Raw genomic sequence first — 56,621 nt, forward strand, 5'->3', positions numbered from 1 at the left:
TCCCGGTAGTCGGCACGGCCCTCCGGTTCGAACAGGGCGCGGTACGCCGCCCAGTCGCCGTCGTCCACGGCCGCCGCGTAGTCCGTCACCAACTCGTCGACGGCGAGGCGGTCGAGGACGGTTGCCAGTTCCACACGCTGCGTCATCGGCTCAGTCTCGGGCCCTGGGCGCACAGAACCAAGAGGCGTGCGCCGCCAGGTCGAAAACTCCTGGGGAGCGCGGGGCGTGCGCTGTTACGGTCGCGCCATGGCAGCTGATCCGAACACGCAACTCCCGGACGGGACACCAGGACCCGTCACGGCGGACGACGTCGTGCAGGCCGTCGAGCTCGCGGTCGCCGCGCTGCGGGCCGCGGCCGACGCCGACTGGAACGCCCCGGCGGGCTCGCTCGTGTGGACGTGCTGGGAGACCGGCGAGCACCTCGCCGACGACCTCTTCTTCTACGCCGCGCAGATCGGCTCGCTGCGCCCCCTGGAGGACGACTCCGTCCGCTGGGGCTACAGCCGGCGCCGCGCCGAGGGACCGGACAACACGATCACCGTCGAGCTCGAAGCGGGTCCGTCCGCCATGCTCGGGGCCCTGGAGGCGGGCGGCGGCATCCTCGCCGCGGTGGTGCGCGCGACCCCGCCGACCGCCCGCGGATTCCACGTCTTCGGCGCCTCCGACCCCGAGGGCTTCGCCGCGATGGGCGTCGTCGAGACGCTGGTGCACGCGCACGACCTGGCGCTCGGGCTCGGCATCGCGTTCGAGCCGCCCGCCGACCTGTGCGCGCGCACGCTGCACCGCCTCTTCCCCGACGTCCCCGGTGACACCGAGCCGTGGGCGACGCTGCTGTGGGCCACGGGCCGCGGCGAGCTGGAGGACAGGGGCCGGCGCGGGAAGTGGCGCTGGTACGGTGCGCCCGCCGCGACATGATCTTCGTCCGCGTGGCCACATCCCGGCCCACGGGGACGCACTTCTGACCAGGAGGCCCCCTTGAACCGCCCCATCACGCTCGTCACCGGCGGCAGCCGAGGCATCGGCGCCGCCACGTCCGTGCGTCTCGCGCGCGAAGGCCACGATGTCGCGCTGTCCTTCGTGAGCGACAAGGACGCCGCCGAGCGCACCGCCGAGGCCGTGCGTGCCGAGGGCGCCCGCTGCGCCGTCGTACGGGCCGACACCTCCCAAGAGGCCGATGTGGAGCGCCTCTTCGACGAGGCGCGTGCCCAACTCGGGTCGCTCACCGGGCTGGTGAACAACGCGGGTGTCACCGCTCCTGTCGGCCCCTTCGCCGACGCGCGCACCGAGGACTTCCGCCGCGTCCTCGACGTCAACGTCCTCGGTGTCCTGCTGTGCTGCCGCCGCGCCGCACGCGACATGACGGCGGCGGGCGCCGGCGCCATCGTGAACGTGTCCTCCGGGGCCGCCACCATCGGCAGCCCCGGCCAGTACGTGCACTACGCCGCGTCCAAGGCGGCCGTGGACACGATCACCCTGGGCCTCGCCAAGGAGCTCGGCCCGGCGGGCGTGCGGGTCAACGGTGTGGCGCCCGGCATCATCGACACCGGGATCCACGCCACCAGCGGCACGCCCGACATCGCGCGCGAAGCGGCTCCCGGGATCCCGCTGCGGCGCCCGGGGAGGGCGGACGAGATCGCGGGGGCGATCGCCTGGCTGCTGTCGCCGGACGCGTCGTACGCGACGGGGACCGTGGTGAGGGTGGCCGGGGGACGCTGAGCGGCCCCCGGCGGGTGGAGGCGGTGGTGGCTGTGGAGACGGTCGGGGCCTGATCCGAACGGCAGGCCCTAGGCCGCTTCCACGACCTCCGCGCGCACCGCGGCCGCCCACTCCGTGACCAGCAGCGCGTACTGGGCGCGCTGCTCTCCGGTGAGTCGGCCTCCGGTGCGCAGCCACAATCCGCGGATCTGCTCGTTGACTTCCTCGGCAGACCGCACAGGACCAGAATTGACGGGCGGCATGTGCCAAGGCTACGTGCGGGCCGCCCGGTTTGGGAACCCTGAGCGAACGGTCCTGAGCGTCAAGTGACCGAAGATGTAAAGGAGTTCGCGAAAGGCCTGGTCACGCGCCGACCGCCGTCGGAAGCGCCGTCGTGGCGAGCAGCGTCAGACGGTCCGCGTCCGGGGTGCCGGGCTCGGCCGTGTAGAGCATGACGCGCAGATCGTCGCCCGCCACCGTGAGAATGTCGCAGTCCAGCGTCAGCGGGCCGACCTCCGGGTGGTCGATCGTCTTGCGCGCCGCGGCGTGCCGGCCGACGGCCCCCGAGTCCCACAGCTCGGCGAACCGCGGGCTGCGCGTGCGGAGTTCGTCGACGAGCGTGTGCAGACGCGGGTCCAGTGGGTAGCGGCTCGCGGTCGTGCGCAGGTCCGACACCAGGGCCGTCTCCATGGCCTGCCGCTCGTCGGGGGTCTGGCGGACCCGGCTCGTCGGCCCGAGGAACGTCCACCACACGCCGTTGCGCCCGTTGCCTCCCCATTCCGGGCGCTCGCCGAGCAGCGCCGTGTACAGCGGGTTCGCGAGCAGCAGCGTCCACGCCGCGTCGAACACCGCGGCCGGCGTCCCGGACAGCCGGTCCAGGAGCCGGCGCACGCCAGGGGTGAGCCGGGCCGGCACCGTCTCAAGGCCCGGCGGCGCGAGACCCGCGAGCCGGAAGAGGTGCTCACGCTCCGCGTCCGTAAGGCGCAGCGCGCGGGCCAGCGCCTCCACGACCTGGTCGGAGGGGTGGGTGGCGCGGCCCTGTTCCAGCCGGGTGACGTAGTCCGCCGAGATCCCCGCGAGCAGTGCCAGCTCCTCGCGGCGCAGCCCCGCGGCCCGCCGCTGCCCCACGGCGGCGATCCCCGCGGCCTCCGGCGGGACCCGGTCCCGCCAGCGCCGCACCGTCTCCCCGAAATCGCCGAGCTCCGCATGTGCCATGCCACCACTGTGCCCCGCCAGGGCCGGATCTTCCTGGTATCGCCGGTCCCAGGAAGACGGGACGACTGGTCGCCGGACCGCCCCCGGCGCAGCCTGGACGCATGACCACCACACTGATCACCGGGGCCAACAAGGGCCTCGGACACGAAACCGCCCGCCGCCTCGTCGAGGCGGGCCACACGGTCTACGTCGGCGCCCGCGACCCCGAGCGCGGCCGTCGCGCCGCCGAGGAGCTCGGCGCGCGGCACGTCGTCATCGACGTCACCGACGACGCCTCCGTCGCGGCCGCCGCGAAGACGATCGAGGTCGAGGGCGGCCTCGACGTACTGATCAACAACGCCGGCATCGAGGGCCGCACCGACGGCAACGGGATCGTGCTCCCGGCCGACGAGACCGTCGACACCCTGCGCCCGCTGTTCGAGACGAACGTCTTCGGCACCGTCCGCGTCACCCACGCGTTCCTGCCGCTGCTGCGCCGCTCCGTCGCCCCCGTCATCGTCAACGTCAGCAGCGGCCTGGCCTCGCTGGCCGGCGCCACCGACTCGGGGAACCCGGCGGCCGGCTACCCCGGCCTCGCCTACCCGGCCTCCAAGACCGCCGTGAACATGCTGACGGTGCAGTACGCGAAGGCGTTCCCGGAGCTGCGGATCAACGCGGTCGAGCCCGGCTTCACCAGGACCGACCTGAACGGCAACACGGGTGTCCAGACCGTCGAGCAGGGCGCCGAGATCATCGTCCGGATGGCGCGGGTCGGCGCGGACGGACCGACGGGTACGTATGTCTCCGCCGAGGGTCCGCTGCCCTGGTGACGTTCTGCCCGCGCGCCTACGGCTTGAGCACGATCTTCCCGTGGGTATGCCGGCGCTCCAACTCGCTGAAGGCCTCGCGTACTTCCTCCAGCGGGTAGGTGCGGGCGATCGGCACCTCCAGCTCGCCGCGAGAGGCCAGTCGGGCCAGTTCGCCGAGGACGACCGCGCTGGCCGCCGCGCCCTCCCCGTAGGTACGGGCGCCGACCCTGCCCGCGACCTTCCAGTCGCGGATGGTGTTGATGCGCTCGGGCCGCACCCCCAGCTCCACGGCGAGCTCGACATAACCGGTGCCGAACGTGTCGATGAACGCGTCGACCCCCCGGTCTCCCGCGGCCTCCCGGATCCGCTCCCGCACCCCGTCCCCGTACGCGAGGGGGATCACGCCCTTCTCCTTCAGCCAGCCGTGATGCGGCTCGCTCGCGAGCCCGATGACGGTGACGCCGTGGCGCCGCGCGAGCTGTACGGCCATCGACCCGACGCCGCCCGCCGCGCCGGACACCACGACCGTGTCGCCGGGGCGGAGGTCCACGGCCCATACGCAGGCGTACGCGGTGGACCCGGCGACGTACAGGGATCCGGCCACGTCCCAGGGGAGCCCGGAAGGGCGGTGCACGAGGTTCACGTCGTCGACGACGACGTACTCGGCGTGGCTGGCCCTGCGGTGCGTGAATCCGACGACCTCGTCGCCGACCCCGAAGTCCCTTACGTGGGAGCCGACTTCGACGACGACCCCGGCCAGATCGCTGCCCTGCCCCGACGGGAACGTGGCGGGCCACCGCTCGTGCAGGAAGCCTGTCCTGATGCTCACCTCGCCGGGCTGGATCCCGGCCGCCCGCACCTCGACCAGCACCTGGTCGGCCGCGGGCACGGGCCGCGGCGCGTCCTCGACCCGCAGCACATCGATCCCGCCGTACTCGTGAAACCGCACCGCTCGCATCCCGCGCCCACCCGTCCCGTTCGGATCAACTGTGACGTGGGTCGCAACACTTGGGGCGCCCGGTCTCTTCCCCGGGGTGGTCCCTTTCCCGGGTCTGTTTCTCTTGGTCGCTCTCTTCCGGATCCGCTCAGCCCGCCGACTCTGCGGCATGCGGGCTGAGTACGCCCACGCTCACCAGGATGAACAGGGCGATGCCGAGGATGATCCGGTAGTACACGAACGGCATGAAGCTGCGCGTCGAGATGAACTTCATGAGCCAGGCGATCACCGCGTATCCGACGCCGAAGGCGATCAGTGTGGCGAACACCGTGGGGCCCCAGGAGACGTGGCCGCCCTCGCTCGCGTCCTTGAGCTCGAAGACGCCCGAGGCCAGGACCGCCGGGATCGCCAGGAGGAAGGAGTAGCGGGCCGCGGACTCACGGGTGTAGCCGAGGAAGAGGCCGCCGCTGATCGTGGCGCCGGAGCGGGAGACGCCGGGGATGAGGGCGAGTGCCTGGCACAGGCCGTAGATCAGGCCGTCCTTGACCGAGAGATCCTTGAGTTCCTTGCGGGTGTGGGCCACACGGTGGCGACCGCCCGTCTCGTCGCGGGCCGCCAGCCGGTCGGCGATGCCGAGGACGACGCCCATCACGATCAGCGTCGTCGCGGTGAGCCGCAGATCGCGGAACGGGCCCTCGATCTGGTCCTTGAACGTCACGCCGAGCACCCCGATCGGGATCGAGCCGACGATCACCAGCCAGCCCATCTGCGCGTCGTGGTCGCCCCGCATCGTCTTGTCGGTGAGGGACCTGAACCACGCCGAGATGATCCGCGCGATGTCCTTGCGGAAGTAGATGACGACCGCGGTCTCGGTGCCGAGCTGGGTGATCGCCGTGAAGGCGGCGCCGGGGTCGTGCCAGCCCGCGAACGCGGCCGTGAGGCGCAGATGGGCGCTCGACGAGATCGGCAGGAACTCCGTGAGCCCCTGGACGAGCCCGAGGATGAATGATTCGAACCAGGACATGAGGTGGGTACGCGATCCAGGTGCTCGGCGGAACCGGCCGCGAACGCGGGCCAGGCGGGGCGGCGCGAACTCCCGTCACACCGGGCCCGGGGTACGCGTGGGGCAGAGTAGCGTTCGAAAGTGACGGGAGCACCACAGCGGAGTGAGCGGAGCCTTTACAGGGCCCATTCAGGCCCCTTTGCAGGCCCGCACGCAGGCCCCTTTGCAGGCCCCCTTACAAACCCCTTTACAGGCCCGGCCGTTGGGCCCGAAGGAGCGCGTCCCCCGTCGGCGTACGGAAGTAGAGCACCGAGCGGCCCGCCCTGCGCCGCTGTACGAGACGGGCCGCGTGCAGCACCTTCAGGTGGCGGCCCACCGAGCCGAGGCCCTGTCCTGTGAGGGCCACCAACTGGCTGGTGGTCAGCGGCTGTTCGAGGAGGACGAGGACCTGCGCGCGGGCCGCGCCGAGCAGCGCCGCGAGTCCGCCGGGCGGCGCCGCCCTGTCGACGTCCGCGAGGGCGCCCGCGCACGGGTAGACGACGGCGTACCGGTCGACCGGAACCCGCTCCGGCCATGACACCCAGCCCTGCTTCGGTGTGACCGGGACGAACAGCAGCTGTGTGCCGGCGATGTCCCGTGGCGGGTAGTCATGTGCGTTGATCCGGAGCCGGCCCTCGCCGAGCCAGCCCATCGTGGGGCGCATCCCGCCGAAGGCCGCCGCCCAGCCGCCCCGCGTCAACTCCCTTGTCCTGGCGAGGACATCGGCCTCGATGATCCGGCGGCGCCGCGGCCACTCCGGGAGGACCGTCTCCTGCCACACCCACGCGAGCAGCGCCGCCGCGCGCTCCGCCAGGTCATCGGCGTGGGCGAGCGCGTCGGGCAGCGGGCCGGGGGAGGAGACCGCGAGGTCGGCGCGGACGGCCGCCGGCGACGTGGCCCGTATCCGCGCGAGGCCGTCCGCCAGATCGTCCTCGCGGGCGCCGTCGGGTGTGGGCGTCATGAAGTCGGCGATCCACCGCGCCCCGAACGCGGCGCCCAGCAGCAGCGCCGTCGTCGGCTCCGCGGCGAGCCGCGCGCGGTAGGCGGGCAGATGGGCGTCCAGCCAGCGCCGCTCGCCGGGGTGCGCGGCGACGGGATCGGCCAGCTTCTTCAGGCTCGCGGTCGCCTCGGCGAGCCGCGACACGATGAACCGGCTGCCCGCGAGCGTGTCCGCGTCGACCTGCCAGATACCCACGGCCGCCCCGTCGTTTCGCCGGCTCCGTCGTTTCGCCAGTGCGCGAAACATTAACGCCCCCTGTCCGCCGCCCCGCAGCCTCCCCTCATGGACACCTACCGGGAGCTGTTCCGCACGCCCGAATACCCCTCTCTCTTCGCCACCGTCTCGCTCCAGGTCGCCGGGCAGACGGTCAGCGGGCTCGCCCTCGGCTCGCTCGTCTACGCCTCGACCGGATCGCCGCTGCTGTCCGCGCTCGCCATGTTCGGGCCCTCGCTCGCTCAGGTCGTGGGCGCGCTCACGCTGCTCTCCGCGGCGGACCGGGTGCCGCCGCGCGCCGCCCTCGTCGGGCTCGCGCTCTTCCTCGGCCTCGCCACGGCGACGCAGGCGACGCCCGGTCTTCCGACGGCCGCGGCCCTCGCGCTCGTCCTCGTCCAGGGTGTGCCGTCGGCGCTCGGCGGCGGGGTCCGCTACGGCCTGCTCACCGACATGCTCCCCCGCGACGGCTATCTGCTCGGCCGCTCCGTCCTCAACATGAGCGCGGGCATCTGCCAGATCCTCGGATACGCCCTGGGCGGCCTGCTCGTCGCCGTGCTGTCGGCGCGCGGCACGCTCCTCGTCGGCGCCGGGCTCTACGTGCTCGCCGCGGTGGTCGCGCGCTGCGGACTGTCCCGGCACCCGGCGCGCGCCGCCGGTCGCCCGTCCCCGCGCGAGACGATGCGCGGCAACGCCGCCCTGTGGTCCTCGGTCCCGCGCCGGTACGTCTATCTCGCGCTGTGGGTGCCCAACGGCCTGATCGTCGGCTGCGAGGCGCTGTTCGTCCCCTACGACACCGGGCACGCGGGAGTGCTGCTCGCGAGCGCCGCCCTGGGCATGCTCGCCGGGGACATCCTCACCGGCCGTTTCCTGCCGCCCCGGTGGCGCGCCCGGCTCGCCGCACCGCTGCGGCTGCTGCTCGCCGCCCCGTACCTGGTGTTCGCCCTGCGGCCCGCCCTGCCGTTCGCCGTGGCGGCGGTCGCCCTCGCCTCGGTCGGCTTCTCGGCGGGCCTGCTGCTGCAAGAGCGGCTGATGGCGCTGACCCCGGAGCGCCTGAGCGGGCACGCCCTCGGGCTGCACACCGCGGGCATGCTGACCATGCAGGGAGTGGGCGCGGTGCTCGCGGGCGCGCTGGCCCAGGCGACCTCGCCCGGCACCGCGATGACGGTGCTCGCCGTGGCCTCCGTCGCGGTGACGCTGAGCCTCGGCAGGGGTCTCAAGGGGGAGCCGGCCAGTCCTGAGCAGCCGATCAGTCCTGGGGAGCCGGTCAGTCCTCCTGCGGCGTCCGCTTCCGCAGCTGATGGCGCTTGCACCACGCCACGACCGCGCCCGCGCACCCCGTGACGACGATGAAGCCCATCGCGATCAGGAAGATGGGGGACGTGGGCGTCGAGGCGCGGGCGCCCGCCACCACGTACGCCGCCGTGTTCGGGATCGAGCCGAGCGCCGTGGCGAGGAGGAACGGGACGATGCTCATCTTGGAGATCGACGCGCAGTAGTTCGCCGCCCAGAACGGGATGCCGGGAAAGAGCCGGGCCGCGAGCATCGACCGGAAGGCGTGCTCGCTGAGCTGCCCGTCCGCCGCCTTCAGCCAGCGCCCGCGCAGCAGCGGCCGCAGCGCGTCCTGGCCGAGCAGCCGACCGAGCAGGAAGGCGAGCCCGGCGCCGAGCACCGTCCCGCCGATCGCGCCGAGCAGCCCTAGCTGGGAGCCGAACAGGGCGCCCGCCGCCAGGTTGAGCAGGGGTCTCGGGACGAACGCGACCGTGCACACGCCGTACGCCACCGCGAACAGGACGACCGCCGCCGCCCCGTTCACCTGCGGCGGCCAGCCCTGCGTGATCAGCTGCTGCGGCTCGAAGAGCAGCACGCACGTCGCGCCCGCGGCCAGCAGCAGCACCAGCAGCGAAAGCCGCGACCACGGCGACAGCAGCGCCTGGCCGCAGCGGGCGGCGAGCCCGGCGGGACGGGCGGGGACGGTCTCGAACATCCGGGGAGACTAACCGACCCCCACATAAGATCGCCGTAGGTTGTGTCTCACTTTCCCGGCTCTTGCCCCAGTTGCGAGGAGCGTCACGTGCCCGTCACCGCGCCGCCCAGCGTTCTCGCCGACACCCTGCTCGCCCGGCTCCCCGAGGTGTACGGCGCGGCCGCCGACCCCGAGCGGGCCGTGCAGATGCGCGCGTACATGAAGGACGTGGCCCCCTTTCTCGGCCTCACCTCGCCCGTGCGCCGGGAGCTGACCAAGGCCGTGCTCGACGGCACGCCGCGTCCCGACGAGAGCGACCTCACCGCCGTCGCGCTGCGCTGCTGGGCGCTGCCCGAGCGCGAGTACGCCTACTTCGGGATCGACTACCTGCGCCGCCATGTGCGACGCCTCACATCCGGCTTCCTGCCCGTCGCGCGCGAACTGGTCACGACCGTGCCGTGGTGGGACACGGTGGACCATCTGGCGGCGCACATCGTCGGCGGCCTCGTCGCGGCCGACCCGAAGCTGCGCGCCGACATGGACGCGTGGATCGGGGACGAGGACCTCTGGGTCGCCAGGGCGGCGCTCCTGCACCAGCTCCGTCACAAGGACGCCACCGACACCGACCGGCTCTTCGCCTACTGCCTGCGGCAGTCCGGACACCCCGACTTCTTCATCCGCAAGGCGATCGGCTGGGCCCTGCGCGAATACGCCAAGACCGACGCCGACGCCGTACGGTCCTTCGTCGCCGCGCACCGCGACACCCTCAGCCCGCTCTCGGTGCGCGAGGCCCTGAAGAACGTAGGCGCGTAACTCCCGTACGGGGCGCGGAAAATCGTTCGACGCGGGGCGCCGCGTCGGAGAAGATCTGCCACATGTTCCGGCACGCCTTCCACGCAGCTCCGTCCGCAGTCGCGGACGCAGCTCAGGCTGCCGTCTTCCTGACCGCCGCCGCAGCTGACGGCGCGCGAAGCTGACCCTCTCCGGACACTCCGGCGGACCCCGCAGGGGGAGGGTCGGTCCGGCTCAGGGGTCCCCGCCTCCCGCTTGGAGGCCAGTAGCTTCCTGAAGTTCCCGAAGGGACCTCATCGCCATGCCCAAGACGGCATACGTGCGCACCAAGCCGCACCTCAACATCGGCACCATGGGTCACGTCGACCACGGCAAGACCACCCTCACCGCCGCCATCACCAAGGTCCTCGCCGAGCGCGGCGCCGGCACGTTCGTGCCGTTCGACCGGATCGACAAGGCGCCCGAGGAGGCGCAGCGCGGCATCACCATCAACATCGCGCACGTCGAGTACGAGACCGACACCCGGCACTACGCGCACGTGGACATGCCGGGCCACGCCGACTACGTGAAGAACATGGTCACGGGCGCCGCCCAGCTCGACGGGGCGATCCTCGTCGTCTCGGCGCTCGACGGGATCATGCCGCAGACCGCCGAGCACGTACTGCTCGCCCGCCAGGTGGGCGTCGACCACATCGTCGTCGCCATCAACAAGGCGGACGCGGGGGACGAGGAGCTCACCGACCTGGTCGAGCTCGAAGTGCGCGAGCTGCTGTCCGCGCACGGGTACGGGGGCGACTCCGTGCCCGTCGTGCGGGTCTCCGGGCTCAAGGCCCTTGAGGGGGACCCGCGGTGGACGGCGTCGATCGAGGCGCTGCTCGACGCGGTGGACACGTACGTTCCGATGCCGGAGCGGTACGTGGACGCGCCGTTCCTGTTGTCCGTCGAGAACGTGATGACGATCAGCGGGCGCGGCACGGTGGTAACCGGGGCGGTCGAGCGCGGCCGTGTGCGGGTCGGCGACCGGGTGCGGGTCTACGGGGCGGATGACGTCGAGACCGTCGTCACCGGCGTCGAGACCTTCGGCAAGCCGATGGAGGAGGCGCAGGCGGGGGACAACGTGGCGCTGCTGCTCCGCGGTGTGCCGCGGGACGCGGTGCGGCGTGGGCACATCGTCGCCGAGCCCGGCACGGTCAAGCCTGCGCGCCGCTTCACGGCGCAGGTGTACGTGCTGTCGGCGGCGGAGGGCGGCCGTTCCACGCCTGTCGCCACCGGGTACCGGCCGCAGTTCTACCTGCGTACGGGAGACGTCGTGGGGGACGTCGACCTCGGTGAGGTTGCGGTTGCCCGGCCCGGCGAGACCGTCGCCATGACGGTGGAGCTGGGGCGGGACGTGCCGCTGGAGGCCGGTCTCGGGTTCGCGATCCGTGAGGGCGGGCGGACCGTGGGGGCGGGGACGGTGACGTCCGTGGAGTGAACCGGAGCGGGGCCGGGACCGTACGGGTTCCGGCCCCGCGACGGCACAATGTGCACGTGAACGCATCCGAACCCGAGCCGATACCCGTCACCCGTGACGTCGACCACGGCACCGCCAAGCTGCTGCCCGACGTGGACCGGCGGCGGGCCTGGCTGCTCACGGTGGACGGGGCGCCCCAGTCGTACGTCGACCTGGACGAGCCCGCGCACCTGGAGTTCGAGTACGCGCGCCGGCTCGGCCACGTCCTCGACTGCCTCGGCGACGAGGGCGCGCCGCTCGACGTGCTGCACCTGGGCGGGGGCGCGCTGACCCTGCCCAGGTACGTCGCCGCCACCCGGCCCGGCTCGCGGCAGGAGGTCGTCGAGGCGGACCGGGGGCTGCTCGCGCTCGTCGCCGAACATCTGCCGGTGCCGGACGACGCGGGCGTCGTGGTGCACGGCGGCGACGCGCGGGCCTGGCTCGAGGCGGCGCCCGACGCCTGCGTGGACGTGCTCGTGGGGGACGTGTTCGGCGGCTCCCGGGTGCCCGCGCACCTGACGACCCTGGCGTACGCGCGTCAGGCGGCGCGGGTGCTGCGGCCCGGCGGGACGTACGCGGCGAACCTCGCGGACGGCGCGCCCTTCGCGTTCCTGCGCTCCCAACTGGCCACGTTCGCCGCGGTGTTCCCCAATGTCGCGCTCGTCGCCGAACCGGCGGTGCTGCGGGGCAGGCGCTTCGGCAACGCCGTGCTGCTCGCCTCGGGCGAGGAGCTGGAGGTGGCGGAGCTGGCGCGGCGCACCGCCCGCGACGCGTTCCCCGCGCGGGTGGAGCACGGCGCCGCGCTGCGCCGATTCGTCGGTGACGCGAAGCCGGTGGCGGACGCGGACGCGGTTCCCTCGCCGGAACCGCCGGGCGGTTCGTTCAGCGTGGGGTGACGGGAGGCTCGGCCAGGGTGGGGTCGGTCAGCGTGGGGTGACCGGGGGTTCGGCCAGCGTGGGGTCGGTCAGCGTCGGTTCGTGGGGCGCGGCGGTGGCCGGTCCGCGCCGCCGCAGGTGCCGTACGTCCGGCACGAACAGCACCGCCGCCGTCGCCACGACCACGAGCGCCGAGCATCCCCACAGTGAGGCCGACCGGCCGAAGGCGGACTCCGCCGGGCCGGCGAGCGCGGTGGCCAGCGGCACCATCGCCACCGAGCCGAACCAGTCGTAGGCAGAGACGCGGGAGAGCTTCTCCTCGGGGATCTCCTGGTGCAGCGCGGTGATCCAGGAGACACCGAATATCTCGATGGTGACGCCGCTGACGAACATCACGGCGATCAGCCAGCCGAGCGGCACAGGTACGGCGAGCGCCGCCGACGGCAGGGCGAGGGAGAAGACGGAGAGCGTCGCCGCGAACAGCAGCCGCCGCGGCTTCCACCGCATCATCAGCAGTCCGCCGAGGATCGTGCCGACGCCGAACGAGCCGAGCGCGATGCCCCACGGCCCCGCCCCGCCCAGTTCGTCGCGCGCCACCAGCGGGCCGAACACCGACTCGGCCGCGCCCACCACCGCGACCACGACCGCGAACTGGGCGACGATCGTCCACAGCCACGGCCGGCCGATGACCTCCCGCCACCCGTCCCGCATGTCGGCGAGCAGTCCGCCGCCGGGCTCCCGCGGCGCGATGTGCCGCACGTCGAGGAACATCCGCAGCGCGCCCGCGACCAGGAATGCCACCGCGTCCACGGCGAGCACCCAGCCGGGTCCGAACGCCGCGACCATTGCCCCGCCGAGCGCGGCGCCACCCACACCCGCCCCGGACATCCCCATCCGGAACATGGCGAAGGCGCGGCTCGCCTGCTCCCCGGAGACGGAGGACATCAGCATGCCCTCGGCCGCGGGGTTGAAGAACGCCTGACCCGTGCCGCCGAGCGCGCTGAGCGCCATCATCTGCCACAGCTTCGGGTCGCCCTGGAGGACGAGCAGCGCGAACGCGCCCTGGGAGAGGAAGTTGAGGGCGTTCGCCGCGACCATCACACGGTGCCGCGGCAGCCGGTCGGCGACCGCGCCGCCCACCAGCAGGAAGACCACCAGGAACAGCGTGCGGGCCGCGGCCACCAGGCCCACGTCACCGCCGTCGCCGCCCGCATCGAGCACGGCGAACGCCGAGGCGATCAGCGCGCCGTGCGCCCCCAGTGTCGTGACGACCGCCGAGACGGAGAGCAGCGTGTAGTTCCGCCCGGCCCATGCGGGGCGCAGGCGTGGACGCTTCGGTTCGGGGGCGGCGGCAGAGGTCACTGAGGGACTATCGCCGCCATGCCGCCGAATCGACAAACCGCTTCCCCGGACACCGGGTGATTGGTCGGCCGATGCCGGATATCTCCCGGTTGTCCGCAAGGGTTCGAAGGGATGGTCAAGGTTGCTACCGACGGGTAACATTCGGGCATGAGCGCAGATCAGATGTCCATCGGCGAGATGCTCGCCGCCACGGTGCCGATGGCCCGCACCCTGAACCTCGAGTTCCACGAGACCACGCCCGAGAAGGCGGTCGTCGCGCTGCCCGACCAGGCCGACTACCACAATCACGTCGGCGGACCGCACGCCGGAGCGATGTTCACGCTCGGCGAGTCCGCGAGCGGCGCCATCGTGCTCGCCGCCTTCGGCGACCAGCTCTCGCGCGCCGTGCCGCTCGCCGTGAGCGCCGACATCGCGTACAAGAAGCTGGCGATGGGCCCGGTCACCGCCACCGCGACGCTCGGCCGTCCGGCCGCCGACGTGGTCGCCGAGCTCGACGCGGGCGAGCGCCCCGAGTTCCCGGTGACCATCGCGATCACGCGCCAGGACGGGGCTGTCACTGGCGAGATGACCGTCGTCTGGACGCTGCGTCCCAACGGCTGAGCGGGGTCCGTACCGCGAGGAAGGCACTGCCCGACGGGGTGGTGCCTTCTTTGTTTCTCGTTCAATCCGTTGACACGAGTCAACCTGGGTCATAGTTTCCGCTGCGCACGGATGCGGTGGCCGGGCGGAAGAGGTGGACGTGACATGAGACGCGGTCGAATACGCGTGGTGCTCGCGGCCGTGGTGGCGCTGGCCGCCGCGGCCTTGGCGCCGGCGCACGCCGCCGAACGGCCCGACGGCCCCCTGGCGCACACCGCGTCCGGCTGGGTGCACGGTCAACACACCGACGAGGGGCGGCAGTTCCTCGGCATCCCGTACGCCGCACCGCCTGTCGGCAAGCTGCGTTGGCGTGAGCCACGCCCGGCGCAGTCCTGGCACGGCGTGCGCGACGCCACCGATTTCTCCAACAGGTGCGTTCAGGCGTCGAGTTGGGACCCCGGATACGAGGACCCGACGTACACGGAGGACTGCCTCGACCTGAACGTGTACGCGCCGGACGGTTCGGCGGGGCGGCCCGTCATGGTGTGGCTGCACGGCGGCGGGCTCACCGCGGGTGCGGGCGCCGACATCGTCCCCGACACCTTCGCGCGCCGCACCGGCACGGTCGTCGTCACCGTCAACTACCGCCTGGGAGCGATGGGTTTCCTGGCGGCGGCGGGCCTTGACGGCCAGACCTCCGACGGCGTCTCGGGCAACTTCGGCCTCCAGGACCAGCAGCTGGCGCTGCGCTGGGTGCGCGCCAACATCGGAAGATTCGGCGGGGACCGGGACCGCGTGACGATCGCCGGGGAGTCCGCGGGCGGGCGCTCGGTGTGCACCCAGCTCGCGTCGCCGGGCGGGCGCGGCCTGTTCCGCGCCGGGATCATCGAGTCCGGGGCGTACGGGGACTGCGCGGCCCGCGCACACAGTTCGGCGGTCGCGGAGGGCGCGAAGTTCGCGGAGAAGGCCGGGTGCGGAGCGGCGGCGGACACGGTGGCGTGCCTGCGCAACAAGTCCGCCAAAGAGATCCTCGACGCGCAGGCCGGATTCGACTGGGCGCCGGTGACCGGCGGCGACTTCCTGCCCGAGCAGCCGGCCGCCGCGATCACCGGGGGCCGCTCGGCACATGTGCCCGTCCTCAACGGCGCCAACAAGGACGAGGGCCGCCTCTTCGCGTACGGCGCGTACGACGGCCAGGGCAAGCCGCTCACGGCCGAGGCCTACCCGAAGGCGCTCACGGACACATACGGGAAGGCGACGGGGGAGAAGGCGCTGCACGCCTACCCCCTCTCCGACTACGCGTCGCCCACCTACGCGTACGCCGCAGCCCAGGGCGACCAGCTCATGGCGTGCCCGGCGCTCCGGCTCGACCAGCGGCTTGCGAAGAGCGGGCCGCCCGTCTACGCGTACGAGTTCGCGGACCGCACCTCACCGCCGTTCGCGTCGATCAGGGAGGCGGGCAGGACGTTCGACTTCGGGGCCACGCACGTCAACGAGGTGCAGTACCTCTTCAAGCACTTCGGCCTCGACTCCCCGCTCAATACCGAACAGCGGGCGCTCGCCGACCGGATGGTGCAGTACTGGGGCTCCTTCATCAGAGGCGGCAGCCCACGGGCCGACGGCGCGCCCGCCATGCCCGACCAGCGGCGGGCACCCGGACACGTGCTGTCCCTGAAGACGTCGGGTGTGGGCGGGATCACCCTCTCCACGGACGTTCATCGCGAACATCACTGCACCTTGTGGGACGCGGCGGCGTCATAGGGAGCAGGTAGGCTGCCCGGCGTGCGCGTACCGGAGGGGAGCGCGCGCCGGGCACAGGCAGATCTTGGTGGGTACGGGAGGCGACGTCGATGCACGTCCAGGCATGGCTCGACACGATTCCGGCGGTCGCCGTCTACCTACTGGTGGCCGGAGTGATCGGCGTCGAAAGCCTCGGCATCCCGCTGCCCGGCGAGATCGTGCTCATCTCCGCGGCGCTGCTCTCCTCGCAGCACGGCGATGTCAACCCGATCATCCTCGGGGCCTGCGCCAGCGCGGGCGCCGTCGTCGGTGACTCCATCGGGTACGCGATCGGCCGCAAGGGCGGGCGTCCGCTGCTCGCCAAAATGGGACGCAAGTTCCCCAAGCACTTCGGTCCCGGACACGTCGGCGCCGCCGAGCGGTCCTTCGAGAAGTGGGGCATGTGGGCCGTCTTCTTCGGCCGCTTCATCGCCCTGCTCCGCATCTTCGCCGGGCCGCTCGCGGGCGTCCTGCACATGCCGTACTGGAAGTTCCTCATCGCGAACGTCCTGGGCGGCGTGATCTGGGCCGGCGGCACGACCGCGGTCATCTACTACGTGGGCGTGGTCGCGGAGGACTGGCTCAAGAGGTTCTCGTACGTGGGCCTGGGCGTGGCCATCCTCATCGGCCTGGGATCCATGCTGATCGTGAAGCGGCGGACGGCGAAGATGGTGGCGGAGCATGAGGAGTCGGCGGAGCCCGAGCCCGTGAGCTGAGGTTCCGCCGCACCGCTCGGGGCTCTGCCCCAAACCCCGCTGGCTCTCGTCTAAGAGGCGGGGCTCAAAGTGCCCGGTGCCTCTTCGCCAGTTCCACATAATGCGTCCCGTTGAGCGTGAGCATCTCCCGCTCCTCCGCGGACAGCTCACGCCGTACCTTCGCCGGGACGCCCGCGACCATTGAGCCGGGCGGCACCACCATCCCCTGCGGCACCAGCGCGTTCGCCGCGACCAGCGAACCCGCCCCGATCACCGCGCCGTTGAGCACGGTCGCCCCCATCCCGATGAGGCAGTCGTCCTCCACGGTGCAGCCGTGCAGCACCGCGTTGTGGCCGACGGAGACGCGCTCGCCGATCGTCGCGGGGAACCCGAGGTCGACGTGCACCGTGCAGTTGTCCTGGATGTTGCTGTCCGCGCCGAGCGTGATCGGCTCGACCTCGGACCGCAGCACCGCGCCGTACCAGACGCTCGCGCCCGCGTGCAGCGTGACGTCGCCGATCACCACGGACGTCGGGGCGACGAACGCCTCCGGGTCCACCTTCGGTTCCTTGTCGCCGATGCCGGTGACGAGTGCCTCGTGGGACATGAGGTCTGTGCTCCCTACGTGTCGTACGTGTACGTGTCATGCCGTGTGTGTCATGCATGCGTCGCGCCAAGGGAAAGGTACCTGTGGGGCGAAGATCACAGGTCGGCGAGGTGGGGGTGGCAGATACGCGTGGGTAACGTGACGCCGTGCCGAAGACGCGGAACGACAAGGGTGGGCCAGCACACCGGCTCGTACAGGCCGGATGGCGCTGGGTGCAGCGCAAGGGCGCGGTCACCGCGCGGCAGTCCGGCGGACACCGGTTCGGCGCGATCGGGCACGGCACGAAGCTCGCGTTCCCCCAGGGCACGGTGTTCGGTGAGCCGTGGATCCGGCTGGGCGCGCACTGCATCATCGGCGAGCAAGTGACCCTGACCGCGGGCCTGATGCCGGACCTGGACCTCGGCCAGGACCCGATCCTGACCCTCGGCGACGGTGTCGTGATCGGCCGCGGCAGCCATGTCATCGCCGATACGACGGTGCGGATCGGCAGCGACGTCTACATGGGCCCGTACGTCTACATCACGTCCACGAACCATTCGTACGACGACCCGCACGAGCCCATCGGCAAGCAATGGCCCCGGATGGAGCCGGTCGAGATCGGCCCCGGCTGCTGGATCGGCACCGGCGCCGTGATCCTGCCGGGCGCCCGCATCGGCCGGAACGTGGTGGTCGCGGCCGGGGCCGTGGTCCGCGGCGACGTACCCGACCACGCCGTGGTCGCCGGTGCGCCCGCACGCGTCGTACGGAGCTGGGACGCGGAGTCCGGCTGGCAGCCGCCGCTCAGGACGCCGACGCCGCGGGCGATCCCCGAAGGGGTCACTCCGGACCAGCTGCTCGCTCTGTCCGAACTCGACGACGACGCCTGGGACACTGAACCCCGGACCAGATAGATGTAGCGAGCAATCAAGGAAGCCGTGGACACGAGCGAGACGAGAGAGACAGGCGGCGAAGCCGAGCCGGAGGCGTCCGGGGCGTCGGAGGATTCCGAGGCGTCGGAGGCGTCGGAGGCGTCGGAGGCCAAGCCGCGTGGCTGGCGCCGTTGGGCCATGGACACCCGGCCCCTGCGCATCCCCGCCTACCGCAGGCTGTGGTCCTCGACCATCGTCACGGCCGTCGGCAGCCAGCTGACCGCGGTCGCCGTGCCCAAGCAGATCTTCGACATCACCGGGTCCTCGGCCTGGGTCGGCGCCGCGAGCATGGCGGGGCTCGTGCCGCTCGTGGTGTTCGCGCTGTGGGGCGGCGCGATCGCCGACCACGTGGACCGGCGCAAGCTGCTTCTGATCACCAACAGCGGCATCGCCGTGACCTCGGTCCTGTTCTGGGTGCAGGCGATATCCGGGCTCGACTCGGTGGCCGTGCTGATGGTGCTGCTCGCGATGCAGCAGGCGTTCTGGGGTCTCAACGCGCCGGCCCGCAACGCGTCCATCGCGCGGCTCGTGCCCGAGAGCCAACTGGCCGCGGCCAACGCGCTCGGCTCGACGGTGATGCAGACCGGCCAGGTCGTCGGCCCGCTCCTCGCGGGTGTCCTCATCCCGGTCATCGGGCTGCCCGAGCTGTACCTGATCGACGCCGTCGCGCTGTGCGTCACCGTGTGGGCGGTGTACCGGCTGCCCGCGTTGCCGCCGCTCGGCACGCTGGTCAAGAAGCGGGCGGGCGTACGCGAGATCGTCGACGGCTTCCGCTACATGTCCACGCACAAGGTGCTGCTGCTGTCCTTCCTCGCGGACATCATCGCGATGGTGTTCGGCATGCCGCGCGCCCTGTTCCCGCAGCTCGCCGCGGAGACCTACGCGCCGTACGGGGAAGGGCTCGCGCTCGGGCTGCTGTTCGCGGCGATTCCGATCGGGGCGGTGGTCGGGGGCTTGTTCTCGGGGACGTTCTCGCGGGCGAAGCGGCACGGGTGGATGGTGATCGGGGCGATCGTGGCGTGGGGCCTCGCCATCACCGGGTTCGGGCTGAGCGGCAGCCTGTGGCTCGCGGTCGTCTTCCTCGCCGTGGCGGGGGTCGCCGACATGGTGTCCATGGTCTTCCGTGGGGCGATCCTGTTGTCGGCCGCGACGGACGAGATGCGGGGGCGGATGCAGGGGGTGTTCACCGTGGTCGTCGCGGGTGGCCCCCGCCTGGCGGACGTCCTCCACGGCTCTGCGGGCTCGGCCTTCGGAGCGGGGGCGGCGGTGGCCGGGGGTGGGGTTCTGGTGGTCCTGGCGATGCTGGTCCTGGCTGTGGCGGCGCCGGCGCTGCGGCGCTACCGCATCTGACCGGTCGTGGTCGGCGCCTGCGGTTTCGGGTGCGCGGCACCGGGGTTTTGGGCTGTGCCGTGGTTGGCGTCTGTGGTGACGGGTGCGCGGCATCGGTCCTTTGGGCCGTGCCGTGGTCGGCGTGTGCCGTGATGGTGCGCGGCGCTGTTCTTTGCCCGGCTGCGCCGGTCCCCGCCTATCTCCCACCCGCCCGCCCCCTCCGGGGGCTTCGGTTGCCCGGGGTTGGTGATGCCCATTGAGCGGTGCCGGGCCCGTGCCGTGGTCGGCGCCTGTCGTACTCGTTGCGCGGCACCGTGCGCCGCCTTGCCCACCCTGCCGCCCCAGGCGGCAGATTGCCCAAGGCGGTGACGGTCGGCCGTCTCGGGTGGGGAGCCGTGGGTGGCGGATTGCCCGAGGCGGTGGTGGTTGACCGCCGGGGGTGGGGAGCCGTGGTTGGCGGAGCGCCCGAGGCGGTGGCGGCTGACCGCCCGGGTGGGGAGCTGTGGTTGGCGGGTTGCCTATGGCGGTGGTGGCTGAACGCGAGGGTGGGGAGGCGTGGTTGGTGGGTGGTGGCCCGGCGGGGGCGGTGGACCGTCACGGGTGGGGAGGTGTGGGTGCTTAAGGCGGTGCGGCCGACGACCGGGGGCGTTGTCCGAGGCGGTGACGGTCGTCGGGAGCCGCGGTTGGCCGGGGCGGAGTCGGCCGGGCTGGGTGGGAGCCGCTTAAGGGGGGGGCAGTTTGCTCTAGGCGGGTGGTGGTTGCCCGCAACGGGTGGGGAGTTGGGTTCGGCGTGGAGTGACCGAGGCGGGTGGCGCCCCGCCGACCTGGCGCCCCCGGAGGGGGTGGGTGGGTGGGAGATGGGCGGGTGACGGCGTCAGGCGGCGGACCGCTCAGGGGCGAGCCGGGCTGGCGGCGGGCGGGCCACATCAAGCCCGTACGACGCGTGGGTCACATCAAGCCCGCGCGGCGGGTGGGCCAAATCAAGCCCCTGCGGCGATTGAGCAGCGGGGTCCGGGGCGGAGCCCCGTGGGTGTCACGCCGATACCGTGCTCGGTGGTGGGGCTGCCGCCCCGTGGGCGTAACGCCGGTACCGGTGCGGGGCGATGGGGCAGCCACCCGGTGAGTGTCACGCCGGTGCTGGTGCTCGGTGGTGGGGCTGCCCCCTGTGGGTGTCATGCCGGTGCGCGATGGGGGAGCCCCCCCCGTGGGTGTCACGCCGGTACCGGTGCAGGCGCCCCGTAGGCGTAAGCACATCCGGCGGAAGTCAGCCCGTCGCCAGCAGTACCGTTCCCACCAGCGCAAGCCCGGCGCCAGCCGCCTGCACCCCGCGGAGCCGTTCGCTGAGGACGCCGCGTGCGGCAAGTGCCGTAACCACCGGGTACAACGACGCAAGCACCGCCGCCACGGTAACCGGCCCCTCCTGAGCGGCCAGCGCATACGTTCCGTTGGCTGCCACATCTGCCAACCCCACAAGGCCGAGCGGCACCAACGAGCCCCGGACGACCTCCCATCCCCCCTCCTCCGGCAGCACCCGCCCACCCCGCTTCGCGGACACGTACAACGCGCTCCCGCCCGCCACGACATTCGTCACCCGCTGCACGAACAGCGCGAGGAAGAGCCCGGTGACCGTGGTCGACGCCTCCGCGATCAGCGCCATCACCGCGCCGAACCCGAACGCGGCGAGCAGCGTGAGCAGCACCGCCTGCCGCTGCACCGGCGCGCCCCTGAACTGCGGCCCGCCCGCGAGGACCACGCCCGCGACCGCGACCAGGATGCCCGCGAACTGCAGCAGCCCCGGCCGCTCCCCGAGCACCAGCCCGACGCCGACCGGCACGGCGACGCCGATCGAGCCGAGCGGCGAGACGACGCCCATCGGCCCGAGGGCGAGCGCCTTGTAGAAGGCGAGCATGGCGACGGGCCCGACAAGCCCCGCGGCGACGGCGAACCACAACTGCGGTCCCGCTTCCGAGAAGGCACCCGTGGCGACCACGATCACTCCGAGCACGACCACGGCGATCACCTGCGAGACGACCACTACGGTGAGCGCCGGGATGCGTCGCGTCAGCAGCCCGCCGCCGAAGTCGGCCAAGCCCCACATGAGGCTCGTGGCCAGGGCGAAGAGTGCTGTCATGCCGGACCTCGCAGTACAGTTTGCTGGACGCTGTGGTGCACCACACCGTAGTCCAATGAGCTGAACTCTGTCATTCAAAATATTGACCCAGGGCCTCGAAGGTCCAAGACCCCGTAGGCCTCCCAGCCCCCAGCCCCCAGCCCCCAGCCCCCAGCCCCCTGGCCCCCGACTCTGGACGGAACGTGGCGGATCTCGATCTCCTGAACCAAGCGCTCGCGCGCAACGTCAAGCACTGGCGTTCCGAGCGCGGCTTCACCCTCGACGCGCTCGCCGCCCGCGCGGCCGTCAGCCGCGGCATGCTCATCCAGATCGAGCAGGCCCGCACGAACCCCAGCATCGGCACCGTCGTCAAGATCGGCGACGCGCTCGGCGTCAGCATCACCACGCTGCTCGACTACGAACAGGGCCCCAACGTCCGGATCGTGACGGAGGATCAGGCCGTACGCCTGTGGCACACGGACGCCGGCAGCTACAACCGGCTGCTCGCCGGGACCGAGTCCCAGGGGCCGCTGGAGATGTGGGACTGGCGGCTCGTGCCCGGCGACGGCAGCGACTCCGACCCGCACCCGCAGGGCACCATCGAACTGGTCCATGTCACGGCGGGCGAGCTGACCCTCGTCGTGGACGGCACCCCGCACGCGGTGCCCGCGGGGGCGAGCGTCTCGTTCGAGGCGGGCACCGCGCACTCCTACCGCAACGACGGGACCGAGGACGTCGAGATGATCATGGCCGTATCGGTGCCTTTCGTACGCTGAGACACCCGGTTGGCGCCGGGGCGGCGGCTGTTAGCGTGCCGCCATGCGCGCACCCATCGGCACCTTCGACCATGTACTCGCCGCCCCCGAGGCACTCGACCTGCTCACCCGGCCCGTCGCCGACGCCGTACGCAACTGGCGCGGCACCGTGCCCGCGCAGGACCTGATCCACGTCGACACCGACCCCGAGTGGGCCGACACCGCGACGTTCGTCGAGCACTACGGCCCCGATCTGCTCGACGCGTCCGCGAACTGTGTCGTCGTCGCAGGAAAGCGTGGTGGCGAGACCACGCTCGCCGCCTGCGTCGTGCTGTCCGCGACGAAGGTCGACGTCAACGGCGCGGTGCGTCGCCAACTCGGCGCCCGCAAGGCCTCGTTCGCCCCGATGGACACCGCGACCGGCGAGTCCGGCATGGAGTACGGCGGCATCACCCCGATCGGCCTGCCCGCCGACTGGCCGGTCCTCGTGGACGCCGCCGTCGTCGACCTCCCGCACGTCCTCATCGGCAGCGGCACCCGCCGCGGCAAGCTGATCGTCCCGGGCAAGGCCCTGTCCGAACTGCCGGGAGCCGTGGTGGTGGAGGGACTGGGCGTCACGGTCTGACGAGCCGCCCCCTCGCAGCGACTCACCCCCGCCGCGCCGCCCCCGTACTCTCCCGCACCACCAACCTCGTCGGCACCAACGTCGTCCCCCGCTCCGCCTCGCTCTCCCGTACCTGGCGCAGCGCGCTCTCCACGCAGCGGCGGCCGACCTCGGCGAAGTCCTGGTGGACCGTGGTGAGCGGGGGCAGGTACGAGCCCGAGTCGGGGATGTCGTCGAAGCCGATGACCGAGACGTCCTCGGGGACCTTGCGGCCGCGCTCCTCCAGGGCCCGCAGCAGGCCGAGCGCCATCTGGTCGTTCGCCGCGAACACCGCGGTGCAATCGTCCTGTTCGGCCAGGCGCAGGCCCGCGCGGTAGCCGGACTCGGCCGACCAGTCGCCCCGTACCGGCGGTGGCACGGCGCGGCCCGCGTCCTCAAGTGCCGTACGCCAGGCGTCCGTTCGGCGCTGCGCCGCGTACGACTCGGAGGGGCCCGCCAGGTGCCAGACCGTGCGGTGGCCGAGGTCGAGGAGGTGGCGCACCGCGTCGCGTGTGCCGCCCGCCTGGTCCGTGTCCACCACCGCGTAACGGTCGCCGGCGTCGGAGTCGGCGACCACGACCTTCACGTGCGGCGGCAGCGAAAGCCGCGCCGAGTCGAGCAGATGGACCTCCATGATGACGATGACCGCGTCCACCGCCAGCTCGCCGAGGCGTGAGAACGCGCCGCGCACCTCGTCCTGCGTGGGCACCGCGACCGGCAGCAGCGTGACCGCGTAGCCCTCCTGCGCGGCGGAGGTGGCGATGGCCTCGAGCGTGCGCATGTTGCCCGTCGTGGACAGCGTGAACGTGATGACGCCGATGGTGCGGAAGTCGCCCCGCTTCAGCGCCCGCGCCGCACTGTTGGGGCGGTAGCCGAGCTCCTTCATCGCCGCGCGGACCCGCTCGCGCGTCTCCTCGTTGACACCGGGGAAGCCGTTCGAGACGCGGGAGACCGTCTGGGACGAGACGCCGGCGACCCGGGCGACGTCGGCCATCGACGCGTTCTGCGTGCGGCGCCTGCCGTGCTGCGGGGCGCTCTCCTGGGTTGTCACCGTGTCCCTCACCGACTCTTGACCGTGCTCCTCGGGGCAGTGTAGACATGCCGCCACCGAATGTTTACGCAAACATAACAGCTGTCGGGCCCTTCATTGCCAGGGATGTTTACGCAAACATCGGACCCGTGACGCACGGCTGGACCGCATGGACGAGTGAGGGGCGCCAGATGACCACGCTGCAACCGCCGGTCGCCTTGAGGAGGCGCCGCTCATGGACGGGCTGGGGGTTCATCGGCCCCTTCGTGCTCGTCTTCGCCCTGGTCTTCCTCGCGCCGCTCGCCTACTCGGTCTACCTGAGTCTGTTCCGTACACAACTCATCGGCGGCACCACCTTCGTGGGCCTGGACAACTACCAACAGGCCCTCCAGGACGGCCAGTTCTGGGACGGAGTCCTCCGCGTCGGCCTGTTCCTGCTGATCCAGGTGCCGATCATGCTGGGCATCGCCCTGCTCGTCGCCCTCGCGATCGACAGCGGACGCCTCTTCGGCAAGGACTTCTTCCGGATCACCGTCTTCCTGCCCTACGCGGTCCCCGCCGTCGTCGCGACCCTCATGTGGGGCTTCATGTACGGCACCCGTTACGGCCTGGTCGGTGACCTCAACGACGCGTTCGGCACGAAGCTGCCCGACCCGCTCTCCGCCGACCTGGTCCTCGCCTCCCTCGGCAACATCGTGACCTGGGAGTTCGTCGGCTACAACATGCTGATCTTCTTCGCCGCGCTGCGCGTCGTACCGCACTCGCTGTACGAGGCGGCCGAGATCGACGGGGCCGGACAGTGGCGCGTCATCACGGCCATCAAGCTCCCTGCGATCCGCGGCGCCCTCGTCATCGCCACGATCTTCTCGATCATCGGCAGCTTCCAGCTCTTCAACGAGCCCGCCATCCTCCAGAAGCTCGCGCCGAACGCGATCACCACCGACTACACCCCGAACTACTACACGTACTCGCTGTCCTTCGCGGGTCAGCAGCAGAACTACTCCGCGACGGTCGCCATCGTGATGGGCGTGATCACGATGATCGTCGCCTACGTGGTCCAGCTGCGCGGCATGCGCAAGGGAGCGTGAGCGCGATGACCACCACCACCGGGCCCGTACGGCCGACCGCATCGCTCAAGTCCACCGCCCCGCGCCTGCGCACCGTCCGGCGGCGCACCACAGGGCGCCCCCGGCGCAGCGTTCTGCTGACCGTGCTCACCGGTGTCGTCCTCGTCTACAGCCTGCTTCCGCTGGTGTGGCTCCTGATCAGCGCGACCAAGTCCCAGCAGGGCCTGGCCCGTTCGTTCGGCCTGTGGTTCGACTCGGACTTCGACCTCTGGCACAACATCGGCGTGACGTTCACGTACCAGGACGGCGTCTTCGGCCGCTGGCTCCTCAACACCCTTATGTACGTGGTGGTGGGCGCGGGCGGAGCCACCTTCCTGGCGGTCCTCGGCGGGTACGCGCTCGCCAAGTTCGCCTTCCCGGGCAAGCGTGCCGTGTTCGCCGTCGTCATCGGGGCGGTCGCGGTGCCGGGCACGGCGCTCGCCGTCCCCACGTTCCTGATGTTCAGCAAGATGGGGCTCACCGACACCCCGTGGGCCGTCATCATCCCGTCGCTGATCTCGCCGTTCGGGCTTTATCTGATGTGGGTGTTCGCCACCGAGGCGATCCCCACCGAACTGATGGAGGCCGCCCGGATCGACGGCGCGAGCGAGCTGCGCACCTTCTTCACGGTCGCGCTGCCGCTGCTCGCGCCCGGCACCGTCACCGTCCTGCTCTTCACCACGGTCGCGACCTGGAACAACTACTTCCTGCCGCTGATCATGCTGAAGGACCCCGACTGGTACCCGCTCACGCTCGGCCTCGACTCCTGGAACAAGCAGGCGCAGACGGCCGGCGGCGAGGCCATTCCCCATCTCGTGCTCACCGGTTCGCTGCTCACCATCGTGCCGCTGATCGCCGCCTTCCTGCTGCTCCAGAAGTACTGGCAGTCGGGTCTCTCCGCCGGAAGCGTCAAGGAGTAGGCGCGGCAGGGCGGTTCACCCCTCGCACACCCTCTGTAGGACCACGAAGAGCTCTGTAGGACCACGAAGAAGTGGAAGCCATCGCCATGCCCCAGCACTCCCGCCGCGTCCTGCGCGGCATAGGTCTCCTCTGCGCCCTCGCCCTCGGGGCCACCGCCTGCGGCGGCTCCGACGACGGCAACTCCGGTGACAAGAAGGTGGGTTCGGCCGACATCAAGTCGGCCCTGAAGAAGGGCGGCACCGTCACGGTGTGGGCGTGGGAGCCCACCCTGAAGCAGGTCGCCGCCGACTTCGAGAAGAAGTACCCGAAGGTCGACATCAAGCTGGTCAACGCGGGCACCAACAACGACCAGTACAAGGCCCTGTCGAACGCGATCTCGGCGAAGAAGGGCGTCCCGGACGTCGCGCAGATCGAGTACTACGCGCTCGGTCAGTACGCCCTGACGAAGCAGATCACCGACCTCAAGGCCTACGGCGCCGAGAAGCTGGCGGACTCGTACTCGCCGGGGCCGTGGAACTCGGTGAAGTCCGGCGGCGGCGGTGTCTACGGATTGCCCATGGACTCGGGTCCGATGGCGCTCTTCTACAACAAGAAGGTCTTCGACAAGTACAAGATCGCCGTCCCGACGACCTGGGACGAGTACGTCGAGGCGGCCCGCAAGCTGCACAAGGCCGACCCGAAGGCGTACATCACCAGCGACGTCGGCGACGCGGGCCTGACCACCAGCCTGCTGTGGCAGGCCGGTTCGCACCCGTACAAGGTGGACGGCACCAAGGTCGGCATCGACTTCACCGACGCGGGCGCGAAGAAGTACACCGACACCTGGCAGAAGCTGATCGACGACAAGCTCGTCGCGCCGGTCACCGGCTGGACCGACGACTGGTACAAGGGCCTCGGCGACGGCACCATCGCCACGCTGCCCACCGGCGCCTGGATGCCCGCCAACTTCGCCTCCGGCGTGAAGGGCGCGTCCGGTGACTGGCGCGTCGCCCCCATGCCGCAGTGGGAGAAGGGCGCGACCGCAAGCTCCGAGAACGGCGGCAGCTCGCTCGCGCTGCCCGAGCTCGGCAAGAACAAGGAGCTCGCGTACGCCTTCGTCGAGTACGCCAACTCCGGTGCGGGCGTGGGGACCCGCATCAAGAACGGCGCGTTCCCCGCGACGACGAAGGACCTGAACTCGTCGTCGTTCCAGAACACCGAGTTCCCGTACTTCGGCGGCCAGAAGGCCAACAAGATCTTCGCCGAGTCCGCGAAGAGCGTGCCCACCGACTGGAAGTACCTGCCGTTCCAGGTGTACGCCAACTCGATCTTCAACGACACCGTCGGCAAGGCCTACGTCTCCTCGACCAAGCTCCCCGCAGGCCTCAAGTCCTGGCAGGACGCGTCCGCCAAGTACGGCACCGACCAGGGCTTCACCGTCGAGAAGTAGCCCGCCCCGCCGCAACCCCGCATTCCTGGAAGGACGTTCATGGTCGACCCCCTCGCCTCCCGTTTCCCGTACGCGAAGAGCTCGGACGGCAGCCGGCGCCTCGGCTACGGCGCCGACTACAACCCCGAGCAGTGGTCACGGGAGGTGTGGGCGGACGACATCCGGCTGATGCGGGAGGCCGGGGTGAACGTCGTCTCCCTCGCCATCTTCTCCTGGGCGCGTCTCCAACCCACCGCCGACACCTGGGACTTCGGCTGGCTCGACGAGATCATGGACCGGCTGCACGCGGGCGGCATCGGCGTCGACCTGGCCACCGCCACCGCGTCACCGCCGCCGTGGCTGACCGCCGCGCACCCGGAGATCCTTCCGGTGACCGCGAGCGGCGAGACACTGTGGCCGGGCGCCCGCCAGCACTGGCGGCCCACCTCGCCCGTCTTCCGTGAGCACGCGCTGCGTCTGGTGCGCAAGCTCGCCGCCCGCTACGCCGACCACCCGGCCCTCGTCGCCTGGCACGTCAACAACGAGCTGGGCTGCCACAACGTCTACGACCACTCCGACGACGCGGCCCGCGCGTTCCGGTCCTGGCTGCGCCGCCGCTACACCACGCTCGAAGCCCTCAACGACGCCTGGGGGACAGCGTTCTGGTCGCAGCGCTACAGCGACTGGGAGCAGCTGCTGCCGCCGCGGCTCGCCGCCTCGCACCCGAACCCGACCCAGCAGCTGGACTTCAAGCGGTTCTCCTCCGACGCGCTCAAGGATCATCTGCTGGCCGAGCGCGAGATCCTGCGCGAGTTGAGCCCGGAGACGCCCGTCACCACCAATTTCATGGTGATGCCCGGCACCAAGGGCATGGACTACGCGGACTGGGCGGGCGAGGTCGACTTCGTCGCCAACGACCACTACGTCATCCCCGGCCCCCAGGACCGCGACGAGCTCTCCTTCTCCGCCAACCTCACCAGCGGGATCGCGGGCCACCGGCCCTGGTTCCTGATGGAGCACTCCACCAGCGCCGTGAACTGGCAGCCCGTCAATCTGCCGAAGAAGCCGGGGGAGTTGGCCCGGGACTCGCTGCTGCACGTGGCGCACGGCGCCGACGCCGTCTGCTTCTTCCAGTGGCGGCAGTCGGCTGCGGGCGCCGAAAAGTACCACTCGGCGATGCTCCCGCACGCCGGAGCCGACAGCGAACTCTTCCGCTCCGTCGTCGAGTTGGGCGGCACCCTCGAAGCGCTCGCCCCGATCGCCGGCAGCGCGCGCGAACCCGCCCGTGTCGCGATCCTCTTCGACTGGGACTCGTGGTGGACGAGCGAGCAGGACTCCCACCCGTCCTCCCGCCTCGACTACCACCGCGAGGCCCTGGACTGGTACTCGGCGCTGCTGCGCCTCGGGATCCGCGCCGACGTGGTGCCCGCGCACCACACCGACCTGTCCACGTACGACGTCGTCATCGCGTCCGTCCTGCACGTGGTGCCGCAGCCGCTCGCCAAGGAGCTGACCCGGTACGTCGAGGGCGGCGGCCACCTCGTCGCCACGTACTTCTCCGCGATCGTCGACGAGAACGACCACGTGTGGCTCGGCGGCTACCCCGGCGCCCTGCGCGACGTCCTCGGCATCCGCATCGAGGAGTTCGGGCCGCTCCTCGACGGTGACACCGTCGACCTGGACAACGGCACCACCGGCAGCCTGTGGACCGACCGGATCTCCGTCACCGGCACGGACGTCGAGGTCCTCGCCGGCTACCGGACCGGCACGTACGCGTCCCGCCCGGCCGTCACCCGGCGCGGTACGGGCCGGGGCTCGGCCGCGTACGTCTCCACCCGCCTCGGCGTCGAAGGGCTCACCGCGCTGCTGCCAGAGCTGCTCGCGCCGGCCGGGGTGAGCAGTGAACTCCCGGAGCAGGCAAGGGGGTTGGTCGAGCAGATCGTGCGGCGGGATGCCGAGCACCGCTATGTCTTCCTGGTCAACCGGAGCGACGAGCGGGTGTCGCTGCCGGGCCTGACCGGAGACGTGCTGGTCGGGCCCGCGGCCGAGGACGACGTGCTGGTCCTGGCGCCCCGCCAGGTCGCCGTCCTGCGGCAGCCCGCCACCTCCTAGCACCATCACGTACCACCAGCGTTCGGCACCACCAACACCCCGCTCACACAACGACGTAGGGAGCACACGTTGGCGCGCTTGACCCGCAGACGGTTCATCGGCATCGCCGCGGCCACGGCCGCGGCGGCGGGAACCCAGATCTCCGCCGCACAGCTCGTCGCCGCCGCCACCGCGGCGACGGTCACGGTCACCCCCGACCCCTCGTACCGGCAGGACCGGTTCGAGGGCTGGGGCACCAGCCTGGTCTGGTTCGCGAACGCCACCGGGCACTACCCGGCCGAGATCCGCGAGAGGATCGCCGACCTCGTCTTCGGACGGGACGGCCTCGCCCTGAACATCGCCCGCTACAACATCGGCGGCGGCAACGCCCCTGACGTGCCCGACTACTTGAGGGCGGGCGGCGCCGTCGAGGGCTGGTGGAAGGCGCCCGCGGGCACCACCCGCACCGACACCGACTGGTGGGACCCCGGCAACGAGGACCACTGGAACGAGGACACCGACGCGACCCAGCGCTGGTGGGTGGACCGGATCAAGAAGGGCATCACCCACTGGGAGACGTTCTCCAACTCGCCGCCGTACTTCATGACGGTCAGCGGCTATGTCTCCGGCGGCTTCGACGCGTCGAAGGACCAGCTGAAGGAGGCGTCCGTCGACGACTTCGCCACCTATCTGGCCGGTGCGACGCGACGCCTGGAGAAGGCGCACGGCATCAAGGTGAAGACCGTCGACCCGTGCAACGAGCCCAACACCGATTACTGGGGAACCCAGTTGGGCGCTGATGGCAATCCGACCGGCGGCCGCCAGGAGGGCTGTCACATCGGCCCCGGCCTCCAGCAGAAGATCGTGCCCGCGCTCGATGCCGCCCTGCGCAAGGCACGGACCGGCGCGGTCGTCTCGGCGATGGACGAGACCAACCCGACGACCTTCGTCACGAACTGGACAAGCTACCCGGCCGACGTGAAGAGCCGCGTCGCCCAGATGAACGTCCACACGTACGGCACCGGCGGCCGCACCTCCGTACGCGACCTCGCCAAGGCCGAGGGCAAGCCGCTGTGGATGAGCGAGGTCGAGGGCGACTGGGGCGACGGGCAGTCCTTCACCGACATGCGGCCCGGCCTCGGGCTCGCCCAGCACATCGTCGACGATCTGCGTGAACTGGAGCCCAGCGCCTGGGTGTTCTGGCAGCCCGTCGAGGACTGGGACAACATGAAGCCCGGCGGCGAGTCCGCGAAGGGTGGCAACTGGGGCGAGGTCCAGGTCTCCTTCAGCGCGGGTCCGGACGACACCCTGGAGACCTGCCCGGTCTACACGAACACCAAGTTCGACACCGCCCGGAACTTCACCCACTACATCCGGCCCGGCGACCACCTCATCAAGACCGACGACACGAGCAGCACCGCGGCCGTCACCCGCGGCGGCGACGGCGCCACCGTCGTGCACGTCAACAGCACCACGAGCACCCGCACGGTGACGCTCGACCTGTCCAGGTTCGCGACCGTACGCCGGGGCGCGACCGTCACCCCGGTCGTGACCAGCACGGACGGCAAGCTGGCCGAGCGGGCGCCGGTCGCGGTGACGGGCCGGAAGGCCACGTTCACGGTGCCCGCGCAGTCGGTGACCACGTTCGTGATCAAGGGCGTGTCCGGGGTCGCGAAGGACGCGGCGGAGCTGCGCCGGGGACGCACCTACGAGCTGACGGGTGTGCAGAGCGGCAAGGACCTCACCGTCGCCGACGGCGGCGGCACGCTCGTCATCGGGTCAGGGACGGGCGCGGCCGGACAGCGGTGGCGGCTCGCGCAGATCAGCGGCGACGGACCCGCGAGTCGCAAGCGGCACGTGTTCACCAGCGCCGCCGACGGCAAGCGGCTCGCCGTCCGCGACGGTGCGGCGGTCGTCGAACCGGACACGGGCGAGCGCGATCCGGCCGCCCAGTGGATCCTGTCGAGCACGGGCGACGGTACGTACACCCTGGTCAACGCGGGCACGGGCCGCCTCCTGGAGGTCGGCGGGCAGGCCACGAACGAGGGCGCGCCCGTCGGGACGTGGCAGCCCAACTCCGGTTCCAACCAACGGTGGCGGGTCACCGATGTGACGTCCTGATCAGTGTCTACTCGTGCCCCACGGCCCCGCGCCGTGGGGCACGAGCTGCTCAGCGAGCCCTTCGATGAGGGCGGCCGCCCAGCAGGAGTAGTCGTGACCTCCGGTGTAGACGTTCAGCGAGACGTCGAAGCCGCGGGCCGCCATCAGGGCGTGCAGCCGGTGCAGGTCGTCGACCATCGGTCCCTCGTTGGAGCCGACGTCCATGCGGATACGGACGTCGCCGACCGGTGCCGCGGCGGCCTGCTGGTACAGCCAGGTCTCCGCTCCTCCCGCGGGCCGCGCCGGCCGGGCCGTCATGCCGGGGCGCCACCACGTGGAGGCCGAGTGGGCGAGCACCGTGCCGAAGGCGTCCGGTCGGCGCAGGGCCGCCGCGAGCGCGGTAAGCCCGCCCAGGCTCTGCCCGCACAGCACGGTGTTCCGGGGCCCGGGCGGCCGGGGCAGATCCTTCGTCACTGCGGGCAGTAGCTCGTCGGCCAGCGTGTCGATGAAGCGCGGATCGGCGCCGAGCTGCCGCATCCGCGCCGCGACATCCGCCCCCGCCTCGATCCCGACGACGGCCATGGGTGGGATCCGGCCCGCCTCGACGGCGGCGGTGATCGCAGCCGTGATGCCGTACCGGTCGAACCACCGCTCGCCGTCGCACACGACGAGCAGCCCCGGGGCGGGGCCGGCTTCACAGGTGTCCGGCACGAACCGCCGTACGCGGTACACGGATCCGTCGGCGGTGGTGAAGCCGAGGGCCTCGCCGGGGTGCGGGCCGGCCGTCGTCGGCCACTGCGCCAGTGACGGTGCCCCGTCGAGCTCGATCAGGGAACCGAACGGCCCGCCCGCGTGCCGGTTCAGCGGGTCCACGCGGTCGTCCGGCAGCTCGCGGAACGTGCCGCTGCGCGGGCCGTCCGACGTCATATGGGGATCGTCCGCGCCGAAGGGATGAATGCGGTAGGTGGAGCGGAGGCCCAGCGGCAGCCGCAGGCCGACGTACCAGACATCGGTGCCGTCGAGGCGGCGCATCATGCCGTGGCGTACGCGGTGCTTGTCGGTGACGCGATTGGCCAGGAGATAGACACCCTCGACGGGCCGGTCCTCCCGCCACACCACCGTGACCAGACGCACTCCCGGGAAGCCCGGAACGGGCTCGACCAACGGCGTTCCCGTACGGGCGAGTTCGCGCCAGAACCGGTCGAGTGCCGCTTGCCCGTGCGCTTTCACCTCATCCGACAGCCGAGCCAGCCGGGGGCTTTCGGGTGTCGCCGGCGCCGTCGGGTTCGTCATACGGGGTCGCCTTCCAAAGAATCGTGTGACACATGCTCAGACGTGGTGCGCCCTGCGCTCCCGCAGCAGCAGCCACGCCAGGAACAGGCCGCCCGCCACACCCGTCACCACGCCCACCGGCATCAGCGCCGAACCGGTCACGCGCTGCGTCAGCAGATCGGCCGCCGTCACAAGGAGGGCGCCCATCCATGCGGCGGGCAGGACGTTCGGCCCCGCGGCGCGGGTGACGCGGCGGGCCAGTTGGGGGGAGGCCATGGCGAGGAACGGGATCGGGCCCGCAGCGGCGACCGCCATCGCGGTCAGGCCCGTGCCCGCGCACAGCAGGATCAGGCGGCTGCGCTCCGGCGGCACACCGAGGGCGCCCGCCGTGTCGTCGCCCATCTCCAGCATCGTCAGGCGGCGGCCGAACACCATGACCACGGGGACGCAGAAGATCAGGCCGAGCGCGGCCGTCCTGGCCTCGGTCCAGCCGCGGTCGTTGAGCGAGCCGATCGTCCAGCTCGCGGCCTGGGCCGCCTTGCCGATGTCGGCGCGGATGTAGAGGAAGCTGGTCGCCGCCCCGAGCACCGCGGACACCCCGATGCCGACGAGCACGAGCCGGTAGCCGTGCACGCCCCGGCGCCAGGCCAGCACGTAGACGGCGATGGCCGTGGCGAAGCCGCCGACGAGCGCGCCGAGCGCCGTCTGCGCGGCGCCCGCGTTGAGGAAGATGATGGCGACGAGCGCGCCCGCCGACGCGCCGTTGCCGAACCCGATGATGTCCGGGCTGCCCAGCGGATTGCGGGTGAGCGACTGGAAGACGGCGCCCGCCATCCCCGTCCCGAAGCCGACGAGGACCGCCACGACGGCGCGCGGCAGCCGCAGGTCGAGCACGATGAACTCGGCGCCCGGCGGCCCGTTCCCCGCGAATGTCCGCAGCACCTCCATCGGCGACAGCTCGTACGTGCCCGTCCCGACGGAGAGCACCACCAGGCACGCCGTGATCACGATCAGCGCCAGGCAGACGAGCACCGTGCGCGGGTCGAAGCGGACGGAGAACCGGCCGATCCGCAGCCTTCCGCGGCGCAACTCGGCCTTGAGGGCCCGGGGTTCACCCTTCTCCAGGGTCATCCGGGTCACAGCTGGGCCACCTTCCGCTGACGTACGAGGTGGACGAAGATCAGCCCGCCGATGAACGACGTGACGATGTCCGCCTGGATCTCCGACGGCGCCACCACGACCCGGCCGATGACATCGGCCACGAGCAGCAGGGTGGGCGCGAACAGCGCGCAGTAGGGCAGCATCCAGCGGGGATCGGGTCCGGTGAACGCGCGGACCGCGTGCGGGATCATCAGGCCGACGAAGCCGATCGGCCCGCACACGGCGGTGGCGCTGCCGCACAGCAGCGTGATCGCGACGATCGACAGGACCCGGGTGCGCCGCACCGAGGTGCCGAGCGCGCGGGCGTGGTCCTCGCCGAGCGAGAGGGCGCCGAGCGGCCGGGCGAGCGCGAACGCGAGCAGCGCACCGGCGATCAGCAACGGCAGTGCGGTGAGCAGGAGTTCGGGATCGCGCTTCTCCAGCGTGCCGACGGACCAGAAGCGCATCGAGTCGAGCGTGCTCAGGTCCCACTGCTGCAGCCCGTTGACGTAGCCGAACAGGGCCGCGTTGACGGCCGTGCCGGCGAGCGCGAGGCGCACCGGCGTCGCCGACCGGGTGCCACCCAGGGCGTTGACGACGATGGCGGCGACGGCGGCGCCGATCAGCGCGAACCACAGATACCCGGTGAACGACGTGATGCCGAACACGCTGATCGCGGTGACGACGGCGGCCGACGAGCCCGCGTTCACCCCGAGCAGCCCGGGGTCGGCGAGGGGGTTGCGGGTCAGCACCTGCATCACGCCGCCCGCGAGCCCGAGCGCCGCGCCCACGGCGATGCCGATGAACGTCCGGGGGAGCCGCAGTTCACGAACGATGTTGTCGTATCGGGAGCCGGACGGGGAGAACAGCCCGCTCCAGACCTGGCCGAGCGTGAGGTGCTCCGTGCCCACCGCGAGCGAGAGGGCGGCCGCCGCGAGGAGCAGCGTCAGGCCGATCACGAGACCCGCGGTGCGGGGTGGGCGGCTGCGCGGCTCGGTGGCCGGGAGTTGTCGTGTTCCGCCGGGGCGGAGTCGTATCACTGCGGGCATGTGGTTAGCTTAGGCTAACCTAACTACGTCTGCTAACAATTACGTCGACAGAAAAGCCTGGGTCGTTTCCTGATGGCTCAGGCCGTTTCCGGAGGACGCAGGTCGCTTCCGGAGGAAGAGGAGACATGAGCGTCCAGTCCGTTGCCGCCCTGCCGGACCACCGGCCGGACCGCGTCACCGGTGCCCGCGTCGCGCGCCTCAAGGAGTGCATCGCCGCGGCCGACGACGCTCAACGCGCGCACATCGCCGAGGAGTTCTGGCAGGAGGCCGCCGCCCGCGGCACACCACTCGTCGAGGAACTCGACGGCGAACCCGACCACCGGGCGGTCACCTTCCTGTGGCGCGGCCACCGCGCCACCCGGCAGGTACTGCTCATGGTCAGCCACCTCGGCGACCGCGCCCACCTCGCGGGCTCCCTCATGGAGCAGGTCCCGGGCACCGACATCTGGCACTTCGGTCTGCGGCTGCGCGCGGACCACCGCGCCTCGTACCGGATCGCCGCCGACGTCTCGGCCAAGGAGCCGCCCGCGGACCCCGAGGTGCTGCAGGCGCGGCTGCGCTCCCTCGCCGTGCACGCGGCGCACGACCCGCTCAACCCCCGCCGCCTCCCTACCCGTTGGGGCCCGGGCGACAACTCCGTCTTCGCCCTGCCCGAGGCTCCCGCCCCGGCGTGGACCGAGCGGCGCGGTACCGTGCCCGCCGGGCGCGTCGAACGGCACAGGATCGGCGCCGCGGCGCTGGGCGGCGACCGCGACGTGCGCAACGAACGCGACGTATGGGTGTATCTGCCCCCGGGTTCTCGCGGTGACACGGAACGTCCGGGTCCTCGCGGTGACACGGAGCGGCTGCCCGTCCTTGTGCTCTGCGACGGCGACATGTGGTTCGGCCGCGTGGGCCTGCAGCACACCCTCGACTCGCTGATCGCCGACGGGCTGCTGCCGCCGCTGGCCGTGCTCGCGCCGGACGCCGTCGACCGGCACACCCGGAACCGTGAACTCGGCGCCCGGGACCCCTTCGTGGAGTTCCTCGCGGACGAGCTGCTGCCGTGGGCGGCGGGCCGCTGGCCCCTCGCCACGGACCCGGCGCGCACCATCGTCGCGGGACAGAGCCTCGGCGGCCTGGCCGCACTGCACGCGGGGCGGCTGCGACCGGACCGATTCGGCCATGTTGTCGCCCAGTCGCCCTCGCTGTGGTGGCGGCCGACCCTGGCGCCCGGCGTCGTGCAGAAACACATCATCGGCGTGCCGTGGCTCGCCGCCCGGTACGCGGAGACCGACCCCGCGCCGATCACCGTGCACCTCGACGCGGGTCTGCACGAGGGCACGATGGTCGACCACTGCCGGGCTCTCTACGACACGCTGCACTCGGCCCGCTACGAGGTCACCCGGAACGAGTTCAACGGCGGTCATGACTACGCCTGTTGGCACGTCGCGCTCGTCGATGCGCTGATCCGTCTCCTGGGTGCAGGTCCCGACCCCGCCTAGCGCGGTCCCGCCCCCGCTCGGCGCGGTCCCTCGGACTTCCCCCCACCACGCATCACCTTCCCCCCGCGCATCACCTTTCTCATTTCATTGCCCTAAGGAGCCCTGCGAACATGTCCTCCCCGAGAATCCGCCGCGCCGCCCTCATACCGGCCGCCGCCGTCACCGGCGCCCTGATCCTGAGCGCCTGCGGCAGCGACAGCGGAGACGACGCCGGCGGCGCCGAGAAGGCCGGGTCCGCGTCGAAGACGCGGCAGCTCACCGACGCCCAGGGCCGCAAGGTCAAGGTGCCGAGCGACCCGAAGAAGGTCGTCGCGCTGAGCGAGCCGACCCTCGACGCGGCGCTCGCACTCGGCGTCGAGCCGGTCGGCACCACCGCGGGCCGCGGCCAGAAGGGCGTGTCCTCGTACCTCGCCGACAAGGCGTCCAAGTCGCAGGTCGTCGCGTCCGTCGCCGAGGCCGACATGGAGAAGCTCGCCGCGCTCCAGCCCGACCTGATCCTCCTCGACGAGACGACCGGCGCGAAGAAGACCGTCGACAAACTCCAGGAGATCGCGCCGACCGTCGTCACCGCGAAGCTCAACGCGAACTGGAAGACGGCCTTCACGGACACCGCGGACGCCCTCAACAAGAAGTCCGACGCCAAGAAGTGGCTAGCCGACTTCGACACGCAGGTCGCCGACACGAAGAAGAAGCTCGGCGACAACGCCGGCAAGTCCGTCTCCGTCATCCGCTGGCAGGACGGCGCCCCGTCCGTCGTCGGCAAGGGCGAGGGCCACGTCGGCTCGACGCTCAAGGTGCTCGGCATGGACCGGCCCAAGGACCAGCAGGGCGCGAGCACCGGGCACAGCGAGCCGGTCTCCCTGGAGAAGCTCGCGACCATCGACGGCGACTGGTTGTTCTTCGGTGCGCTCGGCACGGAGACCGACAGTGAGAAGGCCTACGGCGAGGCCCAAAAGGTCACCAACTTCGGCAAGTTGAAGGCCGAGAAGGACGGCCACGTCGTCGTCATCGACGGCTCCGCGTGGAACAGCGCGGGCGGTCCGCTCGCCGCGCGGACCGTCCTCGACGACATCAAGGGGGCGCTGGCCAAGTGACCACCCCGAACACTGGTCAGGACCTGGCCGGCCGGCTCGCCCTCGTCACGGGGGCGGGCCGGGGGATCGGCGAGGCGGTCGTCGCCGCGCTCGCCGGGCGCGGCGCCCGTGTCGTCGCCACGGACCTGGATGCCGAAGCCGTCGCGAAGGTCGCGGCCCCTTACGCCGGAGGGCAGGTCGTCGCCCGGGTCCTCGACGTCACCGATGCGGGGGCCGTGGAGGCGCTCGTCGGGGACGTCGAGGACACCCTCGGGCCCCTCGATGTCGCCGTCAACGTCGCCGGGATCCTGCGGGGTTCGGCCGTCGTCGACCTCAGCGACGAGGACTGGGCGGCCTGTTTCGCCGTCAATACCAACGGTGCCATGCACGTCTCCCGTGCCGTCGCGCGGCGGATGACGGGGCGCGGCGCCGGCAGCATCGTCACCGTTGCCTCGAATGCGGCGGGTATTCCGCGGAAGGGCATGGCGGCGTACGCCGCGTCGAAGGCGGCCACCGCGATGTTCACCAAATGCCTCGGCCTGGAGGTTGCCGCGCACGGGGTGCGGTGCAACAACGTCTGTCCCGGGTCGACGCTCACCGACATGCAGCGTGGCATGTGGGAGGCGGCTCCCGGGGGTGACGTGGAGGCCGGGGCGCGGTCCGTGATCGAGGGGGACCTCGCGGCTCACCGCACCGGTATTCCTCTCGGGCGGATCGCCGATCCCGGGGACATCGCGGAGGCGGTTGCGTTTCTCGCGTGCGACAGGGCTCGGCACATCACGATGCAGGACCTGTACGTCGACGGGGGCGCGACCCTCCGGGGGTGACCGGGGGTTTTTCCCCCACCCCGCCCCTTCCCGAAACCGGGGCTTCGCCCCGGGCCCCTTTGTCCTCAAACGCCGGACGGGCTAGATAGGCCCCCACTCTTGGAGACATCCATGACCACGTCTCTGACCGGTCCGATCACGGTCAATCGTTCCCACGCGCCCATCCCCGAGCTCGTTGAGCCCGGGTCCGCCACCGCGCTGCTCGAGGAGTACGCGCCCGTCACCGATCGGTTCCTCGCCACTCCGCATCGCACGCTCCTCGGGCGTGGTGTTGTTGCTGAACTTCCGTACAGGGATGGGCCGTTGAGCCCTCGGGTGCGGGCGTTGCTCGATGCTCGGCGGAGGGCCGGGGATCCGAATCCCGTCGTGATGGGTGCGCTGCCCTTCGCCCCGGACGCGGCTCCCGCTCTCGCCGTTCCGGAGGCCGTGCGGTGGGCGCCGCCGCTGCGTGAGGACCCGCTCATCGCGTTGCCCGTGCCGTCGACCGGGGACGCCGCCGACTGGACGGTGCGCGAGGTTCCGGAGCCCGGGGTGTACGGCGCCGCCGTCGCCGCGGCCGTCGAGCGCATGAAGGCCGGTGAGTTCGACAAGGTCGTGCTCGCCCGGACCCTTGAATTGACCGCGTCCAAGGCTCCCGATCTCCCCACCATGCTGCGGCGCCTGGCCCGGCGTGACCCGGCCGGCTACACCTTCGCCGTGCCCAGCGCCCCCGGCCGTACGCTCATCGGCGCGAGCCCCGAACTCCTCGTCTCCCGCAGCGGATCCACGCTCACCGCGAACCCGCTCGCCGGGTCCGCGCCCCGCAGCGCCGACCTTGCCGAGGACGTGCGTCGCGCCGCCGCGTTGCTGGAGTCGGCCAAGGATCTGCACGAGCATGCCGTCGTCGTGGACGCGGTGCGGGCTGCCCTCGCCCCGTTCTGCCGCACCATCGACGTCCCCGTCCGCCCCACCCTCGTACGGACGGCCGCCATGTGGCACCTGTCCACGACTGTGACCGGTGAACTCGCCGACCCCGAGCGGACGACCGCCCTCGACCTCGCCTCCGCCCTGCACCCCACCCCCGCGGTGTGCGGCACCCCGACCGAGCTCGCCCGTCAAGTCATCGCGGAGTCCGAGCCGTTCGACCGCGGCGCCTATACCGGCATGGTCGGCTGGCAGAACGCGGACGGCGACGGCGAGTGGGTCGTCACCATCCGCTGCGCCGAGGCCGAGGGGCGGCTGCTGCGTCTGTTCGCGGGCGCGGGTGTCGTCGCCGAGTCCTCGCCGGAAGCCGAGACCGCCGAGACCGGTGCGAAGTTCCGTACGTTCCTGAATGCTGTGGGAGCCGCTCTGTGACCGCCAACTCCCTGCCCCCCGGTCTCGACGCGCCCACCTGGCCCGCCGAGTACGCCGAGCGTTATCGCGCCGCCGGGTACTGGCGCGGCGAGACCTTCGGCGGCGTGCTGCGCGAACGTGCCGACTCGCATCCCGATCGCGTCGCCCTCGTCGACCCCGCGCCGTCCAGACGCACCTGGACCTATCGCCAACTCGACGATCGCGTCTACCGGTTGGCCGCCGGGTTCGTGGCGCGCGGCATACGCAAGGGCGACCGCGTCGTCGTCCAGCTGCCGAACGTCGGCGAGTTCGTCGAGGTCGTCTTCGCACTGTTCCGCATCGGCGCGCTGCCCGTGTACGCGCTGCCCGCGCACCGCGAGAGCGAGATCGCGTACTTCTGCTCCTTCACCGAGGCCGTCGCCTACGTGATCCCCGAGCGGCACGCCGGGTTCGACCACCGGGCGCTGGCGAGCAAGGTCCGGGCCGGGACGCCGACGCTGAAGCACGTGTTCGTGGTCGGGGGTGACCCCGGCGAGCACACCTCGCTGTCCGAAGTCCCCACCAAGCCAGTGGAGTTGGACGGGCCGGAGCCGTATGAGCTCGCCTTCCTTCAGCTCTCCGGTGGCACCACCGGCCGGCCCAAGCTCATCCCGCGCACCCACGACGACTACATGTACTCGCTGTGGGGGTCGAACGAGATCTGCGGCGTCGACGCCGACACCCGCTTCCTCGTCGTGCTGCCGGCCGCCCACAACTACCCGATGAGCAGCCCCGGTTGGCTCGGTGTGCTGTACGCGGGCGGCACCGTGGTGCTCGCGCCCGCGCCCGACCCGGACACCGCGTTCCCGCTCGTCGCGAGCGAGCGGATCACCATGACCGGGCTCGTCCCGCCGCTCGCCCTCGTCTGGACCGACTCCGCGGCCGGCACCACACACGACCTGTCGACCCTGGAACTCGTCCTGGTCGGCGGCGCCAAGTACAGCGAACAGGCCGCACGCCGCCTCGAACCCGCCCTGGGCTGCAAGCTCATGCAGGTCTTCGGCATGGCGGAAGGACTCGTCAACTACACGCGTCTGGACGACGATCCGGAGGCGATCGTCGCCACGCAGGGGCTGCCGATCTCCCCGGACGACGAGGTCCGCGTCGTCGACGACGCCGACCAGGACGTCCCCGACGGCGGTTTCGGGCATCTGCTCACCCGCGGCCCGTACACCATCCGCGGCTACTGGCGCGCCCCCGAGCACAACGCCCGCTCGTTCACCGCCGACGGCTTCTACCGCACCGGCGACATCGTGCGACGCACCCCGACCGGGCACCTCGTCGTCGAGGGCCGGGCCAAGGACCAGATCAACCGGGGCGGCGAGAAGATCGCCCCGGAGGAGATCGAGAACATCCTCCTCGCCCACCCCGCCGTGCACGACGTCTCCGTAGTCGGCGTCCCCGACGAGTACCTCGGCGAACGCTCCCTCGCCTACGTCATCCTGCGCGCGGACGCCGCACCTCTGAGGTCCGTCGCCGTGAAGCGGTTCGTACGGGATCGGGGCGTGGCCGCGTACAAGGTGCCCGACCTCGTCGAATTCGTCGACGCCTTCCCGCAGACCGGCATCGGCAAGATCAGCAAGAAGCACCAGCGGTCCGCCGCCGAGCAGCACTGAAAGGTACCCCCCACCATGGCCCTGCCCGCCATCGCCGCCTACCCGCTCCCGACCCCCGAAGAGCTCCCCGCGAACCGTGTCCCCTGGACCGTCGACCCGGCCCGCGCCGTGCTGCTCGTGCACGACCTCCAGCACCACTTCCTCGCCAAGTACCCGCAGGCCGAACAGCCGTTGACCGGCATGCTCGACAACACCGCCCGGCTGCTCAAGGAGAGCCGTGGGCTTGGAATCCCCGTCTACTATTCCGCGCAGCGCGGGGGCCAGACCCCCGAGGAACGTGGCCTCCAGCTCGACTTCTGGGGGCCCGGCGTCGCCGACGACCCCGCCGTCCTCGCCATGCCCGAGAACGTGGCACCCGAGGACGGCGACACGGTCCTCACCAAGTGGAAGTACAGCGCGTTCGTCCGCACCCAACTCGAGGAACTGATGCGGGAGTCGGGCCGCGACCAGCTGGTGATCGTCGGCGTGTACGCGCACATCGGCGTCATGATCAGCGCCGCCGACGCGTGGATGCGGGACATCCAGGCGTTCGTCGTCGCCGACGCCGTCGCCGACTTCACGCGCGAGGACCACGACATGGCGCTGCGCTGGGCCGCCGGCCGCTGCGCCGTCGTCACCACCACCGAGACGTTCATCGAGGAGGTACGGGCCGCATGACCACGCTCACCGTTCAGAAGATCCGCGAGGACGTCGCCGACTGCCTGGGCGAGGACGACCCCGCCGAGATACCCCTCGACGAGAACCTCGTCGACTACGGGCTCGACTCCGTGCGCGTCATGACCCTCCTTGAGCGCTGGCGCAGGGACCACAGCGCCGAGGCCTCGTTCGTCGATCTCGCCGAGCAGCCGGCCATCGAGGCCTGGGTGAAGGTCCTGGGGGTGGCCGCCTCGTGACCGCACTGATCAGCGAGCCCACCGAGGCTCGCGACCTCGTGCTGCCGCTCACCTCCGCCCAGTACGGCATGTGGTTCGCGCAGGCCCTCGACCCGCTCAGCCCCGCGCAGAACACCGCCGAGTACCTGGAGATCGACGGCGAACTCGACCCGGAGCTCTTCGCCGAGGCGCTGCGCCGGGTCGTCGCCGAGGCCGACGCGCTGCGCGTCCGCGTCGAGGACACCGCCGACGGGCCGCGCCAACGGGTGTGCGGCAGCGTCGAGTTGCCGCTGACGGTGCGCGAGGACCTGAGCGAGGACGAGGCCCTGGCGTGGATGCGCGCCGACCTCGCCGAGCCCTGCGACCTCGCCGAGGGGCCGCTGTTCGGGCACGCCCTGTTCCGCGTGGGGGAGCGGCGCTGGCTCTGGTACCAGCGCATCCACCACCTCGTCATCGACGGCTTCGGCTACTCCCTGCTCGTCGGCCGAACCGCCGCTATATACACGGCACTTGTGCGCGGTGAGGACCCCGGCCCGCGCGCCTTCGAGACGCTCGCCGACCTGCTGGCCGTCGACGCCGAGTACCGCGCCTCCGACGCCTTCGCCGCCGACCGCGCGCACTGGGGCGAGGCCTTCGCCGACCGCCCGGAGGCACCCCGGCTCGCGGGGCGCGGCGCGCTGCCGTCCCGCACCTTCCACCGCCGCACGACACGGATCGCGCCGGAGACCACCGAGCGGCTGAAGGAACTCGCCGCGAGCACCCGTGCCACCTGGCCCGACGTCCTCATCGCCGCACAGGCCCTCTACACCTCCCGCGCCACGGGCCGCTCGGACGTCGTCCTCGGCCTGCCGATGATGGGCCGGATGGGCTCGGTCGCGCTGCGCGTCCCCGGCATGGTGATGAACGTGCTGCCGCTGCGGCTCACCGTCACCCCGGAGGCCACCTTCACGGAACTCGTCCGCCAAGTCGTCCTCGGCGTACGGCAGGTGCGCCGCCACCAGCGCTACCGCTACGAGGACATCCGCCGCGACCTCGGCCTGCTCGGCGAGAGCCGGGGCCTCGTCGGGCCGCTCGTCAACGTCATGCCGTTCGACTACGGCGCCGAGTTCGCGGGCGCCCCGGCCCGCGCCCACAACCTGTCGGCAGGACCCGTCGACGACCTCACGGTCAACATCTACGACCGCGCCGACGGCCGCGGTCTGCGCATCGACCACGACGGCAACCCGGCCCTCTACGAGGACGAGGACCTCGCCGCGCACCAGAACCGGTTCCTCGACCTCCTCGGCCGCCTCGCCGAGACCGACCCGGGGACCCCGCTAGCCACCCATACCATCGCCACGCCCGCCGAACTCTCCCTCGTCCTCGACGAGTTCAACCGCACCGAGCGGGCCCTGCCGCCCACCACCCTCATCGGCCCCATCGAGGCGCAGGCCACCCGCACCCCCGACGCGACCGCGCTCGTGTACGACGGGACGGTGCTCACGTACGCGCAACTCAACGCGCGGGCCAACCAGTTGGCACGCCACTTGCAGGCACTGGGGGCCGCTCCCGGCCGCCTCGTCGCGGTCTCCGTGCCGCGCTCGGCCGAGCTGATCGTGACGCTGCTCGCCGTCCTCAAGTCAGGTGCCGCGTATCTGCCGCTCGACCCGGACTACCCGGAGCAGCGCCTCACGTACATGCTCCAGGACGCCGAACCCGTCTGCGCCGTCACCGATGTCGCGGACCGTCTCCCGGGCGACGCGGGCACACCGCTGGTCGTCCTCGAAGGGCTCGACCTCTCCGCGTACGCCACCGTCGACCCGGGCCGCGCGCTCACCCCCGCCCACCCCGCGTACGTCATCTACACCTCGGGCTCGACCGGCCGGCCCAAGGGTGTCGTCGTCCCGCACTCCGCGATCGACAACCGGCTGCGCTGGATGCAGCACGAGTACCGCATCGGGGCGGCGGACGTCGTTCTTCAGAAGACGCCGTCCTCGTTCGACGTGTCGGTGTGGGAGTTCTTCTGGCCGCTGCGCGAGGGCGCGACGCTCGTCGTCGCCGAGCCCGGCGGCCACAAGGACCCGGCGTATCTCGCCCGGATCATCCGCCAACAGGCGGTCACCACCTGCCACTTCGTACCGTCGATGCTCCAGGTGTTCCTCGCGGAACCGGACGCCGCTTCGTGTGCGGGCGCGCTGCGCCGCGTCTTCTGCAGCGGCGAGGCCCTGCCCCGCGAGACGGCGAACGCCTTCGCGCGGACGCTCCCCGGCGTGGCACTGCACAACCTGTACGGCCCGACGGAGGCCGCCGTCGACGTCACCTACCACGCGTGCGAGCCGTCCGGCGCGGGGCCCGTGCCCATCGGCCGCCCGGTGTGGAACACCCGCCTGTACGTCCTCGACCCGGCCGGGCAGCCGTGCCCGCCCGGCGTGATCGGCGAACTGCACCTGGCGGGACGCCAGTTGGCGGACGGCTATCTGAACCGCCCCGAGCTGACGGACGAGCGCTTCGTCCCCGACCCCTTCAGCGCCTATGAGGGTGGCCGCATGTACCGTACCGGCGACCTGGCCCGCTGGACCGAACTCGGCGAGGTCGAGTACCTCGGCCGCACCGACCACCAGGTCAAGCTGCGCGGGCAGCGCATCGAACTCGGCGAGATCGAGGCCGAGTTGGCGGCGCTGAAGGGTGTCGACGGTTCGTGTGCGCTGGTCCTCGACGACCGCCTCGTCGGTTACGTGACCGGGGCCTCGCTCGACCCCTCGGAGCTGCGCACCGCGCTCTCCCGGACCCTGCCCGAGCACATGGTGCCCTCCGCGATCGTGCCGCTCGACGCGTTCCCGCTCAGCCCCAACGGCAAGCTGGACCGCCGCGAACTCCCCGCGCCCGTGTTCGAGGGAAGCGGAACGGGCCGTCGCCCGTCGACCCCGCGCGAGGAGACGCTCACCCGCCTCTTCGCCGAGGTCCTCGACGCCGAAGGGACGGGCCCCGACGACGCCTTCTTCGACCTGGGCGGCACCTCGCTGCTGGCGGTGCGCCTCGTCAACCGGGTCCGCGAGGAACTGGGCGCGGAGCTGACCATCGGCTCGCTCTTCGCATCCCCCACACCGGCGGCGCTCGCGGCCCGCATCGACGACGCGTCGCCGGTGTCCACGGACGCCCTCGGCGTCGTGCTGCCGCTGCGCCGCGAGGGCTCCCGCCCGCCGCTCTTCGCGATCCACCCGGCGGGCGGCATCTCCTGGTGCTACGCGGGCCTGACCGCACGCCTCGACCGGGACCAGCCCGTCCACGCACTCCAGGCGCGCGGCCTCACCTCGGACGATCCGCTGCCGGGCACCCTGTGGGAGCAGGCGGCGGACTATGTGGACGAGATCCGCCGGATCCGCCCGCACGGCCCGTACCGGCTCATCGGCTGGTCGGTCGGCGGCATTCTCGCGCACACGGTCGCCGTGCTGCTCCAGGAGGCGGGCGAAGAGGTCGAACTCCTCGCGCTGCTCGACGCGTTCCCCGCCGAGCAGTGGCGCGAGCGGCCCGCTCCGGAAGAGGGCGACGCGCTCACCGCGGTCCTGCGGATGGCCGGCTTCGAGCGCACCGACGAGGCCACCCGCGAGGACGTCCTGGCCACGCTGCGCAAGGCGGGCAGCCCTCTCGCGGGTCTCAAGGACAGCACGCTCTCGCGGATCGTCGACATCGTGCCCAACCACGCCCGCATGATGCGCGCGCACGCACACCGCCGCTACGAGGGCGACGTCCTCTTCTTCACGGCCGCCGCCCCCCGCCCCGAGAACTGGCTGACCCGCGAGGCCTGGCGCCCGCACATCACGGGCCGGATCACCAACCACGACCTGCTGTGCACCCACCCGGAGCTGCTCAAGGAGGAGTACGTGGAGCGGATCGCCGAGGCCCTGGCGCACCGCTTGAAGGAGTTGGACGCCTGACGGAGTTGTAGCGTGCGGCAGATGACCGGCACCGACACCGACCGCGAACGCCTGCGCGACACCTTCAACCAGGACGCCGAACTCTACGACCGCGCCCGCCCCGGCTACCCGCCCCGCATGTTCGACGACCTCGCCGAGCTCGCCGGGGCGGGGCCGGGGTGCCGCGTGCTGGAGATCGGGTGCGGCACGGGGAAGGCGACCGTGCTGCTGGCCGAGCGGGACTGCCGGGTCGTCGGCGTGGAACTGGGCGCGGAGATGGCGGCCGTGGCGCGCCGCAAGCTCCCCGACGCGACCATCGACGTCGCGGCCTTCGAGGACTGGCCGCTGCCGCCCGACCCCTTCGACCTCGTCCTCGCCGCGACCTCCTTCCACTGGATCGACCCCGCCGTACGCATCGCCAAGAGCGCGGACGCGCTGCGCCCCGGCGGCACCCTCGCCACCGTCTCGACCCACCACGTCGCGGGCGGCACCGAGGACTTCTTCGCCGAGGCCCAGGACTGCTATCGGGATTCATTCGCAGTGCATCGGCCTTCAGGCCGGTGGCGAAGCGAATCTGGTGGTGGCGACGCGGAGCGTCGCAGCCTCCTGTCCGGCGGAGTCGGGCATTGCCTACCGCGCGGAGCACGGCGAGCGCCTGGTTCGGCGGAGCCGGACGACAGCGAAAAGTTACGCGAGTTCACCGGATCGGATGATCGGGTGGGGTTTCCTCTTCGAGTATCGTGCGTGTGTCTAGGCTCCGGTGTCATGCAGTTGCGGTACTCCTTCCGGCTCGAACCGACGCCCGCCCAGCAGCAGTTGCTGGCGCGGACGTTCGGCTGTGCCCGGGTGGTCTTCAACGACGCCCTCGCGCTGCGCCGGGCCGCGTTCACGGCCAAGGAACCCTGGATCGGGGCCGGGGACCTGTCCAAGACGGTGATCACGCAGGGGAAGAAGCGTCCGGAGCGTTCCTGGCTGGGCGAGGTCTCCGCGGTGGTGCTCCAGCAGTCCCTGCGCGATCTGGAGACCGCCTACCGTGCGTTCTTCGACTCCCGCAGCGGCAAGCGGAATGGCCCGAAAGCGGGCCCGCCCTCCTTTAAGTCCCGCAAGAGCAAGCGCCAGGCGGTGCGGTTCACCGCGAACGCCCGCTGGAAGATCACCGGCAAGGGACTGCTGTCCCTGCCGAAGATCGGCGAGATCCCGGTGCGCTGGTCCAGGCCGCTGCCCACCGTCCCGGCCACGGTCACCATCATCAAGGACGCGGCGGGAAGGTACTTCGCGTCCTTCGTCATCGACACCGACCCGCAGGCGGACGCCGAGCGCTGGCCGGCCGACGCCGACGAGGTGGCCGGGCGCGAGGTCGGCCTCGACATGGGCCTGACCCACTTCGCGGTCCTGGACACCGGGGAGAAGATCACGTCCCCGAAGTTCCTGCGCCGCGCGGAGAAGAAGCTGAAGAAGCTCCAGCGCGATCACTCCCGTAAGGCGAAGGGTTCGAAGAACAAGGAGAAATCACGACGGGCCCTGGCCCGTCAGCATGCCAAGGTCGCCGACGCCCGCCATGAATTCCACCACCAGCTCTCCACGCGCCTGGTCCGCGAACACCAAGCGGTCCACGCCGAGACGCTGAATGTGAAAGGCATGGCAAGGGGCCGCCTGGCCAAGTCCATCCACGACGCCGGCTGGGCCGCCTTCCTGAACATGCTGGAATACAAGGCCGAACGATACGGACGGACCTTCCAACGCACCGGAAGGACGTTCCCCTCCTCCCAACGCTGCTCGAATCCGGTCTGCCACCGCATCGACGGACCCAAACCGCTCAAGGTCCGCACCTGGACCTGCCCCGGCTGCGGCACCGTGCACGACCGGGACATCAACGCAGCCCGCAACACCCGCCAAGAAGGCGCACGCATCCATGCGCTCAAGGTCGCCGAGGGACATCACGGAGACCCAAAACGCCTGCGGAGCGACGGTAAGACCAAGGACCCAAGGTCCCGGCACGACGCGAAGAAACAGGAAGCCAAGGAATCCGGACCCGAAACCCGTGCCGCCTAGCGGCACGACACCGGACCGGAAGGCCAGAATCCCCTTCCTTCAGGAAGGGGTTGCATGTCAACTGCGCTTCGACCCGACGACCCCGCCGGGTCTGCGCCTCGCCCCGGCCGCCGACATCCCGTACGACAGCCAGGAGGCGCCGAACCGCAACGTCGCCCAGGGCAACGCGGCGCTCCCCGGAGCCGACCGCTTCGAGCCGCCCGTCTTCCGCCGCTGCGAACGCGAACTCACCTACCGCACCGCGGACTACCTCGACCTGCTGTGCACCTACTCCGGGACGCTCGCCCTCGCCCCGGCCGCCCGCGCCGGCCTGCTCGACTGCATCGGCACACTCATCGACACGCGCCACGCCGGCCGGGTCACGAAGCGCTACTTGACGGAACTCCGCCTCGCCGTGAGGCGGTAGCGGGCCCGCGTCCGTCTCGCGCCCGGCATGTGGGCACACGTGTCACACGGATTGCAGGGTCGTGAAGCGATCCGGCGGAGCCTTGACCGGCTCTCGGGCCGCTGGCCAAGCTTCTGTTCATGACCGCGACGACGATGCAGCTCGTGCCGTGGCTCCACGTCGACCAGGAGCGCCCGGCACCGTCGGCGTGTCCGCGCCGCTGCCGCCCGGCACCGTTCGCGTGTCCGCGCCGCTGACGCTCGGCGACCCGCAGCTCCCGCTCCCGCACACCACGGTCTCCGCCCCCTGTGCTCGCCCCGTGCCGCAGCCTGCCGCCTCGGCGGAGGCGGAAACCGCCCACCCACCCAGTGAAGGGGTCCCGCCATGACGTCCACCGCACCCGCCGCAGCGACCGCGCCGGCCGCATCCGAAGTCACCGTTCAGAAGGTCGGCGGCCGGCTCGGCGCCGTGCTCTCCGGCGTCCGCCTCGGAGGGGACCTGGACGAGGCCACCGTGGCCGCGGTCCGGGCCGCCATCCTGGAACACAAGGTCGTCTTCTTCCGCGACCAGGACCACCTCGACGCCGGGAGCCACGAGGCGTTCGCCCGCCTCCTCGGCACCCCGGTCGCCCACCCCACCGTGCCGTCCGTCGACGGCCGCTACGCGCTCGGCATCGACAACGAGCACGGCGGGCGCGCCAACCAGTGGCACACCGACGTCACGTTCGTGCCCGCGTACCCCGCCTTCTCCATCCTGCGCGCCGAGGTCGTCCCGCCGTACGGCGGCAACACCCTGTGGTCCAACACCGCGGCCGCTTACGCCGAACTCCCGGAACCTTTGCGGGTGTTGGCCGACAGTCTGCGCGGCGTGCACACCAACGACTACGACTACGCGGCCGCCCGCCCGGAGGCCCCCTCCGCGGCGCTCGAACAGCACCGGAAGGTGTTCACGGCGACCAAGTTCCAGACCGAGCACCCGGTCGTGCGCGTGCACCCGGAGAGCGGCGAACGCACGTTGATCCTCGGCAACTTCCTGCAGAAGCTCACCGGCTTCAACGCCCGCGACTCGCGCGCGCTGATCGGCATCCTGCAGTCGCACGTCGAGCGCCCGGAGAACTCGGTCCGCTGGCAGTGGCGCGCCGGCGACGTCGCCATCTGGGACAACCGGGCCACCCAGCACTACGGCGTGGACGACTCCGACGCCCACACGCGCACCCTGCGCCGCGTCACCATCGACGGCGACGTCCCGGTCGGCGTGGACGGCCGCCGCTCGACGCTGCTGCTGCCCGAGGCGGTCCCGGAGCCCGAGTACGGCATCGCCTCCGGCGCCTCGACGGACGGGGTGTTCGCGCAGGCGTAGGGGCTCCCGCCTTTTTCGGTGGGTCAGCCGAGCCGCGGGATCTCGATGGCCGGAGACCTGTGGAGTATTCCCCTAGGCAGTCTGGAGGGTCGGGGAAGCTCTGTTATCCCAGTGCCATGTGGGCGCCGAGCCCAAAGATCAGAGCGCTGGACACCACAGCGGTCGCCTTTCTGCCGCGAGGGCCGGTGATGAAGCGGCCGAAAACGGCCCCTCCGCCGGCCAGCAGCAACTGCCAGCTCGCGGACGCGGCGACGACAGTAACGATGTAGACCACAGCCTCCGCCCATGATGCGTTCCGGAGGCCCTGGTGCCCGAGGATGAGCGCGACGAAGTAGAGGGCAGGCCACGGGTTGAGTGCAGTGAGCGCCAGGAATGTCATGAACGACCGCCGTGGAGTGATGGCCGTCTCCTCTGTCGGCGCCTGGACCGCTCCGCCCTTCTGCCCTCGAAGTCCGGCAACGGCGATCCGGGCGGCCATCACGGCCAGGACGAGGAAGGCGATCCACCGCAAGGGCTCGGAGAACGGCTGGATCACCGTGGCCACTGCCGCTCCTCCCACGACAGCGGTCACCGCGTAGAGCGCATCTGCTGTCGTGGCTCCGATCGCTGCCGCGGCTCCGACCCGGAAGGAGGTCCGGGCCGTCAGATTGATCATCAGTACGGCCACGGCTCCCACCGGGATCGCCAGTCCATATCCGGCCAGCGCTCCGGCGACGGCTGTATCCAACACAACAAGCCTCCAGGGGGCGCTGAGAGAACAGTGGGTAAGCGGGATTCGGGCGGGCCCCTGTGTGAGAGGTGGCCGTCCAAGGTTCGGATCTTCATCCTGGTCCGGGCGCCCTGATGGCGTCCATTGGGAAGTTCCGCACCGTTCCGTTCGGAGAAACCACATGATCGATCCCCGGCTGCAGGCGTTGCGCGTTCTGCGTGCGGAAGGAACTGTCACCGCCACGGCGGCGGTCCTGCACCTCTCTCCTCCCACGGTCTCGCAGCAGTTGCGTCAGCTGTCCGGTGAACTCGGCCTGAAACTCCTGGAACCCGTGGGCCGGAGGGTTCGGCTGACGCCCGCCGCGCTCGCCCTGGTCGAGCACGTGGAGGTCATGAACGCAGAGTGGGAACGGGCCAACGCCGTCCTGGACTCCCACCGTGAGGGGGCCGCCGGCCTCCTGCGGATCACCGGTGTGGCCAGCGCCCTGGCCACCGTGATCGCCTCCGCGGCACAGACACTCTGCGCGCAGTTCCCTGACATGGCCTGCCGACTCGACGAGCACCCCGACGAGGACCGCATCAGCCTGCTGCTCTCCCACCGAGTGGACATCGCCGTAGTGATCGCCACCTTCGACGTGTCGTCCACGGGAAGTGGCCTCGTCGAACACGACGTGCTGATCGAAGAGCCCCAGGACCTGCTCGTACCCGACCACCATGCACTGGCCGACCGTGACACCGTACGTCTGCCGGATACCGCCCAGGAGACCTGGATCCAGGCCGGGGACCCCAGGGACCAACACCCGGTCCTCCTGCATGCCGCAGCCGCCGCGGGGTTCACACCGCGAGTGACACACAGCGCGATCGACTGGACTGCCGTGGCCGCCCTTGTCGCCCACGGCCACGGAATTTGTCTCGTCCCCCGACAGGCACCGCTCCCTCAGGGACTGCCCCTCCGACGCGTGCCCTTGGCAGGCCCGACGGCCCCCGTCCGTCGGCTCCTGGCCTGCGTCCGGCCCGGTAGCAGGAAACAGATCGCCATCGCGCGCGGCCTGGACGCGCTCCAGGACGCCGCCCTGAGGCATGCCCCGTAACGATCTTGGGCTCGGCGCAAACCCGATCACGCTTTGCAGTCGTTGCGGTTTCCGGGCAGCGGGCGGCCGACCACGACGACCAGCCGGGTGTCGGCGTCGATGACAACTTGGTGGAGTACCGGTAATTCCTGGACTATCGGGCGATCGCTTGGTCGCGGGCGGGGCCAGAAGACTGTGTCACCGTGAACTGAGCGAGCGCCGTGCGGCGTTGATGACGTTGTGGGCGTCGGGGCCGTACACCGCGGACTCCCGGAGGGTTGACCAGACGCGCCCGTACAAGGCGATGTTGTCGGCGTCGTCGAGCCACAGCTCCGCGTGCCAGTCCTCCGTGACGACGAGGCGCTCGTCAAAGACCCAGAATCCGTTGGCCGTTGGGAGCTTCAGCGACGCCGTGAACGGGATGATCCCCAGCTCGACAGAGTCCATCCCGACGACGCTCGCGAGTCGGTCTAGTTGGGCGTCGAGCACGGACGGAGGGCAGACGAGAGCCCGAAGAGCGGCCTCCCACATGACCACGCGCAGCGTATGACCACTCTCGTAAAGCCACTCTTGCCGACGGGCACGCGCCCGTACTGCCTCCTCGGCGTCCTGCGTGGTCCCGAAGAACGTGGCGTACCGCCGGAAGACGTGGCGCGCGTAGTCCGCGGTCTGGAGCATGCCGGCGACCACGGACTCTTCCCACGCATACAGAACCCGTGAGCGCTGTACCTCCACGTTCCACGAGTCCTGAACGGCGCTGTGCCCGGAGGAGAGTTGGCGTCGCCATGAGCGGATCTGCGACTCGAATCCGCGCAGTCGAGCCTGCATGCCGTCGAACTTGTCCGGCTGTTCGCATGCGTCGACCCACCTGCGGAGGTCGTCCTCCGTGATGGTCTGCTTCCCGCCCTCGCACTTGTAGATCTTCGAGTGCGGCCAACTGAGGGCGGAGGCGAGCTGAGTGCCGGTGAGCTTGCCCGACGGGCATCGGAGCCGCAGCTCCCGAAGGGAGATACCGAAGGCTTCGCGTGCCTGTTGGTAATCAGTGCTCACCGGCTCTCACTTACTCGTCGAAGGTCGCCACGGCGTGCGCAAAGACATCATGCGGTACGGCCCCGTGCGACGCGATGTCGCGCAACTGCATGTAGCGGTTGACCTCTGTCGGCTCCGTGATGAACTCCGCCCCGTGGAGGACGTCCACATCGTCGAAGCGGAGCACAGCGACGAGGCGGGAGTCAAAGATCCAAAAGTCCTCGCGGGGGAGGTTGCGGTCGTCCGCCTCCTCACGCCACAGGTAGCGCATGCTCTCCCCTGCGGCTGCGTTCCGCGGAGCGTCCGCGAGGAGGAAGCGTTGACCGACGGTGGGCGGATTGTCGACCACACGGACGCGCCCCACGGTCTTGCCGGCCGATGTCTGGGACCGCATGAGCTGTGACCACTCGTCTTCAGTGTCGAGCGTGAAGGTTCCGGTCCGGACGAACTCGTCGTACGTCGGATCTTCCGTGTCGGACTGATACCGCCCACGGGTCTCCAGCCTCCACGCGGTGTACTCGAACGTCTCGAAGAGCCGCCCGAACTCCTCCAGGTCGATCAACTTCGGCACACGCACAAGCTCCTTAGGTCCGTGGTTGACCAGAGTCTCCCGTGACACGACGACGGCGACGTCATCGGCCCCCAGGAACCGGAGCTTCGCCAACTCGTCCGGGTCGGTGACCGGGAGGCCCTGGACGATGAACTCCTCAGTGCCGACGACCTCGTGAACCGCCGGGCATCCGCCGTTCTTGCTGTCGGTGCCGTTGAACCGGATATCGCGAACCATGTTCGTCCCCCTTCAGGGGAGTTGGGTCCTCTCAGCGTCGCCGTAGTGTTCTTGGTTCTCCACACACTTCAGCATGCCGCGTGAGAACACACGAGGGAATTCCGAGAACGCGCGGGAACATTCGAGAACATCGCGTCGACACCGGAACACCGTGCTCCCTAGCGTCGTCCCCATGGTCACAGCGCACCCATCGGAAGCCGACGCTCACGCGGCAACTGAGGCACTTCGAGCGGCGCTTGACGGCGCCGGAATCGTGCTCCCGTCATTGGGCGTCGACAACGGATCTTTCGGTCCGGGACTCGTCAACCCAGGACGCGCTCGGGCCGACGTAGCCACAAGGCTCGCTGACGTTATCCGCAGAGGGGGCGCTACGGCGTGAAGGCGGAACAGCTATGGGTCGGCGCACTCGTCGTCGACACGGAAACACAGAGGGTCGGGAAGGTCATGGGACGCGAGGGCCCTTACGTCCAGCTCCGGCCACCCGGTGGCGGGCGTGAGTGGGATGCCAATCCGGATCAACTCCGCCCCGCCGACGAAGGCGAAAAGCTCCGAGCGGGAATCCTGGAGGTGCCGCTCGCGTACGTGGAAGGAATCACGTGACGGTCCGCACGTTTGTCCGTGAAGTGCGGTGGCGCATCGGGCCCTACCTGCCACCGGGAAAGCTGCGGGTACCCCTCGTACACGTCGGATGCACTACGTGCCCTGAACGTTCGGGCTCTCTCGATGCGACGACGGAGGAGCCGGAGAACTGGGCGATCAACCATGCGTGGAAGCACCCCTCACACACGGGCTTCCGGTGCGTGCAGACGTCGCTTTGGAGAGCGACACCGCTGGACGATGACGTCATCGCGGTTGAGCCTCCGGCGGTGGAGTCGTGAGCGCCCGCGAGCGCCCCACGTGTGGTGCGGAGGGACGCGTCCCGAAGCCGATAGTCCAGAACCTATGGGAGATCTGCGGGCGTGACGTGTCGGCCGTGGTGGTGCACTGCTTCCTGATCCCGCAGCATGCGTGCACCGAGCATGCCGGCCGACTGCTCGACATCGGGGAACTCCACTGGGAGACCTCCGCCTAGACCCGCCCTCTTGTGCCAGCGCTCGGGAGTGTGGAGGGCGGCAGGGTCCCAGCGCCGCCGTTGGGGACTCTGCCCGCTCTGACGGTGCGATCCGTTTTCGTCCCTTTCCGCGTGAGGGACGAAGACGGGGTGTTCGCACACGTAGGGGCTCGCGCGCAGGGTCAGCCGAGCCGCGGGATCTCGATGGCAGGGCACTTGTCCATGACCATGGAGATCCCCGCGGCCCGCGTCCGCTCGTACGCCGCCTCGTCGACGACGCCGAGCTGGAACCAGACGGCCTTCGCGCCGATGGCGGCCGCCTCGTCGGCGACCGGGCCCGCGAGGTCGCTGTTGACGAAGACATCGACCACGTCGACGGGGAAGGGGATGTCCGCGAGCGAGGCGTAGCCCTGCTCGCCGTGCACGGTCTCCGCCTTCGGGTGCACCGGCACGATCCGCTTGCCGAAACGCTGGAGCACGTCGGCCACTCCGTAGGCGGCGCGGGCCTGGTTCGAGGAGAGGCCGACCACCGCCCAGGTGTCCCCGGTCTCGGTGAGGATCTTGCGGACCGTGTCGTGATCGCCGTACATGGGGCCTCCTGAGACGGGACGGTTCTGCGAAATCGGACGATTCTTCGTACGGGACGTTGCTTCGTACCGGACGTTGCTTCGTACGGACACGACAACTCCCCGCGCGGCGCAGGGATTCCGGGGGAGGGCTCAGCCCACGTGCACGCGCGGGCGGCGCTCCGGGTCGGGTTCCGCGCGGCGGAGCACCTCGCGGGTGACCGGGGCGACCTCGCCGTCGCCGAACACCAGGAAGCGCAGCAGGTGGCCGACGGGGTGGCCCTCGGTCCAGTTGAAGTAGGCGTGCGGGACGCTGCCGGTGCGGTCGCGCAGGTCCATGAGGACGGCGGCGGCCGTGTTGGGGACGCCGGGGCCGTGCACCCGCAGTCGCCGCACGCCGTGCTTCTCGTCGCCGTGGACGAGCAGGTCCTCGGTGAAGTCGGAGGAGTCCTGGATGAAGACCTCCAGGAACAGCACCCCGCCGTCGTCCGGCATGGGCGTGTCCTCGCGCTGGCAGTGCTCCTTGTCGCGGTACTCCGCTGTGGTGTGCTCCTGCGGCTCGTTCGCGATGATCCGCAGCGGGCCCCGCGCCGCCGCCTCGTCGATCAGGCGCAGGGCCGTCTCGTCGTACGTGACCGCGCCCGCGCGCAGTTCGAAGGCGCGGTGTACGCGGGAGGCGAAGGAGGTGAGGAGGATCGCCGCGATGAAGATGATGGCGATCTTGATGCCGTCGGGACGTTCCACGACGTTCGTGACCAGCGTGTAGGCGAAGACCGCCGTGATCGCGCCGAAGCCGATCGTCGCCTTGCGGTGGCCCCGCCGGTGCACGGCGACCGTCGACGCGAACGACGCGGAGAGCATGAGCACCAGCACGCCGGTCGCGTACGCGCCGGACTGGTCGTCGACGTTGGCGTTGAACCAGAGGGTGATGAGGACCGCGGCCGCCATGAAGACGAGGACCAGCGGGCGCACGGCCCGCGTCCACTCGGGAGCCATGCCGTAGCGGGGCAGATAGCGGGGGACCAGATTGAGCAGCCCCGCCATCGCGGAGGCGCCCGCGAACCACAGGATGGCGATCGTCGAGATGTCGTAGACGGTGCCGAAGGCCTCGCCGAGGTAGGCGTGCGCGAGATACGCGAGCGCGCGCCCGTTCGCCGAGCCACCCGCCTCGAACTCGTGCTGCGGGATCAGGATCGTGGTGGCGAGGCTGGACAGCAGCAGAAAACAGCTCATGATCAGCGCGGCCGTCGTGAGCAGCTTGCGAGTGTCTCGGATGCGCCCCGTCGGCTTCGCGTACGTGTCCGTGGAGTCGCCCTGGACCTGCGGCATCACGGCCACGCCCGTCTCGAAGCCGGACATCCCGAGCGCCAGCTTCGGGAACACGAGCAGCGCGACGCCGATCATCATGAACGGTGAGGAGTGCTCGGCCGTCATGGCGTCCCACCAGTTGCCGATCTTGACCGGCTCGGTGAACACATGGGCGGCGGCCGTGATCAGCACGACGATGTTCAGGGCCAGATAGGCGCCCACGAGCACCACCGCGACCCGGATCGCCTCCCGGAACCCCTTGAGGAAGACCGCGCCGAGCGCCACGAGCAGC

Annotated in this window: 53 protein-coding genes and 1 pseudogene (2 of these 54 only partly in view); 34 read left to right on the forward strand and 20 right to left on the reverse strand. The window is 71.1% G+C overall.

The window, feature by feature from the left end; all coding sequences use genetic code 11:
* A protein-coding gene (locus tag OG746_RS35030) for a nuclear transport factor 2 family protein (protein ID WP_266722107.1) crosses the window boundary here: on the reverse strand, nucleotides 1–146 show its beginning. Its footprint begins 331 nt before the window's first position; only the first 146 of its 477 coding nucleotides appear in the window; the start codon lies at nucleotides 144–146; its stop codon lies off the left edge, out of view.
* Nucleotides 147–246: 100 nt separating this feature from the next.
* Here OG746_RS35030 and OG746_RS35035 point away from each other — a divergent pair, with 100 nt between their 5' ends.
* Nucleotides 247–915, forward strand: coding sequence for a maleylpyruvate isomerase N-terminal domain-containing protein (locus OG746_RS35035; protein WP_266722109.1), 669 nt, complete (start codon nucleotides 247–249; stop codon nucleotides 913–915).
* Nucleotides 916–975: 60 nt separating this feature from the next.
* Entirely contained in the window at nucleotides 976–1,716 is a 741-nt protein-coding gene (locus tag OG746_RS35040) for an SDR family NAD(P)-dependent oxidoreductase (protein WP_266722111.1), read from the forward strand.
* 68 nt (nucleotides 1,717–1,784) lie between these two features.
* Here OG746_RS35040 and OG746_RS35045 read toward each other — a convergent pair whose 3' ends face one another.
* Both OG746_RS35045 and OG746_RS35050 read right to left on the reverse strand, forming a co-directional pair.
* Nucleotides 1,785–1,958, reverse strand: a complete 174-nt coding sequence (locus OG746_RS35045; protein WP_266722113.1) for a hypothetical protein — start codon at nucleotides 1,956–1,958, stop codon at nucleotides 1,785–1,787.
* A gap of 100 nt (nucleotides 1,959–2,058) precedes the next feature.
* Nucleotides 2,059–2,910, reverse strand: a complete 852-nt coding sequence (locus OG746_RS35050; RefSeq protein ID WP_266722115.1) for a helix-turn-helix transcriptional regulator — start codon at nucleotides 2,908–2,910, stop codon at nucleotides 2,059–2,061.
* A 101-nt stretch (nucleotides 2,911–3,011) separates the two neighbouring features.
* Here OG746_RS35050 and OG746_RS35055 point away from each other — a divergent pair, with 101 nt between their 5' ends.
* A complete protein-coding gene (locus OG746_RS35055) occupies nucleotides 3,012–3,719 on the forward strand; it encodes an SDR family NAD(P)-dependent oxidoreductase (RefSeq protein ID WP_266722117.1) in 708 nt (235 codons plus the stop codon).
* Between the two features lie 16 nt (nucleotides 3,720–3,735).
* Here OG746_RS35055 and OG746_RS35060 read toward each other — a convergent pair whose 3' ends face one another.
* From OG746_RS35060 to OG746_RS35070, 3 genes are all read right to left on the reverse strand, one after another.
* Nucleotides 3,736–4,656, reverse strand: coding sequence for an NADP-dependent oxidoreductase (locus OG746_RS35060; RefSeq protein WP_266722119.1), 921 nt, complete (start codon nucleotides 4,654–4,656; stop codon nucleotides 3,736–3,738).
* 127 nt (nucleotides 4,657–4,783) lie between these two features.
* On the reverse strand, nucleotides 4,784–5,659 hold the full coding sequence (locus OG746_RS35065) for an undecaprenyl-diphosphate phosphatase (protein ID WP_266722121.1): 876 nt from the start codon (nucleotides 5,657–5,659) through the stop codon (nucleotides 4,784–4,786).
* Nucleotides 5,660–5,885: 226 nt separating this feature from the next.
* On the reverse strand, nucleotides 5,886–6,872 hold the full coding sequence (locus tag OG746_RS35070; protein WP_266722123.1) for an ArsR/SmtB family transcription factor: 987 nt from the start codon (nucleotides 6,870–6,872) through the stop codon (nucleotides 5,886–5,888).
* An 87-nt stretch (nucleotides 6,873–6,959) separates the two neighbouring features.
* Between OG746_RS35070 and OG746_RS35075 the strand changes: the two genes are divergently transcribed.
* The gene (locus OG746_RS35075; RefSeq protein WP_266722125.1) at nucleotides 6,960–8,231 is read left to right on the forward strand and encodes an MFS transporter; all 1,272 of its coding nucleotides are present in this window, start codon (nucleotides 6,960–6,962) and stop codon (nucleotides 8,229–8,231) included.
* Here the strand turns inward: OG746_RS35075 and OG746_RS35080 are convergent.
* On the reverse strand, nucleotides 8,155–8,874 hold the full coding sequence (locus OG746_RS35080; RefSeq protein WP_266722127.1) for a TVP38/TMEM64 family protein: 720 nt from the start codon (nucleotides 8,872–8,874) through the stop codon (nucleotides 8,155–8,157). The genes OG746_RS35075 and OG746_RS35080 overlap by 77 nt on opposite strands.
* Nucleotides 8,875–8,961: 87 nt before the next feature.
* Here OG746_RS35080 and OG746_RS35085 point away from each other — a divergent pair, with 87 nt between their 5' ends.
* From OG746_RS35085 to OG746_RS35095, 3 genes are all read left to right on the forward strand, one after another.
* On the forward strand, nucleotides 8,962–9,666 hold the full coding sequence (locus tag OG746_RS35085; RefSeq protein ID WP_266722129.1) for a DNA alkylation repair protein: 705 nt from the start codon (nucleotides 8,962–8,964) through the stop codon (nucleotides 9,664–9,666).
* Nucleotides 9,667–9,946: 280 nt separating this feature from the next.
* A complete protein-coding gene (gene tuf, locus OG746_RS35090) occupies nucleotides 9,947–11,119 on the forward strand; it encodes an elongation factor Tu (RefSeq protein ID WP_266722131.1) in 1,173 nt (390 codons plus the stop codon).
* 56 nt (nucleotides 11,120–11,175) lie between these two features.
* Nucleotides 11,176–12,033, forward strand: a complete 858-nt coding sequence (locus OG746_RS35095) for a spermidine synthase (RefSeq protein WP_266722133.1) — start codon at nucleotides 11,176–11,178, stop codon at nucleotides 12,031–12,033.
* 27 nt (nucleotides 12,034–12,060) lie between these two features.
* On the opposite strand, the gene OG746_RS35100 is transcribed toward OG746_RS35095, so the two are convergent.
* A complete protein-coding gene (locus OG746_RS35100) occupies nucleotides 12,061–13,374 on the reverse strand; it encodes an MFS transporter (RefSeq protein ID WP_266722134.1) in 1,314 nt (437 codons plus the stop codon).
* Nucleotides 13,375–13,521: 147 nt separating this feature from the next.
* On the opposite strand from OG746_RS35100, the gene OG746_RS35105 reads away from it, so the two are divergent.
* From OG746_RS35105 to OG746_RS35115, 3 genes are all read left to right on the forward strand, one after another.
* Nucleotides 13,522–13,974: a DUF4442 domain-containing protein gene (locus tag OG746_RS35105; RefSeq protein WP_266722135.1), complete on the forward strand. Its 453-nt coding sequence runs from the start codon at nucleotides 13,522–13,524 to the stop codon at nucleotides 13,972–13,974.
* A gap of 144 nt (nucleotides 13,975–14,118) precedes the next feature.
* A complete protein-coding gene (locus OG746_RS35110) occupies nucleotides 14,119–15,714 on the forward strand; it encodes a carboxylesterase/lipase family protein (RefSeq protein WP_266722136.1) in 1,596 nt (531 codons plus the stop codon).
* Between the two features lie 89 nt (nucleotides 15,715–15,803).
* Nucleotides 15,804–16,448, forward strand: a complete 645-nt coding sequence (locus OG746_RS35115) for a DedA family protein (protein WP_266722137.1) — start codon at nucleotides 15,804–15,806, stop codon at nucleotides 16,446–16,448.
* Nucleotides 16,449–16,512: 64 nt separating this feature from the next.
* Here OG746_RS35115 and OG746_RS35120 read toward each other — a convergent pair whose 3' ends face one another.
* Nucleotides 16,513–17,034 (reverse strand): gamma carbonic anhydrase family protein, encoded by a 522-nt coding sequence (locus tag OG746_RS35120; protein WP_266722138.1) that lies wholly within the window; start codon nucleotides 17,032–17,034, stop codon nucleotides 16,513–16,515.
* Nucleotides 17,035–17,180: 146 nt separating this feature from the next.
* Here OG746_RS35120 and OG746_RS35125 point away from each other — a divergent pair, with 146 nt between their 5' ends.
* On the forward strand, nucleotides 17,181–17,924 hold the full coding sequence (locus OG746_RS35125) for an acyltransferase (protein WP_266722139.1): 744 nt from the start codon (nucleotides 17,181–17,183) through the stop codon (nucleotides 17,922–17,924).
* Between the two features lie 24 nt (nucleotides 17,925–17,948).
* Complete coding sequence (locus OG746_RS35130; protein ID WP_266722140.1) at nucleotides 17,949–19,292, forward strand: MFS transporter; 1,344 nt, start codon at nucleotides 17,949–17,951, stop codon at nucleotides 19,290–19,292.
* A 1,243-nt stretch (nucleotides 19,293–20,535) separates the two neighbouring features.
* Here the strand turns inward: OG746_RS35130 and OG746_RS35135 are convergent.
* Complete coding sequence (locus tag OG746_RS35135; protein ID WP_266722141.1) at nucleotides 20,536–21,402, reverse strand: DMT family transporter; 867 nt, start codon at nucleotides 21,400–21,402, stop codon at nucleotides 20,536–20,538.
* A gap of 182 nt (nucleotides 21,403–21,584) precedes the next feature.
* Here OG746_RS35135 and OG746_RS35140 point away from each other — a divergent pair, with 182 nt between their 5' ends.
* Nucleotides 21,585–22,157 carry a helix-turn-helix domain-containing protein gene (locus OG746_RS35140; RefSeq protein WP_266722142.1) on the forward strand — a complete coding sequence of 191 codons (573 nt, stop codon included), beginning with the start codon at nucleotides 21,585–21,587 and terminating at the stop codon, nucleotides 22,155–22,157.
* Nucleotides 22,158–22,200: 43 nt separating this feature from the next.
* Nucleotides 22,201–22,761 carry a YbaK/EbsC family protein gene (locus OG746_RS35145; protein WP_266722143.1) on the forward strand — a complete coding sequence of 187 codons (561 nt, stop codon included), beginning with the start codon at nucleotides 22,201–22,203 and terminating at the stop codon, nucleotides 22,759–22,761.
* Nucleotides 22,762–22,783: 22 nt separating this feature from the next.
* Here the strand turns inward: OG746_RS35145 and OG746_RS35150 are convergent, their stop codons facing one another.
* Nucleotides 22,784–23,773 carry a LacI family DNA-binding transcriptional regulator gene (locus OG746_RS35150; RefSeq protein WP_266725626.1) on the reverse strand — a complete coding sequence of 330 codons (990 nt, stop codon included), beginning with the start codon at nucleotides 23,771–23,773 and terminating at the stop codon, nucleotides 22,784–22,786.
* A 227-nt stretch (nucleotides 23,774–24,000) separates the two neighbouring features.
* On the opposite strand from OG746_RS35150, the gene OG746_RS35155 reads away from it, so the two are divergent.
* The 5 genes from OG746_RS35155 (at nucleotide 24,001) to OG746_RS35175 (ending at nucleotide 31,456) form a co-directional block, all read left to right on the forward strand.
* Nucleotides 24,001–24,897, forward strand: coding sequence for a carbohydrate ABC transporter permease (locus OG746_RS35155; protein WP_266722144.1), 897 nt, complete (start codon nucleotides 24,001–24,003; stop codon nucleotides 24,895–24,897).
* 5 nt (nucleotides 24,898–24,902) lie between these two features.
* Nucleotides 24,903–25,835: a carbohydrate ABC transporter permease gene (locus OG746_RS35160; protein ID WP_266722145.1), complete on the forward strand. Its 933-nt coding sequence runs from the start codon at nucleotides 24,903–24,905 to the stop codon at nucleotides 25,833–25,835.
* Between the two features lie 86 nt (nucleotides 25,836–25,921).
* Complete coding sequence (locus OG746_RS35165; protein WP_266722146.1) at nucleotides 25,922–27,265, forward strand: ABC transporter substrate-binding protein; 1,344 nt, start codon at nucleotides 25,922–25,924, stop codon at nucleotides 27,263–27,265.
* Nucleotides 27,266–27,304: 39 nt separating this feature from the next.
* The gene (locus OG746_RS35170) at nucleotides 27,305–29,356 is read left to right on the forward strand and encodes a beta-galactosidase (protein WP_266722147.1); all 2,052 of its coding nucleotides are present in this window, start codon (nucleotides 27,305–27,307) and stop codon (nucleotides 29,354–29,356) included.
* A gap of 69 nt (nucleotides 29,357–29,425) precedes the next feature.
* The gene (locus tag OG746_RS35175; protein WP_266722148.1) at nucleotides 29,426–31,456 is read left to right on the forward strand and encodes an RICIN domain-containing protein; all 2,031 of its coding nucleotides are present in this window, start codon (nucleotides 29,426–29,428) and stop codon (nucleotides 31,454–31,456) included.
* Here the strand turns inward: OG746_RS35175 and OG746_RS35180 are convergent, their stop codons facing one another.
* From OG746_RS35180 to OG746_RS35190, 3 genes are read right to left on the reverse strand one after another with little or no spacing between them, the layout of a single operon-like run.
* On the reverse strand, nucleotides 31,457–32,728 hold the full coding sequence (locus OG746_RS35180; RefSeq protein WP_266722149.1) for an alpha/beta hydrolase-fold protein: 1,272 nt from the start codon (nucleotides 32,726–32,728) through the stop codon (nucleotides 31,457–31,459).
* A gap of 36 nt (nucleotides 32,729–32,764) precedes the next feature.
* Entirely contained in the window at nucleotides 32,765–33,838 is a 1,074-nt protein-coding gene (locus OG746_RS35185; RefSeq protein WP_266725628.1) for a FecCD family ABC transporter permease, read from the reverse strand.
* A 5-nt stretch (nucleotides 33,839–33,843) separates the two neighbouring features.
* Complete coding sequence (locus OG746_RS35190) at nucleotides 33,844–34,896, reverse strand: FecCD family ABC transporter permease (RefSeq protein ID WP_266722151.1); 1,053 nt, start codon at nucleotides 34,894–34,896, stop codon at nucleotides 33,844–33,846.
* Between the two features lie 125 nt (nucleotides 34,897–35,021).
* On the opposite strand from OG746_RS35190, the gene fes reads away from it, so the two are divergent.
* The 11 genes from fes (at nucleotide 35,022) to OG746_RS35245 (ending at nucleotide 49,810) form a co-directional block, all read left to right on the forward strand.
* Entirely contained in the window at nucleotides 35,022–36,380 is a 1,359-nt protein-coding gene (gene fes / locus OG746_RS35195) for an enterochelin esterase (protein ID WP_266722153.1), read from the forward strand.
* 110 nt (nucleotides 36,381–36,490) lie between these two features.
* Complete coding sequence (locus tag OG746_RS35200) at nucleotides 36,491–37,474, forward strand: ABC transporter substrate-binding protein (RefSeq protein ID WP_266722155.1); 984 nt, start codon at nucleotides 36,491–36,493, stop codon at nucleotides 37,472–37,474.
* Nucleotides 37,471–38,280: a 2,3-dihydro-2,3-dihydroxybenzoate dehydrogenase gene (locus OG746_RS35205; RefSeq protein WP_266722157.1), complete on the forward strand. Its 810-nt coding sequence runs from the start codon at nucleotides 37,471–37,473 to the stop codon at nucleotides 38,278–38,280. Before OG746_RS35200 ends, OG746_RS35205 begins: the two co-directional genes overlap by 4 nt.
* A 111-nt stretch (nucleotides 38,281–38,391) precedes the next feature.
* Nucleotides 38,392–39,615, forward strand: a complete 1,224-nt coding sequence (locus OG746_RS35210) for an isochorismate synthase (RefSeq protein WP_266722159.1) — start codon at nucleotides 38,392–38,394, stop codon at nucleotides 39,613–39,615.
* Nucleotides 39,612–41,249 carry a (2,3-dihydroxybenzoyl)adenylate synthase gene (locus OG746_RS35215; RefSeq protein WP_266722161.1) on the forward strand — a complete coding sequence of 546 codons (1,638 nt, stop codon included), beginning with the start codon at nucleotides 39,612–39,614 and terminating at the stop codon, nucleotides 41,247–41,249. Before OG746_RS35210 ends, OG746_RS35215 begins: the two co-directional genes overlap by 4 nt.
* Nucleotides 41,250–41,264: 15 nt before the next feature.
* The gene (locus tag OG746_RS35220) at nucleotides 41,265–41,906 is read left to right on the forward strand and encodes an isochorismatase family protein (RefSeq protein WP_266722163.1); all 642 of its coding nucleotides are present in this window, start codon (nucleotides 41,265–41,267) and stop codon (nucleotides 41,904–41,906) included.
* Complete coding sequence (locus tag OG746_RS35225) at nucleotides 41,903–42,142, forward strand: phosphopantetheine-binding protein (RefSeq protein ID WP_266722165.1); 240 nt, start codon at nucleotides 41,903–41,905, stop codon at nucleotides 42,140–42,142. Before OG746_RS35220 ends, OG746_RS35225 begins: the two co-directional genes overlap by 4 nt.
* A complete protein-coding gene (locus OG746_RS35230) occupies nucleotides 42,139–46,035 on the forward strand; it encodes a non-ribosomal peptide synthetase (protein ID WP_266722167.1) in 3,897 nt (1,298 codons plus the stop codon). The genes OG746_RS35225 and OG746_RS35230 overlap by 4 nt, the downstream gene beginning before the upstream one ends.
* A gap of 21 nt (nucleotides 46,036–46,056) precedes the next feature.
* On the forward strand, nucleotides 46,057–48,066 hold the full coding sequence (locus OG746_RS35235; RefSeq protein ID WP_266722169.1) for an RNA-guided endonuclease TnpB family protein: 2,010 nt from the start codon (nucleotides 46,057–46,059) through the stop codon (nucleotides 48,064–48,066).
* On the forward strand, nucleotides 48,056–48,472 hold the full coding sequence (locus OG746_RS35240; RefSeq protein WP_266722171.1) for a hypothetical protein: 417 nt from the start codon (nucleotides 48,056–48,058) through the stop codon (nucleotides 48,470–48,472). The genes OG746_RS35235 and OG746_RS35240 overlap by 11 nt, the downstream gene beginning before the upstream one ends.
* 363 nt (nucleotides 48,473–48,835) lie before the next feature.
* Entirely contained in the window at nucleotides 48,836–49,810 is a 975-nt protein-coding gene (locus OG746_RS35245; RefSeq protein ID WP_266722173.1) for a TauD/TfdA dioxygenase family protein, read from the forward strand.
* Nucleotides 49,811–49,913: 103 nt separating this feature from the next.
* Here the strand turns inward: OG746_RS35245 and OG746_RS35250 are convergent, their stop codons facing one another.
* Nucleotides 49,914–50,540, reverse strand: coding sequence for a LysE family transporter (locus OG746_RS35250; RefSeq protein WP_327654809.1), 627 nt, complete (start codon nucleotides 50,538–50,540; stop codon nucleotides 49,914–49,916).
* A 160-nt stretch (nucleotides 50,541–50,700) separates the two neighbouring features.
* On the opposite strand from OG746_RS35250, the gene OG746_RS35255 reads away from it, so the two are divergent.
* Nucleotides 50,701–51,609, forward strand: coding sequence for a LysR family transcriptional regulator (locus OG746_RS35255; RefSeq protein WP_266722177.1), 909 nt, complete (start codon nucleotides 50,701–50,703; stop codon nucleotides 51,607–51,609).
* 29 nt (nucleotides 51,610–51,638) lie between these two features.
* Here the strand turns inward: OG746_RS35255 and OG746_RS45685 are convergent.
* From OG746_RS45685 to OG746_RS35270, 3 genes and pseudogenes are all read right to left on the reverse strand, one after another.
* Nucleotides 51,639–51,722, reverse strand: a pseudogene (locus tag OG746_RS45685) (IS5/IS1182 family transposase); the annotation flags it as partial.
* A 64-nt stretch (nucleotides 51,723–51,786) separates the two neighbouring features.
* Nucleotides 51,787–52,638 carry a helix-turn-helix domain-containing protein gene (locus OG746_RS35265; RefSeq protein WP_266722179.1) on the reverse strand — a complete coding sequence of 284 codons (852 nt, stop codon included), beginning with the start codon at nucleotides 52,636–52,638 and terminating at the stop codon, nucleotides 51,787–51,789.
* Between the two features lie 10 nt (nucleotides 52,639–52,648).
* The gene (locus OG746_RS35270) at nucleotides 52,649–53,404 is read right to left on the reverse strand and encodes a DUF6879 family protein (protein WP_266722181.1); all 756 of its coding nucleotides are present in this window, start codon (nucleotides 53,402–53,404) and stop codon (nucleotides 52,649–52,651) included.
* A gap of 375 nt (nucleotides 53,405–53,779) precedes the next feature.
* Between OG746_RS35270 and OG746_RS45690 the strand changes: the two genes are divergently transcribed.
* The 3 genes from OG746_RS45690 to OG746_RS35280 are packed head-to-tail and all read left to right on the forward strand — an operon-like array spanning nucleotide 53,780 to nucleotide 54,476.
* The gene (locus tag OG746_RS45690; RefSeq protein ID WP_443063051.1) at nucleotides 53,780–54,004 is read left to right on the forward strand and encodes a hypothetical protein; all 225 of its coding nucleotides are present in this window, start codon (nucleotides 53,780–53,782) and stop codon (nucleotides 54,002–54,004) included.
* The gene (locus OG746_RS45695; RefSeq protein WP_524540515.1) at nucleotides 54,001–54,282 is read left to right on the forward strand and encodes a DUF7848 domain-containing protein; all 282 of its coding nucleotides are present in this window, start codon (nucleotides 54,001–54,003) and stop codon (nucleotides 54,280–54,282) included. The genes OG746_RS45690 and OG746_RS45695 overlap by 4 nt, the downstream gene beginning before the upstream one ends.
* Entirely contained in the window at nucleotides 54,279–54,476 is a 198-nt protein-coding gene (locus OG746_RS35280; protein WP_266722185.1) for a hypothetical protein, read from the forward strand. Before OG746_RS45695 ends, OG746_RS35280 begins: the two co-directional genes overlap by 4 nt.
* A 161-nt stretch (nucleotides 54,477–54,637) precedes the next feature.
* On the opposite strand, the gene OG746_RS35285 is transcribed toward OG746_RS35280, so the two are convergent.
* Both OG746_RS35285 and OG746_RS35290 read right to left on the reverse strand, forming a co-directional pair.
* Nucleotides 54,638–55,045 (reverse strand): CoA-binding protein, encoded by a 408-nt coding sequence (locus OG746_RS35285; protein ID WP_266722187.1) that lies wholly within the window; start codon nucleotides 55,043–55,045, stop codon nucleotides 54,638–54,640.
* Nucleotides 55,046–55,174: 129 nt separating this feature from the next.
* On the reverse strand, nucleotides 55,175–56,621 hold the 3' portion of the coding sequence (locus OG746_RS35290; protein ID WP_266722189.1) for an APC family permease. Its footprint extends 524 nt past the window's final position; the window shows 1,447 of its 1,971 coding nt (coding positions 525–1,971); the start codon falls outside the window, past its right edge — the gene reads right to left on this strand; it ends in the stop codon at nucleotides 55,175–55,177.

It is taken from the genome of Streptomyces sp. NBC_01016 (assembly GCF_026341035.1).
Taxonomy (GTDB): Bacteria; Actinomycetota; Actinomycetes; order Streptomycetales; family Streptomycetaceae; genus Streptomyces.

What these genes read in the sequence shown, in the direction of transcription:
- OG746_RS35145 (WP_266722143.1), top strand. Translation starts at nt 22,201, where the DNA reads ATGCGCGCACCCATCGGCACCTTCGACCATGTACTCGCCGCCCCCGAG.
- tuf (WP_266722131.1), top strand. Translation starts at nt 9,947, where the DNA reads ATGCCCAAGACGGCATACGTGCGCACCAAGCCGCACCTCAACATCGGC.
- OG746_RS35185 (WP_266725628.1), bottom strand. Translation starts at nt 33,838, where the DNA reads ATGACCCTGGAGAAGGGTGAACCCCGGGCCCTCAAGGCCGAGTTGCGC.
- OG746_RS35150 (WP_266725626.1), bottom strand. Translation starts at nt 23,773, where the DNA reads ATGGCCGACGTCGCCCGGGTCGCCGGCGTCTCGTCCCAGACGGTCTCC.
- OG746_RS35190 (WP_266722151.1), bottom strand. Translation starts at nt 34,896, where the DNA reads ATGCCCGCAGTGATACGACTCCGCCCCGGCGGAACACGACAACTCCCG.
- OG746_RS35165 (WP_266722146.1), top strand. Translation starts at nt 25,922, where the DNA reads ATGCCCCAGCACTCCCGCCGCGTCCTGCGCGGCATAGGTCTCCTCTGC.
- OG746_RS35285 (WP_266722187.1), bottom strand. Translation starts at nt 55,045, where the DNA reads ATGTACGGCGATCACGACACGGTCCGCAAGATCCTCACCGAGACCGGG.
- OG746_RS35050 (WP_266722115.1), bottom strand. Translation starts at nt 2,910, where the DNA reads ATGGCACATGCGGAGCTCGGCGATTTCGGGGAGACGGTGCGGCGCTGG.
- OG746_RS35115 (WP_266722137.1), top strand. Translation starts at nt 15,804, where the DNA reads ATGCACGTCCAGGCATGGCTCGACACGATTCCGGCGGTCGCCGTCTAC.
- OG746_RS35245 (WP_266722173.1), top strand. Translation starts at nt 48,836, where the DNA reads ATGACGTCCACCGCACCCGCCGCAGCGACCGCGCCGGCCGCATCCGAA.
- OG746_RS35210 (WP_266722159.1), top strand. Translation starts at nt 38,392, where the DNA reads ATGACCACGTCTCTGACCGGTCCGATCACGGTCAATCGTTCCCACGCG.
- OG746_RS35065 (WP_266722121.1), bottom strand. Translation starts at nt 5,659, where the DNA reads ATGTCCTGGTTCGAATCATTCATCCTCGGGCTCGTCCAGGGGCTCACG.
- OG746_RS35055 (WP_266722117.1), top strand. Translation starts at nt 3,012, where the DNA reads ATGACCACCACACTGATCACCGGGGCCAACAAGGGCCTCGGACACGAA.
- OG746_RS35255 (WP_266722177.1), top strand. Translation starts at nt 50,701, where the DNA reads ATGATCGATCCCCGGCTGCAGGCGTTGCGCGTTCTGCGTGCGGAAGGA.
- OG746_RS35225 (WP_266722165.1), top strand. Translation starts at nt 41,903, where the DNA reads ATGACCACGCTCACCGTTCAGAAGATCCGCGAGGACGTCGCCGACTGC.
- OG746_RS35170 (WP_266722147.1), top strand. Translation starts at nt 27,305, where the DNA reads ATGGTCGACCCCCTCGCCTCCCGTTTCCCGTACGCGAAGAGCTCGGAC.
- OG746_RS35155 (WP_266722144.1), top strand. Translation starts at nt 24,001, where the DNA reads ATGACCACGCTGCAACCGCCGGTCGCCTTGAGGAGGCGCCGCTCATGG.
- OG746_RS35080 (WP_266722127.1), bottom strand. Translation starts at nt 8,874, where the DNA reads ATGTTCGAGACCGTCCCCGCCCGTCCCGCCGGGCTCGCCGCCCGCTGC.
- OG746_RS35060 (WP_266722119.1), bottom strand. Translation starts at nt 4,656, where the DNA reads ATGCGAGCGGTGCGGTTTCACGAGTACGGCGGGATCGATGTGCTGCGG.
- OG746_RS35075 (WP_266722125.1), top strand. Translation starts at nt 6,960, where the DNA reads ATGGACACCTACCGGGAGCTGTTCCGCACGCCCGAATACCCCTCTCTC.
- OG746_RS35045 (WP_266722113.1), bottom strand. Translation starts at nt 1,958, where the DNA reads ATGCCGCCCGTCAATTCTGGTCCTGTGCGGTCTGCCGAGGAAGTCAAC.
- OG746_RS35135 (WP_266722141.1), bottom strand. Translation starts at nt 21,402, where the DNA reads ATGACAGCACTCTTCGCCCTGGCCACGAGCCTCATGTGGGGCTTGGCC.
- fes (WP_266722153.1), top strand. Translation starts at nt 35,022, where the DNA reads ATGAGCGTCCAGTCCGTTGCCGCCCTGCCGGACCACCGGCCGGACCGC.
- OG746_RS35160 (WP_266722145.1), top strand. Translation starts at nt 24,903, where the DNA reads ATGACCACCACCACCGGGCCCGTACGGCCGACCGCATCGCTCAAGTCC.
- OG746_RS35200 (WP_266722155.1), top strand. Translation starts at nt 36,491, where the DNA reads ATGTCCTCCCCGAGAATCCGCCGCGCCGCCCTCATACCGGCCGCCGCC.
- OG746_RS35035 (WP_266722109.1), top strand. Translation starts at nt 247, where the DNA reads ATGGCAGCTGATCCGAACACGCAACTCCCGGACGGGACACCAGGACCC.
- OG746_RS35120 (WP_266722138.1), bottom strand. Translation starts at nt 17,034, where the DNA reads ATGTCCCACGAGGCACTCGTCACCGGCATCGGCGACAAGGAACCGAAG.
- OG746_RS35105 (WP_266722135.1), top strand. Translation starts at nt 13,522, where the DNA reads ATGAGCGCAGATCAGATGTCCATCGGCGAGATGCTCGCCGCCACGGTG.
- OG746_RS35180 (WP_266722149.1), bottom strand. Translation starts at nt 32,728, where the DNA reads ATGACGAACCCGACGGCGCCGGCGACACCCGAAAGCCCCCGGCTGGCT.
- OG746_RS35235 (WP_266722169.1), top strand. Translation starts at nt 46,057, where the DNA reads ATGACCGGCACCGACACCGACCGCGAACGCCTGCGCGACACCTTCAAC.
- OG746_RS35270 (WP_266722181.1), bottom strand. Translation starts at nt 53,404, where the DNA reads ATGGTTCGCGATATCCGGTTCAACGGCACCGACAGCAAGAACGGCGGA.
- OG746_RS35110 (WP_266722136.1), top strand. Translation starts at nt 14,119, where the DNA reads ATGAGACGCGGTCGAATACGCGTGGTGCTCGCGGCCGTGGTGGCGCTG.
- OG746_RS35220 (WP_266722163.1), top strand. Translation starts at nt 41,265, where the DNA reads ATGGCCCTGCCCGCCATCGCCGCCTACCCGCTCCCGACCCCCGAAGAG.